The sequence below is a fragment of the Mesorhizobium sp. B2-4-1 genome (assembly GCF_006442185.1).
GTDB lineage: Bacteria > Pseudomonadota > Alphaproteobacteria > Rhizobiales > Rhizobiaceae > Mesorhizobium.
The window spans coordinates 1-56,013 of sequence record NZ_VFVN01000009.1 but is presented as its reverse complement, the minus strand read 5'-3'; the positions used below and the strand labels follow the sequence as shown (position 1 = coordinate 56,013).

At 64.1% G+C, this 56,013-nt stretch carries 55 protein-coding genes (1 of these 55 only partly in view); 38 read left to right on the top strand and 17 right to left on the bottom strand.

Annotation, left to right across the window (positions count from 1 at the left end):
• The 3 genes in view from FJ949_RS22005 to ugpC are tightly spaced (at most 34 nt apart) and all read left to right on the top strand, a layout consistent with a single transcriptional unit that may run on beyond the window.
• Positions 1–939, top strand: partial view of a sugar ABC transporter permease gene (locus tag FJ949_RS22005; protein ID WP_224646786.1) — the 3' portion only. It extends 63 nt beyond the left edge of the window; 939 of the gene's 1,002 nt are visible here — the last part of the coding sequence; its start codon lies beyond the left edge, outside the window; its stop codon occupies positions 937–939.
• Positions 940–1,761, top strand: coding sequence for a carbohydrate ABC transporter permease (locus FJ949_RS22000; RefSeq protein WP_140499101.1), 822 nt, complete (start codon positions 940–942; stop codon positions 1,759–1,761).
• Positions 1,762–1,795: 34 nt separating this feature from the next.
• Positions 1,796–2,860, top strand: coding sequence for a sn-glycerol-3-phosphate ABC transporter ATP-binding protein UgpC (gene ugpC, locus FJ949_RS21995; RefSeq protein WP_140499099.1), 1,065 nt, complete (start codon positions 1,796–1,798; stop codon positions 2,858–2,860).
• 65 nt (positions 2,861–2,925) lie between these two features.
• Here the strand turns inward: ugpC and FJ949_RS21990 are convergent, their stop codons facing one another.
• Together FJ949_RS21990 and FJ949_RS21985 are read right to left on the bottom strand one after the other, a co-directional pair.
• A complete protein-coding gene (locus tag FJ949_RS21990; RefSeq protein ID WP_140499097.1) occupies positions 2,926–3,231 on the bottom strand; it encodes a hypothetical protein in 306 nt (101 codons plus the stop codon).
• Between the two features lie 220 nt (positions 3,232–3,451).
• The gene (locus tag FJ949_RS21985; RefSeq protein WP_140499095.1) at positions 3,452–4,021 is read right to left on the bottom strand and encodes a TetR/AcrR family transcriptional regulator; all 570 of its coding nucleotides are present in this window, start codon (positions 4,019–4,021) and stop codon (positions 3,452–3,454) included.
• A 104-nt stretch (positions 4,022–4,125) separates the two neighbouring features.
• Between FJ949_RS21985 and FJ949_RS21980 the strand changes: the two genes are divergently transcribed.
• Positions 4,126–4,941 (top strand): oxidoreductase, encoded by an 816-nt coding sequence (locus tag FJ949_RS21980; protein ID WP_140499093.1) that lies wholly within the window; start codon positions 4,126–4,128, stop codon positions 4,939–4,941.
• 96 nt (positions 4,942–5,037) lie between these two features.
• Positions 5,038–6,039, top strand: coding sequence for an NADP-dependent oxidoreductase (locus FJ949_RS21975; RefSeq protein WP_140499092.1), 1,002 nt, complete (start codon positions 5,038–5,040; stop codon positions 6,037–6,039).
• A 57-nt stretch (positions 6,040–6,096) separates the two neighbouring features.
• Here FJ949_RS21975 and FJ949_RS21970 read toward each other — a convergent pair whose 3' ends face one another.
• The 3 genes from FJ949_RS21970 to FJ949_RS21960 all read right to left on the bottom strand — a co-directional run bounded on the left by FJ949_RS21970 (position 6,097) and on the right by FJ949_RS21960 (position 9,843).
• Positions 6,097–6,753: a GntR family transcriptional regulator gene (locus FJ949_RS21970; RefSeq protein ID WP_140499090.1), complete on the bottom strand. Its 657-nt coding sequence runs from the start codon at positions 6,751–6,753 to the stop codon at positions 6,097–6,099.
• A gap of 232 nt (positions 6,754–6,985) precedes the next feature.
• Entirely contained in the window at positions 6,986–8,017 is a 1,032-nt protein-coding gene (locus FJ949_RS21965; RefSeq protein ID WP_140499087.1) for a hydroxyacid dehydrogenase, read from the bottom strand.
• A gap of 320 nt (positions 8,018–8,337) precedes the next feature.
• Positions 8,338–9,843, bottom strand: a complete 1,506-nt coding sequence (locus FJ949_RS21960) for a formyl transferase (protein ID WP_140499085.1) — start codon at positions 9,841–9,843, stop codon at positions 8,338–8,340.
• A gap of 265 nt (positions 9,844–10,108) precedes the next feature.
• On the opposite strand from FJ949_RS21960, the gene FJ949_RS21955 reads away from it, so the two are divergent.
• Both FJ949_RS21955 and FJ949_RS21950 read left to right on the top strand, forming a co-directional pair.
• Positions 10,109–12,241 (top strand): exopolysaccharide transport family protein, encoded by a 2,133-nt coding sequence (locus tag FJ949_RS21955; RefSeq protein ID WP_140499083.1) that lies wholly within the window; start codon positions 10,109–10,111, stop codon positions 12,239–12,241.
• Between the two features lies 1 nt (position 12,242).
• Positions 12,243–13,613 carry a VpsF family polysaccharide biosynthesis protein gene (locus FJ949_RS21950; RefSeq protein ID WP_140499081.1) on the top strand — a complete coding sequence of 457 codons (1,371 nt, stop codon included), beginning with the start codon at positions 12,243–12,245 and terminating at the stop codon, positions 13,611–13,613.
• 111 nt (positions 13,614–13,724) lie between these two features.
• Here FJ949_RS21950 and FJ949_RS21945 read toward each other — a convergent pair whose 3' ends face one another.
• A complete protein-coding gene (locus tag FJ949_RS21945; protein ID WP_140499079.1) occupies positions 13,725–14,615 on the bottom strand; it encodes a LysR family transcriptional regulator in 891 nt (296 codons plus the stop codon).
• A gap of 103 nt (positions 14,616–14,718) precedes the next feature.
• Here FJ949_RS21945 and FJ949_RS21940 point away from each other — a divergent pair, with 103 nt between their 5' ends.
• Entirely contained in the window at positions 14,719–15,588 is an 870-nt protein-coding gene (locus tag FJ949_RS21940; protein ID WP_140499077.1) for an NmrA/HSCARG family protein, read from the top strand.
• Positions 15,589–15,621: 33 nt separating this feature from the next.
• Here the strand turns inward: FJ949_RS21940 and FJ949_RS21935 are convergent, their stop codons facing one another.
• Both FJ949_RS21935 and FJ949_RS21930 read right to left on the bottom strand, forming a co-directional pair.
• Positions 15,622–16,881 (bottom strand): cellulase family glycosylhydrolase, encoded by a 1,260-nt coding sequence (locus tag FJ949_RS21935; RefSeq protein WP_140499075.1) that lies wholly within the window; start codon positions 16,879–16,881, stop codon positions 15,622–15,624.
• Entirely contained in the window at positions 16,878–18,038 is a 1,161-nt protein-coding gene (locus tag FJ949_RS21930; RefSeq protein ID WP_140499073.1) for a DUF1972 domain-containing protein, read from the bottom strand. The genes FJ949_RS21935 and FJ949_RS21930 overlap by 4 nt, the downstream gene beginning before the upstream one ends.
• Positions 18,039–18,332: 294 nt before the next feature.
• Between FJ949_RS21930 and FJ949_RS21925 the strand changes: the two genes are divergently transcribed.
• The 4 genes from FJ949_RS21925 to FJ949_RS21910 all read left to right on the top strand — a co-directional run bounded on the left by FJ949_RS21925 (position 18,333) and on the right by FJ949_RS21910 (position 23,335).
• The gene (locus tag FJ949_RS21925; protein ID WP_140499071.1) at positions 18,333–19,502 is read left to right on the top strand and encodes a glycosyltransferase; all 1,170 of its coding nucleotides are present in this window, start codon (positions 18,333–18,335) and stop codon (positions 19,500–19,502) included.
• On the top strand, positions 19,499–20,800 hold the full coding sequence (locus FJ949_RS21920; protein ID WP_181169975.1) for a hypothetical protein: 1,302 nt from the start codon (positions 19,499–19,501) through the stop codon (positions 20,798–20,800). The genes FJ949_RS21925 and FJ949_RS21920 overlap by 4 nt, the downstream gene beginning before the upstream one ends.
• A gap of 482 nt (positions 20,801–21,282) precedes the next feature.
• Positions 21,283–22,494 (top strand): GNAT family N-acetyltransferase, encoded by a 1,212-nt coding sequence (locus FJ949_RS21915; protein ID WP_140499069.1) that lies wholly within the window; start codon positions 21,283–21,285, stop codon positions 22,492–22,494.
• A gap of 22 nt (positions 22,495–22,516) precedes the next feature.
• On the top strand, positions 22,517–23,335 hold the full coding sequence (locus tag FJ949_RS21910) for a class I SAM-dependent methyltransferase (protein WP_140499067.1): 819 nt from the start codon (positions 22,517–22,519) through the stop codon (positions 23,333–23,335).
• A 12-nt stretch (positions 23,336–23,347) separates the two neighbouring features.
• On the opposite strand, the gene FJ949_RS21905 is transcribed toward FJ949_RS21910, so the two are convergent.
• Together FJ949_RS21905 and FJ949_RS21900 are read right to left on the bottom strand one after the other, a co-directional pair.
• The gene (locus tag FJ949_RS21905) at positions 23,348–24,535 is read right to left on the bottom strand and encodes an ATP-grasp domain-containing protein (RefSeq protein WP_140499065.1); all 1,188 of its coding nucleotides are present in this window, start codon (positions 24,533–24,535) and stop codon (positions 23,348–23,350) included.
• Between the two features lie 107 nt (positions 24,536–24,642).
• Positions 24,643–25,908, bottom strand: a complete 1,266-nt coding sequence (locus FJ949_RS21900) for an NAD(P)/FAD-dependent oxidoreductase (protein WP_140499063.1) — start codon at positions 25,906–25,908, stop codon at positions 24,643–24,645.
• Between the two features lie 342 nt (positions 25,909–26,250).
• On the opposite strand from FJ949_RS21900, the gene FJ949_RS21895 reads away from it, so the two are divergent.
• The 10 genes from FJ949_RS21895 (at position 26,251) to FJ949_RS21850 (ending at position 37,486) form a co-directional block, all read left to right on the top strand.
• A complete protein-coding gene (locus FJ949_RS21895) occupies positions 26,251–26,475 on the top strand; it encodes a hypothetical protein (protein WP_140499061.1) in 225 nt (74 codons plus the stop codon).
• A gap of 120 nt (positions 26,476–26,595) precedes the next feature.
• A complete protein-coding gene (gene ligD, locus FJ949_RS21890) occupies positions 26,596–29,082 on the top strand; it encodes a DNA ligase D (protein ID WP_140499059.1) in 2,487 nt (828 codons plus the stop codon).
• A gap of 225 nt (positions 29,083–29,307) precedes the next feature.
• Positions 29,308–30,216: a Ku protein gene (locus tag FJ949_RS21885; RefSeq protein WP_140499057.1), complete on the top strand. Its 909-nt coding sequence runs from the start codon at positions 29,308–29,310 to the stop codon at positions 30,214–30,216.
• Positions 30,213–31,334 carry a tetratricopeptide repeat protein gene (locus FJ949_RS21880; RefSeq protein WP_140499056.1) on the top strand — a complete coding sequence of 374 codons (1,122 nt, stop codon included), beginning with the start codon at positions 30,213–30,215 and terminating at the stop codon, positions 31,332–31,334. Before FJ949_RS21885 ends, FJ949_RS21880 begins: the two co-directional genes overlap by 4 nt.
• 222 nt (positions 31,335–31,556) lie before the next feature.
• Positions 31,557–32,201 (top strand): alpha/beta family hydrolase, encoded by a 645-nt coding sequence (locus FJ949_RS21875; protein WP_140499054.1) that lies wholly within the window; start codon positions 31,557–31,559, stop codon positions 32,199–32,201.
• 7 nt (positions 32,202–32,208) lie between these two features.
• Positions 32,209–32,979 carry an exodeoxyribonuclease III gene (locus FJ949_RS21870; protein WP_140499052.1) on the top strand — a complete coding sequence of 257 codons (771 nt, stop codon included), beginning with the start codon at positions 32,209–32,211 and terminating at the stop codon, positions 32,977–32,979.
• A 243-nt stretch (positions 32,980–33,222) separates the two neighbouring features.
• Positions 33,223–34,644: a hypothetical protein gene (locus FJ949_RS21865; RefSeq protein WP_140499050.1), complete on the top strand. Its 1,422-nt coding sequence runs from the start codon at positions 33,223–33,225 to the stop codon at positions 34,642–34,644.
• The gene (locus tag FJ949_RS21860; RefSeq protein WP_140499048.1) at positions 34,641–35,462 is read left to right on the top strand and encodes a hypothetical protein; all 822 of its coding nucleotides are present in this window, start codon (positions 34,641–34,643) and stop codon (positions 35,460–35,462) included. The genes FJ949_RS21865 and FJ949_RS21860 overlap by 4 nt, the downstream gene beginning before the upstream one ends.
• The gene (locus tag FJ949_RS21855; RefSeq protein ID WP_140499046.1) at positions 35,459–36,490 is read left to right on the top strand and encodes a hypothetical protein; all 1,032 of its coding nucleotides are present in this window, start codon (positions 35,459–35,461) and stop codon (positions 36,488–36,490) included. Before FJ949_RS21860 ends, FJ949_RS21855 begins: the two co-directional genes overlap by 4 nt.
• 33 nt (positions 36,491–36,523) lie before the next feature.
• Positions 36,524–37,486, top strand: a complete 963-nt coding sequence (locus tag FJ949_RS21850; RefSeq protein WP_181167220.1) for a hypothetical protein — start codon at positions 36,524–36,526, stop codon at positions 37,484–37,486.
• Positions 37,487–37,637: 151 nt separating this feature from the next.
• On the opposite strand, the gene FJ949_RS21845 is transcribed toward FJ949_RS21850, so the two are convergent.
• Together FJ949_RS21845 and yghU are read right to left on the bottom strand one after the other, a co-directional pair.
• The gene (locus FJ949_RS21845; RefSeq protein WP_140499042.1) at positions 37,638–38,378 is read right to left on the bottom strand and encodes a sulfotransferase family protein; all 741 of its coding nucleotides are present in this window, start codon (positions 38,376–38,378) and stop codon (positions 37,638–37,640) included.
• 355 nt (positions 38,379–38,733) lie between these two features.
• Positions 38,734–39,600, bottom strand: a complete 867-nt coding sequence (gene yghU / locus FJ949_RS21840; RefSeq protein WP_140499040.1) for a glutathione-dependent disulfide-bond oxidoreductase — start codon at positions 39,598–39,600, stop codon at positions 38,734–38,736.
• A 236-nt stretch (positions 39,601–39,836) separates the two neighbouring features.
• On the opposite strand from yghU, the gene FJ949_RS21835 reads away from it, so the two are divergent.
• Positions 39,837–40,742: a S1C family serine protease gene (locus FJ949_RS21835; protein ID WP_140499038.1), complete on the top strand. Its 906-nt coding sequence runs from the start codon at positions 39,837–39,839 to the stop codon at positions 40,740–40,742.
• A gap of 166 nt (positions 40,743–40,908) precedes the next feature.
• On the opposite strand, the gene FJ949_RS21830 is transcribed toward FJ949_RS21835, so the two are convergent.
• Both FJ949_RS21830 and FJ949_RS21825 read right to left on the bottom strand, forming a co-directional pair.
• The gene (locus tag FJ949_RS21830; protein ID WP_140499036.1) at positions 40,909–41,175 is read right to left on the bottom strand and encodes a hypothetical protein; all 267 of its coding nucleotides are present in this window, start codon (positions 41,173–41,175) and stop codon (positions 40,909–40,911) included.
• 32 nt (positions 41,176–41,207) lie between these two features.
• Positions 41,208–41,495, bottom strand: a complete 288-nt coding sequence (locus FJ949_RS21825; protein ID WP_140499034.1) for a hypothetical protein — start codon at positions 41,493–41,495, stop codon at positions 41,208–41,210.
• A gap of 288 nt (positions 41,496–41,783) precedes the next feature.
• Here FJ949_RS21825 and FJ949_RS21820 point away from each other — a divergent pair, with 288 nt between their 5' ends.
• The gene (locus FJ949_RS21820) at positions 41,784–43,406 is read left to right on the top strand and encodes an ABC-F family ATP-binding cassette domain-containing protein (protein ID WP_140499032.1); all 1,623 of its coding nucleotides are present in this window, start codon (positions 41,784–41,786) and stop codon (positions 43,404–43,406) included.
• 36 nt (positions 43,407–43,442) lie between these two features.
• Here FJ949_RS21820 and gcvA read toward each other — a convergent pair whose 3' ends face one another.
• Positions 43,443–44,327, bottom strand: a complete 885-nt coding sequence (gcvA, locus tag FJ949_RS21815) for a transcriptional regulator GcvA (RefSeq protein ID WP_140499030.1) — start codon at positions 44,325–44,327, stop codon at positions 43,443–43,445.
• 111 nt (positions 44,328–44,438) lie between these two features.
• On the opposite strand from gcvA, the gene FJ949_RS21810 reads away from it, so the two are divergent.
• A complete protein-coding gene (locus tag FJ949_RS21810; RefSeq protein ID WP_140499028.1) occupies positions 44,439–44,924 on the top strand; it encodes a VOC family protein in 486 nt (161 codons plus the stop codon).
• 32 nt (positions 44,925–44,956) lie between these two features.
• Positions 44,957–45,688, top strand: a complete 732-nt coding sequence (locus tag FJ949_RS21805; RefSeq protein WP_140499026.1) for an SDR family oxidoreductase — start codon at positions 44,957–44,959, stop codon at positions 45,686–45,688.
• Between the two features lie 24 nt (positions 45,689–45,712).
• Here FJ949_RS21805 and FJ949_RS21800 read toward each other — a convergent pair whose 3' ends face one another.
• Both FJ949_RS21800 and FJ949_RS21795 read right to left on the bottom strand, forming a co-directional pair.
• Positions 45,713–46,243 (bottom strand): DUF1629 domain-containing protein, encoded by a 531-nt coding sequence (locus FJ949_RS21800; RefSeq protein WP_140499024.1) that lies wholly within the window; start codon positions 46,241–46,243, stop codon positions 45,713–45,715.
• Positions 46,244–46,330: 87 nt separating this feature from the next.
• Positions 46,331–46,684, bottom strand: a complete 354-nt coding sequence (locus FJ949_RS21795; protein WP_140499023.1) for a hypothetical protein — start codon at positions 46,682–46,684, stop codon at positions 46,331–46,333.
• A 126-nt stretch (positions 46,685–46,810) separates the two neighbouring features.
• On the opposite strand from FJ949_RS21795, the gene FJ949_RS21790 reads away from it, so the two are divergent.
• The 12 genes from FJ949_RS21790 (at position 46,811) to FJ949_RS21735 (ending at position 55,677) form a co-directional block, all read left to right on the top strand.
• Entirely contained in the window at positions 46,811–47,938 is a 1,128-nt protein-coding gene (locus FJ949_RS21790) for a KamA family radical SAM protein (RefSeq protein WP_140499021.1), read from the top strand.
• 124 nt (positions 47,939–48,062) lie between these two features.
• Positions 48,063–49,100 carry a helix-turn-helix domain-containing protein gene (locus FJ949_RS21785; protein ID WP_181172134.1) on the top strand — a complete coding sequence of 346 codons (1,038 nt, stop codon included), beginning with the start codon at positions 48,063–48,065 and terminating at the stop codon, positions 49,098–49,100.
• Between the two features lie 327 nt (positions 49,101–49,427).
• Positions 49,428–50,390 (top strand): AraC family transcriptional regulator, encoded by a 963-nt coding sequence (locus FJ949_RS21780; RefSeq protein WP_140499017.1) that lies wholly within the window; start codon positions 49,428–49,430, stop codon positions 50,388–50,390.
• Positions 50,391–50,589: 199 nt separating this feature from the next.
• The gene (locus FJ949_RS21775) at positions 50,590–50,895 is read left to right on the top strand and encodes a hypothetical protein (protein ID WP_140499015.1); all 306 of its coding nucleotides are present in this window, start codon (positions 50,590–50,592) and stop codon (positions 50,893–50,895) included.
• A 283-nt stretch (positions 50,896–51,178) separates the two neighbouring features.
• Complete coding sequence (locus FJ949_RS21770) at positions 51,179–51,424, top strand: DUF680 domain-containing protein (protein ID WP_140499012.1); 246 nt, start codon at positions 51,179–51,181, stop codon at positions 51,422–51,424.
• 108 nt (positions 51,425–51,532) lie between these two features.
• Positions 51,533–52,504: an MBL fold metallo-hydrolase gene (locus FJ949_RS21765; protein WP_140499010.1), complete on the top strand. Its 972-nt coding sequence runs from the start codon at positions 51,533–51,535 to the stop codon at positions 52,502–52,504.
• A 31-nt stretch (positions 52,505–52,535) separates the two neighbouring features.
• Positions 52,536–53,033, top strand: coding sequence for a tetratricopeptide repeat protein (locus FJ949_RS21760; RefSeq protein ID WP_140499007.1), 498 nt, complete (start codon positions 52,536–52,538; stop codon positions 53,031–53,033).
• A gap of 208 nt (positions 53,034–53,241) precedes the next feature.
• The gene (locus FJ949_RS21755) at positions 53,242–53,763 is read left to right on the top strand and encodes a DoxX family protein (RefSeq protein ID WP_140499005.1); all 522 of its coding nucleotides are present in this window, start codon (positions 53,242–53,244) and stop codon (positions 53,761–53,763) included.
• Positions 53,764–53,874: 111 nt separating this feature from the next.
• Positions 53,875–54,471, top strand: coding sequence for a BA14K family protein (locus FJ949_RS21750; RefSeq protein ID WP_140499003.1), 597 nt, complete (start codon positions 53,875–53,877; stop codon positions 54,469–54,471).
• Between the two features lie 277 nt (positions 54,472–54,748).
• Positions 54,749–55,000, top strand: coding sequence for a hypothetical protein (locus tag FJ949_RS21745; protein ID WP_140499001.1), 252 nt, complete (start codon positions 54,749–54,751; stop codon positions 54,998–55,000).
• A gap of 198 nt (positions 55,001–55,198) precedes the next feature.
• Positions 55,199–55,531 carry a DUF2934 domain-containing protein gene (locus FJ949_RS21740; protein ID WP_140498999.1) on the top strand — a complete coding sequence of 111 codons (333 nt, stop codon included), beginning with the start codon at positions 55,199–55,201 and terminating at the stop codon, positions 55,529–55,531.
• Positions 55,528–55,677: a hypothetical protein gene (locus FJ949_RS21735; protein ID WP_127204769.1), complete on the top strand. Its 150-nt coding sequence runs from the start codon at positions 55,528–55,530 to the stop codon at positions 55,675–55,677. The genes FJ949_RS21740 and FJ949_RS21735 overlap by 4 nt, the downstream gene beginning before the upstream one ends.
• Positions 55,678–56,013: the final 336 nt, after the last annotated feature.

Below are 56,013 nucleotides of genomic sequence, written 5' to 3'. Positions count from 1 at the left end.
CGCGCCGGGGCGGCGACCGATCGTACCGGGGTGACGAAACAGGCAAGCGAGGGGGGCCGGCCCGTCAAGCTGGCTCCCAGCTACTGGCCCTTCGTCGTCCCCGCGCTGGTCGTCGTCGGCGCCGTCATCGTCTTTCCCTGGGCCTTCACGCTGTGGATGAGCGTCAACCGCTGGACGCTTGGCCAGTCGCGAAGCTTCGCGGGAATGGAGAACTATCTGCGACTGGTCGGCGATGGGCGGTTCTGGGAATCGCTCGCGCACACTTTGTCCTACACTTTCCTTTCGGTGGCCGCGCCAATGCTGCTCGGCACGGTCGCGGCGCTGATCTTCGATGCCCGGTTCCCGCTGCGCGGCGTGCTGCGCGGTATTTTCGTGATGCCGATGATGGCCACGCCCGTCGCCGTGGCGCTGGTCTGGACGATGATGTTCCATCCGCAACTCGGCGTGCTCAACTACCTTCTGTCGCTGGTCGGCATTCCGGCGCAGGAATGGATATTCAACGCCAGGACGGTCATCCCCTCGCTGGTCGCTGTCGAGACCTGGCAGTGGACGCCGCTGGTGATGCTGATCGTGCTGGGCGGGCTGGCCTCGGTGCCGCGCGAACCCTTCGAGAGCGCCGAGATCGACGGCGCCAATGCTTGGCAGCAGTTCCGGTACCTGACCTTGCCGATGATCGCGCCGTTCCTGATGATCGCGGTGATCATCCGCACGATCGACGCGCTGAAGAGCTTCGACATCATCTATGCGATGACCCAGGGTGGACCGGGCACGGCCTCCGAGACCATCAACATCTATCTCTACAACATCGCCTTCTCCTATTACGACGTCGGCTACGGCTCCGCCATGGCGGTGGTGTTCTTCGTTCTTATCGTAGCGCTGTCCTTCGTCCTGCTGATGCTGCGCCAGCGCAGCCGCTGGACCGACGCGGAGGGCAAATAGATGCGTTCGCGACTGCTCAACCGGATCGGCCTGTTCTTCGCCGCCCTGGTCTTCGTCTCGCCGGCGATCCTGTTCTTCCTCTGGATGATCTCGCTGTCCCTGAAATTCGAGATCGACAACGGCGCCTCGCCGCCGGTCTTCATCCCCGAGCACGTGGCCTGGTCGAACTATGCCAAGGTGTTCGAGGAGAACAATTTCCTGCTCTACTTCTGGAACTCGGTGCTGGTGACCGGCACGGCGACGCTCTTGGCGCTGCTGATCGGCGTGCCTGCCGGCTACGGCATAGCGCGGCTCAAGGCCGAACGGTCGGCGGTCGTCATCATGATCGCGCGTATGACGCCGGGGCTGTCCTACCTCATCCCGCTGTTCCTGCTGTTCCAGTGGGCCGGCATATTGGGCACGCTGTGGCCGCAGATCATCATCCATCTCGTGGTCACGGTGCCGATCGTGGTCTGGGTAATGATCGGCTATTTCGAAACCACGCCGATGGAGCTGGAGGAGGCCGCCAGCATGGACGGCGCCTCCTCATGGCAGGTGTTCCGGCTGGTCGCGTTGCCCATCGCCAGGCCAGGCATCGTGGTGGCCTTCATCCTGTCCATCATCTTCTCCTGGAACAATTTCGTCTTTGGCGTGGTGCTGGCCAGCCGCGAGACGCGGACCTTGCCGGTCGCGGTCTACAACATGCTCTCCTACGAGCAGGTGAGCTGGGGGCCGCTGGCCGCCGCCGCACTGGTGGTGACGCTGCCGGTGCTGGTGCTGACCATGTTCGCGCAAAGGCAGATCGTCGCCGGGCTGACCGCCGGCGCGGTCAAGGGCGGCTGAAGCCGACGACACTCTTTCCAGGTGAGGACATGAAATGGCAGCGGTGACCATCAACAATGTGCAGAAGGCATTCGGAGCGACCAGGATCATTCACGACGTCAGCGTCGACATCGCCGATGGCGAGTTCGTGATCCTGGTCGGACCTTCGGGCTGCGGAAAGTCGACGCTGCTGCGCATGATCGCGGGGCTGGAGACGATCTCGGCCGGCAGGATCGCCATCGGCGAGCGGGTCGTCAACGATCTCAGGGCGCGAGACCGCAACATCGCCATGGTGTTCCAGAACTACGCGCTCTACCCGCATATGACGGTGGCCGACAATATGGGTTTCGCGCTCAAGATCAAGAAAGCCGATCCGGCCGATACCGCCGGCCGCGTCAACAGGGCGGCGAGTATCCTCGGCCTGGAAAAGCTGCTCGACCGCTTCCCGCGCCAGCTTTCGGGCGGCCAGCGCCAGCGTGTCGCCATGGGGCGCGCCATCGTGCGCGACCCGCAAGTCTTCCTGTTCGACGAACCGCTCTCCAACCTGGACGCCAAGCTGCGCGTGCAGATGCGAGGCGAGATCAAGGCGCTGCACCAGCGGCTGGGCACCACCACCATCTATGTCACGCATGACCAGATCGAGGCCATGACCATGGCCGACAAGATCGTGGTGCTGCATGACGGCCTGGTCGAGCAGGTCGGCGCGCCGCTCGACCTCTACGACCAGCCGGCCAATCTCTTCGTCGCCGGCTTCATCGGTTCGCCCGCCATGAATTTCATTCGCGGCCGCATCGAGGAAGGCGTCTTCCGCAGCGCAGGCGGGCTGACCTTGCCGCTGCCGGCGCCGCTTCATCCGGCACAGGTCCCGGGTGGAGAGCTGGTCTACGGCATCCGCCCCGAACACATCCGCGCCAGCAGCCAAGGCATACCTGGCAGCGTCACGCTGCTGGAAGCCACCGGCTCGGAGATCTTCGCCAAGGTCGACTGCGGCGGCGAGGAGATAGACTGCCTTTTCCGCGAGCGGCTGGCGCTCAAGCAGGGCCAGCCGGTGCGCATCGAGGTCGACCGCGCCTGCGCGCATCTGTTCGACGCCGAAACCGGCCGGCGCGTCGGCGCATGACAACAGCCCCGCGGGACGGGGCTGTCTTCAGGGTGCGGGCTACAAAAGCCTGCTTCTAGGCCGGTCTATTTGCTGCCGCCATTCGCCTTGACGCTGCTGCAGAATTCTGGATGGCTGTTGGCGGCGTTGGCGTCCTTGGCCTCGTCATCGCAGGCCGTCATCATCATCTTCTGGTCTTCCGGAGTGAGCGCTTTCCACGCCTTCGTGAACTCGTCGCTGCTGCGCATCTTCTTCATGCTGGAGTCGGTGTAGAAGGGCTGCATCTTGGCCGGGTCGTCGAGTGCCGACGTGCCCTTGTTCGCGGCGGCGAGGGCCGAGCCCGCGAGCATCGAAAGCGTCATCGCGCCGACGCAGATCATCTTGATGTTCATGATAGGATCCTTCCCTGTTGCTCTTCGACCGTCGAAGCAACGATCTTCAAAGAAACGGAAGGTTTGGAGGAAAGTTCCGGTTCGCCATGTCAGCTGAGGCCCGGTCTGAACAAATATATTGTTCAACGGCGGCGAAACTTTCCGCTTTTTTCTTCGTTTGGCTGCATCGTTAGATTTGCAGCGGGGGCACATCGCACGGGATAGCGCCTTCCTGTTCTCCCTAGCGCGGCTGGACCAGAGTCCGCGCCGCCTCCGCTCCCGCCGTCAGCATGCGATCGGACAATTCAGTTCCCTCCACCGCGCGGGACAGTTGAAGGGCGCCGATGAGCGCCGCGAAAACGCCCAATGCAACGCCCTCCGGATCAGGGATTCCAGGCGGCAACTGCGCCGATAGCTGGCGCACCAGAGTCATTAATCGTTCGGTGTAGAGCGCGCGGGTCTCGGATGGCTGACGCGCGATTTCGGGCAACAGCGCCGCCGAAGCACAGCCGGTCTCCGGATGATCCCGGTGCTCGGGCGACAGATACATCCCCAGGGCCAACTCCAGCCCTCCCGAGGCCAACGCCCCCTGCAATTGCTGCGACTGAGCCTCCAGTGCCGCGACCATGCTCTCGCGGACGAGTTCGGCCTTGGATTGAAAGTGTGGATAGAAGGCGCCGTTCGTCATGCCGGCGTCGCTCATGATGCTTGCCAGCCCGGACGCGGCGATGCCGTCACTGCGAAACCGTTCGGCGGCGACCTCCATGATCCGGCTGCGTGATGCGTCCTTCCGGCCTTTTTCGTAGCGCATGGCGCTCCTTCCGCTTCCCTATTGCATTACACCCGTAATGTGATATTACGATCATAATTCAATCATCGCCGAGAGGCAAGACCTCTCGAGTTCGGAGTCACCAGATGAACCGGAATTCAGGAAAGACGGCGATCGTGACCGGCGCCTCCTCCGGCATCGGCCGCGCCAGCGCGGAGGCTTTGGCGCGGGCGGGTTTCACCGTCTTCGGCACCAGCCGCAAAATATCAGGCCAGGGCTCGGACGGGATATCGATGCTGGTTTGTGACGTGACCGATGACGCGTCGGTCGCAGCTCTGGTTTCAGATGTCCTCGCCAGGACCGGCCGGATAGACCTTCTGGTCAACAATGCCGGCGTCGGGCTGCTGGGAGGCGCGGAGGAATCCTCGGTTTCCCAGTCCAAGGCCCTGTTCGATGTCAATCTGTTCGGCGTCATGCGGATGATCAACGCGGTGCTGCCGTCGATGCGGCGGCGCGGCGGGGGGCGCATCGTCAATATCGGCTCGATCCTGGGATTGGTCCCCGCGCCGTACTCGGCCCACTATTCCGCCGTCAAGCACGCGCTCGAAGGCTATTCGGAATCGCTCGACCACGAGGTTCGCGCTTTCAACATCCGGGTTTCGGTCATCGAACCTGCCTTCGTGCGCACCGTGTTCGACCAGAACGGGCTCGAGCCCGATTCCGTCATGAAGGAATACGATCAGGCCCGCGCCGGTATCGACGCATTGCTTCGCGACGTGATGCCGAAAGCAGACCCTCCGGAAGCGGTGGCGAATGTGGTACTCAGGGCCGCCACCGAGAAGCGTCAGCGCCGACGCTACACCGCCGGCAAGACAGCCCGCCTGGTCAGCACGCTGCGGCGGTTCGCGCCCGCCGCGACGTTCGACAAGACCTTGCGCAAGCAGTTCCGCCTGCCTGCCTGAACGGAACGTGCCAAGTCGGTGCCCGCACAAGCAGTTTCGCTGCGCCGAAAGCCCAGCCTGTCCGATATCGGGATTCATTTCAAGAAAGCGAATGTGATGAAAGCCTTTGTCGTCGACAGATATCAGAAGAAGGGCGCCCTGCGGCTTGCAGAGATGCCTGAGCCGGAACCGCGCGACAACGATGTCCTGATCGAGGTCCACGCCGCTGGCGTAAACCTTCTCGATTCCAAACTCCGGGACGGGGAGTTCAAACTCATATTGCCTTACCGCCCGCCATTCATCCTTGGCCATGACGTGGCTGGCATCGTCATTCGCGTCGGGTCGAAAGTACGCAAATTCAAGACCGGCGACGAAGTCTATGCGCGGGCGCGCGACGGACGGATCGGGACATTCGCCGAATTCATCGCCGTCGAAGAAGCCGACGTGGCCTTGAAGCCCGACAGTCTCAGCATGGAGGAGGCGGCCTCCATTCCGCTGGTCGGCCTGACCGCTTGGCAGGTGCTCGTCGACAGGGCAGGGCTGAAGAAAGGGCAGAAGGTGTTCATCCAGGCCGGCTCCGGCGGTGTGGGGACATTCGCCATCCAACTGGCAAAACATCTCGGCGCCACGGTTGCGACGACGGCCAGCGCCGCGAGCGCCGATCTGGTGAGACGTCTCGGAGCCGATGTCGTCATCGACTACAAGAAGGAGGACTTCGAGAAGGTCCTGCATGGCTACGACGTCGTCCTGAACAGCCAGGACCCCAAGACGCTCGAGAAATCCCTGCATGTGCTGAAGCCGGGCGGAAAGCTCATCTCCATCTCCGGTCCACCGGATCCCGAATTTGCCAGGGACAAAGGCCTCAACATTGTCCTGAAACTGGTCCTGCGCCTGCTGAGCCGCGGCATACGCCGCAAGGCCAGACGCGCCGGGGTCGGATATTCGTTCCTGTTCATGTGGGCGCAGGGCGATCAACTGAGCAGGATCACGTCGCTCATCCAATCCGGCGTCATACGCCCTGTCATGGATCAGGTATTCCCATTCGAAAAGACCAACGAGGCGCTGGCCTATGTCGAGACGGGGCGCGCCAAGGGCAAGGTGGTCGTGAAGGTGAGATAGAAGGCGCCGGCGCCGCTCGGCCTGTTGTCAGTCTTGCGCCTTTTAGCCAGGGCGGTCTCAGCCGCTCTCGATCTCTTGGAGATAGAACGCCTTGCTGGGCTGCAAATGGTCGACGCAGAGCTGCGCCAGCACCCAATTGTCCCGGCGCTTCAGCGCCTCGATCATCATCGCGTGGTGCTGGCGCGAGATGTCGAGCTTTTCCCTGTCGGCCAGCGAGTTAGCCCGCACCGGCAGGCTGAGGCGCATGTAATGCTCGATCGAGGCCACCAGATAGGCATTGCCGCAGGCCGAGAACATGGTGAGATGGAAACGATCATTGGCCTCGTGGATGCCGCGCAGGTAGCCGCTCTCGACATGGTCGTTATAGATGCGGAGGATCTGCGTCAGCTCTTCGATCAGCGCATCGCTCGCCGGCAGGCGGATCATCAGCGCCGCCTGGCGCTGCAGCATCTCGCGCACCTCGTAGATCTGCCGCACCTCGTCGGGCGACAGCCGCCGCACCATGGCGCCCTTGTTGCGCTCGCGCGTGACGACGCCTAGCCTTTCGAGCTGATAGAGCGCCTGTCGAATGGTATGGCGCGACACCGGGAAGCGGGCGAGCAGCACGTCCTCGACCAAGCGCGCGCCGGGCGCCAGTCTGCCGAAGATGATGTCTTCCTCCAGCGCGTGGACGATATCGGCTTCCTTGCCGCCATAATCGATCGTGTTGAGCATCGCGCTCCGTCGCGTTTTCGACAGCCTCATGGCGAGGGCCGCTCTTGCCGCCTTGCCACGGCGAAAAAAGAGAACCGGACCGCTTGGCCGGCCGGACCGATTGGCCTTGAGCCCGCCAGCTGCGCCATTACCGCCGACGGTCCCTGCCGCTTGCCGAGCCCCCAGATGGGCCGGGCGAGGGTCGTCGCTGGCCATGCTTTTGTCAAGCGACGCGAGGGACGTCGCCGCCCTGTCAGTTCCTGTCCACCGGCTTTGAGCGCATGCGCGAGACCGTTTCGCGCTCGGCGCGCTTGGAGCGCAGCGGCGGCAGGCCGCGGTCGATCAGGTCCATGTCCTCCAGCACCATGTCGCCCATGCGCTTGAAGGCGATGTCGAGCGCCCCGGCGCGGTGGGCCGAGCGCAGGAAGCCGGGCAAGGCGCGCACCGGGTGGTCCCGCGCCAGCGGCTCCTCGGGGAAGACGTCGCTGGCGGCGAGGATGTGGCCGCCCTTCACCGCCGCCATCAAAGCGGGGAAGTCGACCACGCCGGCGCGGCTGAGCAGGATGAAGGCCGCGCCTTTGCGCATCCTGGCGAAGGCGTCGGCGCCGAGGAAGCCCTGGTTCTCGCTGGTCACCGAGGCGACGACGAAGACGAAGTCGCTGGCGGACAGCACCTCGTCCATCGCGGCCGGCTCGACGCCATTGTCGATTAGAATCGACGGCGGCAGCCAGGGATCGAAGACTTTTGTCCTGGTGCGGAAACCCGACAGCAGCCGGTTCAGCGCGCGGCCGAGATCGCCGAAGCCGATGATGCCGACATCGGCGCCTGACAACAGCCGCGCCGTCCGGTTGCCGTCGCCGCCCCACAATTCCTCGCCCTTGCGGAAGGCAAGGTCGGCATCGACGATGCCGCGGGCGAGGTTGAGCGCCATGGCAAGGCCGAGCTCGGCCACCGGCTCGGCGAAGACCAGGCCCGTTGTGACGACATGGATGCCGCGCGCGAACAGCGTTTCATAGGGCATGTTGTCGATGAGGTTGCTCTCGACATTGAAGACGCAGCGCAGCGCCTTCATCTTCTCCAGCGTCTCGGCCGCGATCGGCGGCTGGCCGACGATGTAGCGGGCCTCGGCCAGCACATCGGCCGGCAGTTTCGCCACGCCGTCCGGCGTCGTCTCGACGATGCGATATTTCGCCTTGAAGCGCGCCAGCTGCGGCGGCGTGAAGATGAGGTCGAGCGTGCGCGGTTCGGGCGCGCTGATGACCAGCGGCAGGGCGCTGTCGGACATGGCGAATTCCTCCCGGCGCGATCGTTTTGGCGCCCTTCTGGATGCAATCTATCCCGGATTAAACGACTTACAACATGCATACGGAGGAGGAAAATTTCGCGACAAGAAAGGCGGGATTGCGGCTGGGGCGAGGGGCCGTTCTTGCACAAGGGCCCAAAAAAGGGAAAGGGAATGCGCTTCTGGCGCCGCAACCAACCACCGCTCCATACGTTGATCCATGCCGGACCGATTCCGGCTTACTCCAGAGCCTCACCCCGCCGGCCATGACTGGCGGGGGCTTTTTGCGGGAGGGCCGTATCGACCTTATGCGCAGGCCGTCGTCAGCGCCTGCCGCTCGTTTGCTTCCAGCGCGGCGCGATCGCGGAACCGTCGATGAATTCAAGGCCGCCCGCCTCGTTGAGCGTGTGCAGCTTGCGCCCGCTCCATAACGCGCCAGGCGTCAAGATGGTCTCGACAACCTGGCTCATGCCGTCCAAGTCCAGGTGAACAATGCTTGCGATGCCGAGCGCCGCGCCATAGCTCCTGCGGCAGTCCTGCACGGGGCGCAGCAATTGGCCCTCCCGTTCTACCATGCGGCCCGCCGGTCGCGCCGAGGCGATGTCGATCAGGACGGGGTTTTTGGGGTGCGGCGTCCACGGTCCGCGAAAGTCCGGCGCCGACCACAGATGCAGCGCGTCGGAAAAGGCGCCGCCGCCGTCCCTGACGGTGGCGAACAGCCACCATCGTCCGCCATGCTCGACCAGGGTGGCGTCGCTGGCGACGATGTCTGACAGCAGCGTCGCTTCCTTGACCCAGCCGCCAGGGAAGGCGGTGGCGCGGTAGAGGTCGACCGTGCGGTTGGCGCAGCTCTCCGGCACCATCCAGACTTCGCCGTCGCGCTCGAAGACGAACGGATAGGACAGGTGATAGGGCAGGTCGAGCACCGGTTCCGGGCGGCCGATCGGCCCCGACGGGCCGAACGGCACGGCGGAGATGATGGCCCGGCCCAAACGGTGGATATAGTCCTCGACGAACAGGGTCACCTTGCCCTGATGCAGGATCGGGAACGGGTCGGCGTAGAAGCGGCTGCCGTCGTCGGGCAGCACCTGCCAGCCCGTTGCCGGATGCGCCCGCAGGTCGAGCAGGTCCTGCCCCTGCGTTTGCCGCCAGCCGACCTTCCAGTGCGGGGCGTTGTAGCAGAGATGGTAGATCTTCTGGACGACGCGCCGCGCCAGCGCCTTGCCAGCCCTGACGCCAAGCTTGGCGGCGGACGGCATGGCGGGCGCGGCATTGCCGTGCGCCGGCTCCGGCAGGACGGGGAGAGCGTGCCGCGCCGCGCCGGTCATCGCCGCCAGGATCAGGCTCGCGGTGCGCGCCAGCATATCCTGGAACGAGGCAAGCGCGATGCCGCCATATTCGGTGCCCAAGCGGCCTTCGGCGAGGTACGTACCGTTTTCCTCTATACGGCCAATCGGCGTTCGCCCATCGAGGATCAGCGCCAGCAGGGCAGCTTCGCCCGCGGCGCCATCATAGGTCACGCGCCAGACGCGGGTTCCTTCGCGCTGCACGTCGCCGCAGAGGTCGATCACCAGATCGGGCGCTGCCGGCGGCCGCGCTTGATAGGGCGCCAGCGCCGAAAGCGGCAGGCGTTTCGCCAGCCCGTTCGCGGACAGGCCATGGATGGCCGTTTCCAGCTGAAACAGCGCCGCGGCGCTGGGTGGTATGCCGCCCTCGGCCGGCCCGAGATCGACAGAGACCTCGACATGCGCCAGCGCCGCCAGGCGCTCCAGCAGCGTCAGGTGAAAGGCACGCGGGCATTCGCTGTCCAGGCGCAGGCTCACCTGCATGTCGCATCCTCATCGTTGTGATGTTCGGTATTGGGCCGGTGTTTGGACGCGGGAAACGGCCGGACGGATGAAGTGTTGCCCCATTCCATGTCATTCCCCCGTTGCCCGCGCCGTATCAACACTCGCGCCTCTTCTAGGCAAACTCCGTGCCAAAATTCACAAGAGCTCTCAATATAATTAACAGTGTTTTAACAGTTGGAAGCATAGCTAAGACAAAGCCGCAATTTGATCTTTGCAGGCGCATGGAGTGTTGTCGGAGCGACCCTTGCAATCATCCCTGCTCTCGTTGCCGCAACAATACGCTCCGGAGGCGATGCAATACGCGCCCGAAGCGGTGCCGTTGGCGCCATCCTACCCGGCCTCGACCGTCGAGCTGGGCGACGTGAAGCGCATATTGATGCGCCGCCGTTCCCTCATCTTTGCCATCACCGCGCTGCTGACCCTCGGCGCCCTGCTCTATGGGCTTTTGACGCCGGCGCTCTACAGCTCGGCGGCGGAAATCATCATCGATCCGCAAGACCTGCAGGTGGTCAGCAACGACGTCAATCCGAGCCAGGTGCCGCCCGACGGCGGCATAACCCGTGTGGAAAGCCAGGTCAGCGTCGTCCAGTCGACGGGGGTGCTGCTCAGGGCCATCAAGGCGACCAACCTGACTGAGGATCCTGAATTCAACGGGCAGGGCATGCTGGGACGCTTACTCGGCGGATTGCTGGGTTCGGGGTCGGGCGAAGCCGACAAGACGGCCAAGACACTCGATGCGTTGCGCGCACGCCTGGCGGTGCGGCGAGCGGACAAAGTGCTGGTCATCGAGGTGATCATCACCACCAAGAACGCCGAGAAGTCGGCGATGCTGGCCAATGCGATCGCGCAGGCCTATCTGGCGGATCAGGCGAGCTCACGCGCGCGGATGGCCAAGGACGCTTCGGACGCCATCGCCGCGCGACTGGATGAGCAGCGCAAGCGCGTCCAGCAGGCCGAGAATGCCGTCGAGGCCTACAGGTCCGCCAACAACATGGTGATGGCGGCAGGCAATCTGGTCAGCGACCAGGAACTGACCGAGCTGAATACGCAGCTTTCGGCAGCGCAAAGCCGTACCGCGGCGCTGAAGGCGCAGGTCGACCAGTTGCGCAGGTCGGGCGGGGCGCCGGACGCGACCTCGGAAGCGATGCGCTCCTCGGTAATTTCGAGCCTCAGGGCGCAGGAGGCGACGCTTGTCGACAAGGTATCGCAGTTCGGCACGGAACTTGGGCCACGCCATCCCTCGATGATCGCGGCGCAGCAGCAGCTGCGCGACACGCGTGCGCTGATCGGGCGAGAGCTCGGCCGCATCGGAGCGGCTGCCGAGACCGACTACGAGCGAGCGCTGGCCAACCAGCAGGCGCTGGAGGCCAAGGTCGCCGGCATGAAGACCAAGTCGCTCGATACGGACCAGGCTTCGGTCAAGCTGCGCGAGTTGCAGCGCGATCTCGAGGCCGTCCGCTCCGTCTATGCCAACTATCTGCAGCGTGTGCAGGAGACGCGCGAGCAGATCAACGTCGACAGCACCAATGCGCGGATCATCTCCAGCGCCATGCCGGCCCTGAAGAAGAGCTGGCCGCCGCTGTCGCTGCTTGTCCTGGGCGCGCTCTTCGGCGGCCTGGGGCTCGGCACCGGCCTGGCGCTGATCGCGGAATATTCCTCGCCCACGGTGCTTTCCAGCGCGCAGATGCAATCGGCCATCGACGCGCCGGTGCTTGGCGTGGTGCCGGCAAAATCGGGCAACACCCGTCGCTGGTGGCCTTTCGGCGGCACGGCCGCCGCGGCGAGCCAGAAGACGGACGCGGTTGTGGGGCTGGCGCTGAGGCGCATGTTCTCGTCGGGCCGGCGCCCGCCGGACTGGCCGCTGGTGCCGTCCATACTGGTGACGTCGCCGCCCGAGGACGCCGCGCATCGCGGCAGGGTGGCGCGCTTGCTGGCCAATGCCGCGGCCGCCCGGGGCGGCCGTATCCTGTTCATCGATACCAATGCCGGCGGCGGCCAGAAAGATCAGCAGCCGGGCGTACTCGACGTGCTGCGCGGCGAATACGGCATCGAGGCGTTGAGCCAGTATACGCCCGGCAGCAATGTCGCGCTTTTGGGCAGGGGCCGGTCAAAGGCCGTCTTCCAGGAAGCGCAGGGCGTCTATTTTGCCCAGCAGATGTTGGCCCAGGCGGGCCGCAACTTCGAACTCGTCGTCATCGATGGCGGCGCGCTGGCCGACAACCTCAATGCCTCGCCGCTGGTAGCGATGGCCGACGAAATCCTGCTCGTCGCCACGCTGAACTCGACGCCGATGCGCGATGTCGCGGCGGCCTCGCAGGCCATTTCCGTCATGGGGCGGTTGCCGACCGGCGCCTTGCTGGTCGACGAGGCGGCCTGACATGGCCGCCGTCCGGCCCGCCAGCCCGGCAGCCGGCTGGGCCGCGCCGGGTCAAGCCGCCGCCGCATCCCGCACCGGCAATTCCATCGACTGGGTGACCCGCTTCGGCCTGGTCGTCACGGTGGCGGTGCTGTTCGCCGTTTCCGGCGGCATGCTATGGCTGGTGGGCTACAATTACGACGGCCTGCTCGGCAGTCCGGCCACCAAGATCCATCCGTCGACCTATCTCCTGGTGCTGGTGTTTGCCTGGCGTTCATGCACGTTCGGCAATCCGGTCGGCTATATGGCTGCCGTTGCCGACCGGCGGCCGGCCAGCGCGCTGATGGCGGTCATCTCGGTCGTGCTCCTGGTGGTGGTCGTCGTCAGGCATCGCCCGGGCATGGCGGGCATGGTCGATACGTTCGTGACGGCGGCGCTGCTGGTGCTGATGCTGGCCGAGGACGACGACCGGACCTTCGCGCGGCTGCAGACGGTCGTTCACGCGGTGATGTCGGCGAATGCGGTGCTGGCGCTGTTCGAGTTCGCGACCAAGACGCTGGTGTTTCCCTACCGGCTCGACGGCGAGGTGTTCACGGACCTGCGCTCGACCGCGCTTCAGGGCCATCCGCTGGCCAATGCCACGATCACCGCGGTCTATGTGCTGGCGCTGCTCTCCGGCTCACGGTCGCTGTCGATGCCGCTGCGGCTTTCGCTGATCGGCCTGCAAACCGCGGCGCTGGTCGCCTTCGGCGGACGTTCGGCGATGGTGATCACGCTCGCGCTCGGCGGCATCTATCTGCTTTTCAGCGGCGTTGCCTATCTGCGGCATGGACGCGTCAGCCTGCTGGGCGCGGCCCTTGCGGTCCTGCTCGCCACGCTGCTGCCGGTGGCGGTCGCCCTTCTCTTTTCCTATGGCTTCTTCGACGCGCTGCTGGAGCGCTTCGTGTCCGACAGCGGCAGCGCCAATGCCCGCGTCGAAATGTTCGACCTCTTCAAGAATCTAGGGCTGGGCGACCTGATCGTGGGGCCTGATATCGATCTGATCGAAAGCATGCGCCGCATCAACGGCCTGGAACAAGGCATCGAGAACCCGATCATACGCATGGTGCTCTATCAGGGCGCCTTCTTTACCCTGCTGATGCTGTTCGGCTTCGTGCTGTTCATGCACGAGGTGGCACGCCGCTGCCATCCCGGCATCTGGCTGCCCATGCTGGGCTGGCTGATCCTGCTCAACACCTCCGAGACCCTCGCCTCCAAGACGACGCTGTTGACCAAATTCGTAGTGCTGGCGCTGGTGCTGTACCGGCCGGCGCGGGCGGTGGCGCGGCAAAAGACGCAAGCAGCGCGCGTAACTGGAGACGACCCGCGAAGAGGGCTGCCTCTCCACCGCTAGCGGCAGGTTCCCCCGCGTTTCGCCAAGACGCCGGCATGTGACATGGGGCTCAGCCAGGACGCCGGGAAAGCGCTTCTTAAGGCTTTCCACGCCCGAAAGCGGGTGCGGTCGTCACCTGCCAATATAGGCGGCCAGTTCATCGGGCGTGCCGTTCGGGAAGGCCTGTTTTAGAAAGTCCATGAACGCCGACACTCGCGCGCTGAGTAGCCGTCGAGAGGGGTAGAGCGTCCATAGAGCGATCTCGGGGCCGTCGATCTCCCCCCAACTTACCAGTGTCCCGTCAGCCAGGTCGTGGCTGACCAACGAAATGGGAAGATGTGCCGCACCGACGCCGGCCCGCACCGCGTCCCGGACCATGATGAGCGTCGACAAGGCGAGGACCGGCTCGATCCTGATCGTTGACCGGCCACCTTGTGTCTTCACGTGCAATGTCTGCAGATCGCCTGCCCCGCGCGCAACGCCAGGAGCGGCAAGTCCACCGGTCGGGCGAGGAAGGTCGGGGCGAGCCACCACGACCAGACGATCGCGCAGAAACGCCCGTCCGACCAGGCTTTCGTCGGGATCCGGATTGACCCGGATCACAAGGTCATAGCCTTCCTCGATCATGTCCACGGCCCGGTCCTCGGTCGTGACCTCCAGCCTCACCTCCGGATATTTGAGGGCGAAACCCGCAGCGATCCTTCCCATTGCGGTCTGAGAAAAATGCAAAGGCGCGCTGATCCGCAGCTTCCCCTTCGGTCTCTGACCGCCCGAGGCAATCGCCGAAGCGGTCTCGTCGAGTTCGGCGAGCAACGCTCCCGTCCGCTCGAAGAGCGCCCGTCCTTCTTCGGTGAGCTTGAGGTTACGCGCACCCCGTTCAAACAGGCGCAGATCAAGACTGCTTTCCAGTTCGCCAACGCGCCGGGACAGGGTTGCCTTGGGCCGGCCGGTCGCCCTTGCCGCTTTGCCGAAGCCGCCATGACGGGCAACGAGATTGAAATCGGCGAGGGCAAGGAGGTCCATGTGTGTTCCACCAGTGAGACGACGTGTCTAAAATTTCCGCCTGTTGGGCTGTTAGTGAGCCACACATATTGGAGCTGTCAAGCAATCCAACAGGAGAAATTTCATGACCATTCTCGTTACCGGCGCCACGGGCAACATTGGCCGCCAAGTCGTCGAACATCTCGTCAAGCGCGACGCGGATGTGCGTGCTCTCGTCCGCGATCCGTCGAAAGCCAACTTCCCGGCAGGCGTCTCCGTCGTGCAAGGCGACTTTCTCGATGTCGATTCGCTGCGGAAAGCCATGTCCGGAGTCTCTACTCTGTTCCTCTTGAACGCCGTGGTACCGGACGAATTCACCCAAGCTTTGGTCGCGCTCAACGTCGCCCGATCTGCCGGCATCGAGCGGATCGTCTATCTGTCTGTGGTCCACGCTGACGTCTATGTGAACGTACCCCATTTCGCGGGCAAGTTCGGCGTCGAGCGGATGATCGAGGAGATGGACTTCAAGGCTACGATCTTGCGCCCGGCCTACTTCATCCAGAACGATCTGATGATCGAAGACGTCATCACCGGCTACGGCACCTACCCAATGCCGATCGGCGCCAAAGGGCTCGCCATGATCGACGTGCGTGATATCGCCGAGATCGCCGCCCTCGAGCTGCTGCGCCGCGAACAGTCTGCGGAGCCGCTTGTGCTCGACCGGATCAACCTCGTCGGCCCGGAGACACTGACCGGGACGGATATCGCCGCAATCTGGTCAGAGGTGCTTGGCCGCCCGATCAACTACGGCGGCGACAATACCGAAGGCTTCGAGCAAAATCTCAAGCAACTCTTGCCCGCCTGGATGGCCTACGACATGCGCCTGATGGGCGAGCGGTTCTTGACCAACGGGATGCTGCCTGAGGCCGGCGACGTCGAGCGCCTGACTGCCTTGCTCGGACGCCCACTGCGCCCATATCGCGACTTCGCCTCGGCGATCGCTGCCTCCGCTTGACGGAAGCAGGGACAAGCAACGGGGATACGTAGTCTAGCCCGGCATCTCCAGCCCAAGCGCCTCGATCATCGCCGGGTCCAGAGCGCGCGTGGTGTCGTCCATCATGCCCATGCCGTCGAAGAGGGCCCAAAAGGCCCAGGCAAAGCCGAACGACTCGGCGCTTTGCCTGACGTCGGCGATGTAGCGGGCGCGGTCGGGATCGGGCGCGGCGACATAGCGGGCGTCGGTGCGCAGCGCGCCGAACTCACCCATGACAATGCGTTCGGGCGCGATGCCGTGGCTATCGGCCCAATCGCGCGCCTGGCTAAGATATTTGTCGATGAACCAGCGGCCGGGCTGGGCGTCAAAATAGACCTTCAGCACGCGCTCGGTTTCCGCGTAGGCGGCTTTCTTGTCCGCTTCGGAGGTTTCTGTGTCCTCGGCCATGCGCGCCCGCACCGAAGCCAGCGTCGCCTCGAGCGAACCGGCCGAGGCGGGCCACGGCACGTTGTTGAGCGAGCGGTAGACCGGCTCGCTCATCCACGGCGCGCCCTGGTGGCTGAACAGGTAGGGCTCGTAGAAGTGGAAGGTGAACAGGATCGGTTCGAAGGGCGAGAGCGGCGCCGGATCGAGCGCGGTCAGCCCGCTCACCATGGAGCCGCAGCCACCGGTCACGACCAGCGGCAGGGTAACGGACGATGCCCTGGCTTCGGTCAGGAGCGCGAACTGGACCTGCGACCAAACGTTGGACTCGCAGGATTGCTGCGGCTCGTTGACCGGCTCCAGCGCGACCTTGCCCGATGGAAACCGCGCCAGCCGGCCGGCAAGCTCGCCGATCAGCGTCCGATAGAGATCGAAGGCGGGCGCGGCAGTGCTGGAGACCATGCGGTGCGGATTCCAATAGTGGGTCGCGCTATTGGCCTGCACGTTGACGATGATGCCGAGGTCGGCGTCGAGGGCGGCGGTGACGGCCCGATCGAGCATCGCCAGCAAACGGCCGCGCGTGCCGGCATCGCCGGCCAGGAACGGGCCGGGATCGACCGGCAGGCGGATGAAATCGAGACCCGTCGCGCGCAGCCTGCGCAGATCGGCCGCCGTCGGGACCGGCCGCTGCTGGAATGGAGGCCAGTCGTAGTCGGTACGGGGTGCGGGGAATTCGCGCGTCAGCGAAAACCAGGGGAAGGCGTTGACGCCGCGCCGGAAGCGCCATTCGCCGGTGGCGGCCAGGCTGGACGACACGGGAGAAAGCGGCGCGAACAACGCCGCCGTGGACAGCGCCGCTCCGAGAACCCGCCGGCGCGACCACGTCGTCATGCGTGCGAGGGATGGTCGACCGGAACGGCCTCGCCGGCGACGACGCCGAGCAGCCGGAAGGCTTCATTCTCATAGGCCAGCAGCACGTCTTCCCAGCGGAAGGCTTCGCGGGCGCGCGCCCTGGCGGCCTCACCGCAACTCTCGACCAGGGCGTCGTCTTCGATGGCCCGATCGATCCGGCCGGCGCAAGTGCCGGTATCGGTGAAATAGAGGGCGGCGGCGCCCGCGGTCCACCTGTTGTAGGGATTGTCGTGGGCGATCACCATGTTGCCGGCCGCCAGCGCCTCGACCAATGACGGGTTGGTGCCGCCGACCGTGTGGCCATGCATATAGGCGCGCGCGTGGTACCGCAGCGCCTTCACGGTCGCCTGGTCATAGATGGCCCCGGGCAGGACCACCGAGCCGTTCGCGGCCTTGCGGATGGCGGCGTGATAGGGGATTTCATCCGAGAGCGTTCCAAGCACCACCAGCTTCATGTCGCGCTTTTTGCTGCAAAAGGCCTCGACGATCGGCAGGATGTTGTTGTCGGGCTCGATGCGTGCGATCGAGATCAGGTACTTTCCAGGTTCGAGCCCGAGCGCCCTGACCGGTGCCTCCGGCGCCGTCGTCACCGGATCGCCGCCATAGGGGATGGTGACGATCGCGCTGCGCGGCCGGCGTGTCGCCAAATGATCGGCGATGACAGGATGATCGGCGACGAGGCGATGCGAGGTCCAGGCGCCGATCCATTCGTTGAGCCAGAACCAGCTTCGCGCCGCCAGGCCCCATTTGGGGCGGCGCCATTCGATGCCGTCCATGTTGGTCATGATCTTGCGCCGCATCAGCCTGAGCCAGGTCAGGAAAAGCGCGCCATTGTAACCCAGCACGAGGCACACGCCGGGCCGCCGCACGGCATCGCGCACGCATTGCCAGTCGAATTCCAGCGTCGCGCGCGGACCTTTCGAGGCGACCTGGATGTGGATGAGTTCGATGCCGCGCCAGGTTTCGCTGCGCACCCTGTGCTCGACACGCTCGACTTCGTCCTGGCAGTAAACGCCGACCCTCCAGCCGCGTCCGGCGAGGAAAAGCGCCAGCTTCTCGGCGAAGGTTTCAAAACCGCCGTGGGCCGCGGGTATGCCGCGCGTTCCCAGGATCAGGATGGAGGGCTTTGATGTCATGGCCGACGGGACTTTCCGGAATGTTCATTGCACCAGAACCCACCCTGCGACTTCCAGCCGGGCAAGAGTGGGAGCAACTGTCGCAGAACGTCGTAAAAAATTCTTACCAAACGCCGGAGTTGTTTCATTATCGGTCAACTTTCCGGGCGTATCTGTATCGAAACGAGGCGTTGCTGGGGTTCCTCGGCCTAACCGCCTGGGAAAGCGGACCGGGCATGATTCTTGCCCCTGGACTTCGGCAGCCATCCGCCTCGCGCGATGCTGGATGGGGTATGAACCTGGCGGGATATTAAGATGCGGATTGCCTGCGTTCATCAGGGCTACGAACTCTATGGCTCCGACCGAAGCTTCGCGGAAAGCGTCGCAGCCCTGCGCGCCGCGTTTCCGTCCGCCGACATCGAAGTCGTGCTGCCGCGCAGCGGGCCGATCGTGCAGATCCTCGAACCGCATGCCAGCCGGATCGTCTTCGAGCCGCTCTGGGTGTTGCGGCGCCAAGCCATCCTGCGCCTCGCGACCGTCGAGATGGCGCGCCTGCCGCTGGCCTTATGGCGGGCATGGCGACGTTTGAGGCAATGCGATCTGGTCTATGTCAACACCTCGATCGTGGCCGACTATGCGCTGGCCGCCCGCCTGCTGCCTCACAAGGCTGTCCTGCATATCCACGAGATCCCCGAAGGTTTCATGCGCACGATCCTGGTCGCCTTGATGCGCTGGAGCCATGCCGACCTGATCTTCAATTCACGCGCCACGCGCGCCGCTTTCGGCATTGCCGGACGTTCACGCACGCATGTGGTCTATAATGGCGTTGCCGGCCCGCCTGCGGTCGAGCCGATGCACTATGACGGCAGCCGGCCGTTGCGGGTGCTGCTGCTCGGCCGCATCAACAGGATCAAGGGCCAGGAGGTGCTGCTCGAGGCGGTCGCCTCGATGCCGCCGGAATTGCGCTCGCGCATAGAAGTGCGGCTGGTGGGCGGCGCTTTCGAAAGCACCGAGCGCGAACTGGCCTTGGCCGAGCTGGTGAACACCATGGGATTGGCCGATCGCGTCAGCGTGCTGCCGTTCATATCGGACCCCTCGCAACACTACCGCTGGGCCGACATCGTCACCGTTCCGTCGCGGCGCCCGGAATCGCTGGGCCGCGTCGCCATCGAGGCGATGGCCTATGGTCGGCCGCCACTGGTATCGGCGATCGGCGGGCTGGTCGAGGTGGTCAGCGACGGGGAGACCGGCTGGCATGTTCCGCCGAACAACGCCGCCGCCCTTGCCGCGAAATTGCAGGCGATCATCCTGCGGCCCGAGGCCTGGCGCAGTTTTATTGCCGCCGGCCGTGCGCGCTACGAGACAGTCTTCAGCGAACCGGTCGCAGCGGCCGCGATCGCGGCGATCGCCGCCGACAAGCTGAAAGTGACGATGGCGAGGCCGGGCAGGCCGGCAACCGCCCGCCAGGCGGAGACCCGGCCGTGAAATTCCCGGTCCATCTGCTGCGACGCCTCGTGCTGATGGTCGGCGGCGAGGCGATGCAGAGCGGCTTTCACTTTGCCCTCAACATCGCGCTGCTGCACATACTGTCGGCGCAAGGTTACGGTCTCTTCGCCATCGGCATGGTGATGGGCGGCGTCGGCCTGTCGTACATCCGCTCGCTCACTGCCGTCCCCGCCTCGATATGGATGGGCAAGAGCACCAACAGTGCCGGCGTCGATGCCCATGACGTGGCCTTCGGAACAGCGGCTTTGGTAGTGTCGCTGCTGATGGCGGTCGGCACGGCGATCCTGATGCATCTGCTGGGCGATCCGAGCGGCATCGCCGCGGGCTGCTTCGTCGGCGCATGGTCGCTGCGCAGCCACATGCGCACGGCATTGTTCGCTCGGCGCCAGCAGGTGATCGTCTCCATCAGCGACGCCGCTTTCACGATCACCGGCATCATCCTGACCGGACTGACCATGTGGTTGGCGAAGGACGCGCTGCAAACCGTGTTCTATGCGCTTGCGGCCGCAAATCTACTCGGCATCGTCGTCCTGGTTCGGCTGGCGCGCCGCACACCTCGCATCAGCTTCCGCATGCCGACGCGCCGCCGCTATACAAGGCTCTGGCCGCAGCTGCGCTGGTCGGCGTTCAGCGCGACCACCACGAACATCCAGGGTCAATGCCTGGCCCTGCTGGTCGCGGGCATTGCCGGACCCGCCGCTTACGCACCGCTGGCGGCGGTCCTCGTGCTGTTTGCCCCACTACGCATCATCAGCCTTGCTCTCTTCAACATGACGCAGCCGGAGCTGGCGAAGCTGATGCGTAACAACGAAACAAGCCGTGTCTGGGCGCAAGCGAAGATCTGGTCGCTGGTCATGGGGATCGGTGGCCTCGTCTATGGATGTGCCATCCTATTCGTCCTGCCGATGATAAAATCCCAGGCCCTCCAGGATGCCTCGGTCGGATTCATCGGACTTTTCGTGATCGCGAATTTCATCCCGGTCATGCTTTATGTCATGCCTCGCATCATCCTTGAGGTCCTCGGTGATTTCCGGACCGTCGCGTTCATCACGACCGGTGGCGCAATAATCGGGCTGACGCTGATCGCAATCCTGCTGGCAATCGCGCCTCCGCCGTGGTCGCTGTTGGGTTCCGCGGTCTCCGAAATCTTCGTCCTTGCGGCGTCATGGTATTTCGCACGTCACCGCATATGGAACATCGAGCACCCGGACCAGCAGCGCGACAGCTGGTTGGGCGGGTGGCGGCGGTCGGTCCCGTTCGCCCCGGTAAAACGGTAGCAGAGACCGGTGGCAGGCGAGGCAGTGAGGGTGTAACGGACGCACGCGGCGGGAAGGCCCCGTTTGTCGTCGGCGTGGTCTCACGAATGGCCCCGACGTGGCACGACCGATCGGTGCAATTTCTGAGTGTCCATCAACGCACCGTTCATGCTTTGATGCTAGCGATCGACCTGAGCGCAAGTGCCCAACGTCTCACCGGGCCTCATGGCAGGTCGACGAGCTGGGCACGCGGGCAAAGGTTCGACTAGTTCGGCCATCGGCCGGTAGGCGAAAGCAACGAACATAATGGGCGCCAAAGGTCTGGTCCTGACCGAACTTTGCCGTGGTTTACGATGCGGGGGGTATCGCAAGCGCTGCCATTGGTCCGCAACCATGGCTTTCGTGCGCTCCAACGCACGGCTGCCCGAGGCGGTCCTGAGTTGGCGGGATTTACACTGCTTGCGTGGACGATGTTTATGGCCGGCCGGGAGGACAGGAGAAGCATGTGGCAAGCCACGGGAACGGCTCCCAACACGGATCTATCCGACGGGCTATTGTCCCCGACTGCCGCCAGCGCCGGTACAGCCGCGTGCTTCAAAGCCCGGCTGCACACCAGCCTCGACGCTGTAAAGCCGCTCTGGCTGCGATTTCAGGCCGATGGCGTGTGCACCGCGCATCAGCATTATGCTTGGGTCGAGGGGATCGCCAAACGGCTGATGCCCAAAGGCGCGGAACTGCTTGTCGTCGAGGTCAACGACGCCGCCACGGGCGCGCCGGTCATGCTTTTGCCGCTGATGCGGCGCCGGGCGCTGGGCCACTCCGTGATCGAATGGCTGAGCTGCGGCGTCTGCGATTATTCGGCACCGCTGCTGGCGGATGACAGGGCATGGACCAGGCAAGGCGCCGACGCCGCATGGGCGGCAGTCCGCGCCGTGCTGCCACCGGCGGATCGCATCCATATCTTGGGAATCCCGCAACAGATCCAACGAGTCGCCAATCCTTTGGCGCTGCTTTCGGCGGCGCACGATTCCCTCCAGATCACCTCCGGCCTTGTCCTGCACGGCGAACCGGAAACGCTCATCAAGCGCATCTGCAGGCCCTCCTTCGCCAAGAGCTTTCACAAGCATTGCCGCCGCCTCGAAAAGCTCGGTGGCCTGAGCCTGGTCGAGGCCGACACGCCGGCGCTTACGGAAACGCTCTTTGACACGCTCCTTGAACTGCGACTGAAGCGGTTTCGCGAGCTCGGCCGTTTCGACCTCTTGACGCAGGAACCCGTCGTCGACTTCTACCGAGTTGCCGCGCTGCATGGCCTTTCCGACGGCTCGGTGCGCATCTTCGGATTGCGCGGAGGGGAAGCCTGGCTCGCCGTCATCTATGTACTGGTCAGGAAAGGCACGCTGCATACCCTGTTGCTCGGGATCGACCAGAATGCCGTCGCCCCGCCGGGACTGACGATGTTCGGCAAGCTGATGATGTGGGGGCGCGGGCACGGGTTCGACTATTTCGACCTTTCGGTCGGCAGCCAGGGCTATAAGGAGCATATCGGCGCCACCAGTTCGGTCCTGGTCGAACTGTGCCAGTCGATGACGCTGCGGGGATGGGGCGCCACCGCCTATATTTCGCTGCGCTGCCGGATCGAGCTTTTCATTCGCTCCAAACCGCGGCTGCTCAAGGCCGGCCAAGGCCTGGTACGCGGCCTGCGCCGCTTGCGCTGACAGGCAACCGAGCCGATCCGCAATGAACCGTAAAACGTACAGCATCGATTTGCAGGACCGCTCGAGGGGACGCATCGCAAGGGCGCTGCGGTTCGTCCGGCAGCAAGGAATCCTCGAACCGTTCCGGCTCGTGCGGCGGCATGGCCTCGGTGACAGCGGCCGCTTCGTCGCACGCAACATCCGCCATCTCGTTGCCGACCGGCTGGCGCGCCAGTGGGATCGCGACAATGGCGTCGATACGGCGGGTTCGATCCGGCTCGACGCGCTCGATGTCGTCGGACCGCACCGGGACCAGGGCAATGAATGCGTCTGCACGTCGCCCAGATCCTTCGCCTTCATCATGGACAGGTTGACGGACGATCTCGCAGACTACACCTTCATCGATATCGGTTCGGGCAAGTCGCGCACGCTCCTGTTGGCGTCGCACTACCCGTTCGCCGCGATTGTCGGTGTGGAGTTCGCGCGGGAGCTCGTCGCGATCGCCCGGCGCAACATCGAGCGATACAAGAGCCCGGCCCAGAAATGCCGCGAGATTGCGGTCATCGAAGCGGATGCCGCGACGTATGAGTTCCCGCCGACGCCGCTGCTGGTCTATTTCTACAATCCCTTTTCCAGGGATGTGTTCGAAATCGTGCTGGGCAATCTCGTGTCGTCGCTGGAACGGCACCCGCGGCCCTGCCTCGTCGTTTACGGCAGTTCGAGCCACAGGGCCATCGAATGGGCGAAGCCCGCCATCCACGATGCCGGGTCTTTCCACCAACGCGTGACGCCGCCCATGCCGCGTTTCCTCGACGCGGTGCGGACCATCGATTACGCGATCTTCGACTACCGGCCATCATAAAGGGCGATTTTGTCAGGGCCGGCGGCCGGCCGGGTTCAGCAGCCGTTTCGTCAGCACCCGCCATGCCGTCAGCGGCAGTTCGATCAGCCCCGGCAGCAGATCGTTTGAGGCGAACGCCGCCCAGGATCGAACCGTCGCGAAGGAGTTGACATAGGCCGCGATGCCAAGCCTGCCGCCCAGCATCAGCGTCACGGATGAAACAGCGTCGCGGGCCAGATACATCCATGCCGTTCCCGGGCGAGCGGTACCGGCTGCGGTGGCCCGGCCGTTCACTGTCTCCCACAGCATCGCGCCCAGGTCGACGCCGGCAGGCGCGCAAAGTCCGAACCACGACCAGGGGCGCGGATTGACGTCGAGAAGCTTGAGCGTGCCGTCGCGACAATCGTGCTTGAATTCGACCTCGACCAGGCCGCTATGGCCGATCGACGACAGCAATGTGCGCGCGGCAGCGACGGCGCGGGGCTCGTCGACGATCTCGACGAAGGTGCTGGTATAGCCGAAGTCGACCGGATACTGCCGCGAGCGGCGCGCGGTGAACTCCGCGATCGGCTTGCCCTCGTTCCAGAGCGCGGCGTAAGAGAATTGGCTTTCTCCCCCGCCCGGCACGCGCTCCTGCACGACGACGTTTTGGCCGCCGACCTGTTCGGCCGCGTCGCGATAGGCGGCAAGAAACGAGGCCCTGTCGTCGGCCTGGACGACCTTGGCCCTGGCGATGCGGGTGTTGCCGCCGCCCATGTGAGGCTTGAGAACGACCGGAAAAACCATGTCCAGGGATGAGGCCTGCGCCATGGATGCGATGTCATAGGTCCTTGGAATGGACAGCCGCAACTCGGTTGCCCGCCTGTAGAGGAGAGGCTTGTCGCAGACCCACTGCAACGCATCCCAGGAAGGCAGCAAGATCTTATAGATCGCCGACAGGGCGGCGAGGTTTTCCGAGACCAGGCGAACCTCTGGATCGGCGGCCGGGATCAGGAGGCATCCCTCCAGCCGGTGTTTAGGCGCCGCTTCCAGCAGAAACGGCAGTGCCCGCTCATCGTTTGGGCCGGGCCAGCGGATGGTGGCTCCGACAAATCGCGACCAGCCCGGCAGCGGCGAATCATTGGTGATGTAGGTGAGGGGCACTTTTTGCGCGCCGAGGCTGCGCGCCAGGGCAAGCGTGCCGTGCGCGCCCCCAAGAAACACTGCGCCTGACGTCGCCAAGCCTACATCCTCACATGCTGTCCGGCACGGCCGGTTGCCCAGCTCTTCCGCTTTGACAGGCGAGAGCCCCGCCTGATCGCGCTGATACATGGCGGGGCCCGCGATGCTCAACGCGGCTTCGGGCCGGCGGGAACCGAGGCTTCGCCCAGTCTCACGGTGGAGCTCCGTGCGTTCTGCCCCTTGCTTCTGGCAGTGCGTATGAAACGGGTGACGGCCTGCGCCGCATACGGGGTGGCGGCGGTGAAACGCATCAACGGGCCAAAACTCGCGACCGCGCTGGCGCCGACAAAATGCAGGCCGGGAATGTTCGATTCCAGTCCCGTGGAAAGGACAGGCGATCCGTCGCGGCAGGCGATCGCATCGAGGAAATCGGGGGCGAAGAGCCCGAGCTTGCCGATGTCTATGCGATAGCCGGTCGCGAGCAGGACGTGATCGTAAGCGGTCGAGCCGTTCTCGAACCGCAAGTCTAGTCCGGAGTTGCTGGCGGAGGCGCCGACGATCACGCGGCCGGCCTTGACCTTGATGCCGCCGAAGTCCGGCCGCAGCCAGCCTGACGCGCCGGCCCTGAGGCCACGCGCATTGACCCAGCGTCGCGCCGCCGCCGGCAAACCATGCACGAGACCCGGCGCCTCGATCAGCCAGGACAGCGGGAACGGGCCGACGCGCGACGGCGACGCCAGGAGTTCCTCGGCGGCGCCGAGCACATTGCGGCCCCGGCTGCTGGACGGCGCGCCCAGCCAATGGATGTCGCCCCGGCAGACGAGTTCGACGTCGGCTCCCGCCTTTCTCAGCAGGACGGCGGATTCGCAGGCGCTCTGTCCGCGTCCGACAACGGCGACATGCTTGCCGGCAAAGGCTTCGAATCCAATGTGCGCGCTGGTGTGGCTGACCAGTTCGGAGGGCAGGCCGGTGAAGGCGGCGGGCACCAGTTCCTGGTTCTTCAGGCCCATGGCGACGACGACGCGGCCGGCGCGAACCGCATCGCCGTCGGCAAGGATCAGCCGGAATCCCGCATTGGTCCGTTCGACACGGCTCACCATGCGCGTGTCGAGATCCGGAACCGCCTGAGCCTGAACCCACATTCCATAGTCGACGAAATCTTGCCGCAGCAATGGCTCGCGCAATTGGACGCGCTGGCCGCTGGCGTAGGAATCGAGGGAGAGCGGGCCGTTCGGGTTGCCGATAAAGGTTGCGCGCCAGGGCGAGCGAAGCCGCATGCCCCGAGGCATGTTCTCGCGCCAAAAGCCCATCGGGCTGCCAAAGGCAAGCACGTCTACATCAGCTGCCCTGAGCGCCGTGGCGACGCCAAGTCCGAAAGGTCCGGCGCCGACAACAGCCACTTCACAGTCATTGCTTCGCACGGAAGCGGTCATGAACCTTGTTCTCCTGGATGGCCGCGCCATCCCCGCGCCGCTCTGACGCATTGGCGCCGCGGCCGGAGCCCGCCCTATTCCTAGGCGCGCCGAGGTTAACAATGCGGAAAGCAGAAGCGCCGAGCCGCCTCGGCGCATATGCCAAACAAGATGTCATATTGTTCCAGCCCACAGGTTCGCGGACATAATCGAGCCGATGCCGTCGGCTATGCTTGCGTCTTGCAGGGAAGCCGCCGCGGCGAGGAAATTGACACCCGCGCCGCTCTCCGCCATCCTTGGGGCCAGTCGCCGGACCGCGAAGAGCGGTCGAGTTCCGTGTCAGGGCGACCGAGGGCGAAGCGCATGTCCAGTGCCGTGAACAGCCAGAACTCCAAGCGTGCCGCGGTGCGCAAGGCGCTCGACCGCCACAAGGTCTACATCACCGCGCAGAGTTTTTCAGGCGGCACCTATAGGGCGCGCGTGCTGGTCGATGGCGAGGCCTACTGGGTCGACGAATTCCGCTTGAGCCAGCTGCGGCAGGGCCTGTCGCCCGCTGAGCTCGAACTGACGCCGGCGGCCGACGATTGAGCGTGGTGACTGGTTGGCAGCGACGTTTCGGCTAGTCACCCTGATACATGCCGCATCGGACCGTTCGAGCAGGCATGGCGCTCTGTTGTTGCAATTGGCTGGCTTGCGACGGTCGATGCCATGACGACGCCCTCCAAGCTCAAACCTTACCGCGCCAAGCGCGAATTCTCGAAGACGCCGGAACCGGCGGGTGGGTTGATCGCCGAGGAGGGCAACCGCTTCGTCGTCCACAAGCACCATGCCACGGCGGATCACTACGACCTGCGCCTTGAGGTCGGCGGCGTGCTGAAGAGCTGGGCGGTGCCGCGCGGACCTTCGCTCAATCCGGCCGACAAAAGGCTGGCGGTCGAGACCGAGGACCATCCGCTCGAATATATCGACTTCGAGGGCGTCATTCCCGAAGGCGAGTATGGCGGCGGGCCGATGATCGTCTGGGACACGGGCAGCTGGGCGCCGATGGAGGATGTCGAGAAGAGCTTGCGCACCGGCGCCTTCAAGTTCCGGCTGGCCGGGAAAAAGCTCAATGGCGGCTGGATGTTGACCAGGCTGAAGCCGAAGCCCGGCGAAGAGGAGGGCAAGAAGAATTGGCTTCTGTTTAAGGAGCGCGATCTCGCTTCCAATCCCACGCTCGACATCCTCGAAGAGCGGCCGGAGAGCGTGAAATCCGGCCGCCGTATCGAGGAGCTGGTGGCGCCGCCGCCGGCCAAGGCTGCGCCAAGGCCCGGCACGCTGAAGCCCGGCGCCTTGCCCGGCGCGGTCAAGGCCTCTCCCGCCGCCCGCATAGAGCCGCAGCTGGCGACACAGGTGCCGAAACCGCCGGGCGGTGACGATCCTGGCGACCGCACCGGCGAGTCCTGGCTGCATGAGATCAAGTTCGACGGCTACCGCACCATGGCGCATCTGACAGGTGGCGAGGTCAGGCTGATCACCCGCGGCGGCATCGACTGGACCAAGCGTTATGGCGATCTGCCGCATGCCTTCGCCAAGCTGCCGTGCCGGGAGGCCATCATCGACGGCGAGATCGTCGTGCTCGACGGCAAGGGCATTTCCCGCTTCGCGCTTCTGCAGGACGCGCTGGCGGAGGGCGCCGGCAGCAAGCTGCATTTCTACGCCTTCGATCTCCTGCATCTCGACGGCTGGGATTTGCGCAAGGCGCCGCTGGAAAGGCGCAAGGCGCTGCTGGCCGAACTGCTCGCCGGCCTGCGCGCCAACTCCGCGATCCAGTACAGCGATCACGTGGGCGGCGACGGGCAGGGGCTTTACGACCAGGCCTCGGAGCTTGGCCTGGAAGGCGTCGTCTCCAAGCGCGCAACCGCGACCTACCAGAGCGGCCGCACGAAGAGCTGGACCAAGACGAAGGCGCTGCAAACCGGCGATTTTGTCATCGCCGGCTACACCGTTTCGGATGCAGCCGAGGGGCTGGCGGCGCTTGGCCTTGCCGAATTCGAGGACGGCGAGCTTCACTATCGCGGCAAGGTCGGCACCGGCTTCGACGCCGAGACCGCGGCCGATCTTCTGGCCCGGCTGGAGCCGCTCACATCAGGCGCCATGGCGCCCGAAGGCGCGCCGCGCGAAATCATGCGCGAGATGCATTGGGTGAAGCCGCTGTTTTCAGCCCATATCCATTACGCCAACCGCACGGCGGACAATGCTCTGCGCCATGCGGTGTTTCGCGGCCTCAGGGATGTCGGCCTCTCGACGCCGGTTTCGGCCAAGCGCAAGCGGCTGATCGCGGAGGCTGACCTCGCCACGATCTGGGTAACCAACCCGACCAGGCGCCTGTTCGGCAAGACCGGGCCGACCAAACTCGACATCGCCGTCTACTACGCGCTGGTCGGAGATTTCATGCTGCCGCATATTCTAGGGCGTCCAGTGTCGCTGGTGCGCTGCCCGACCGGCCTGCCGAAGGACTGCTTCTTCCAGCGCCATGCCTTCACCGGCATGCCGCCTTCGGTTGCCACCTTCGAGGCGACCAATTCCGAGGGTGAGACCAAATCCTACCTCTCGGTCGAGGGCGCAAAGGGCTATCTGGCGCTGGCGCAGTTCGGCGTGGTCGAGTTCCACACCTGGGGTACGCATCGCACCAGCCTCGACAGGCCCGACCAGATCGTCTTCGATCTCGATCCGGGCGAAGGGATCTCCTGGCGCGAAGTGGTGGAGGCCGCGGTGCACATCAAGGGCGAACTGGAGAGGCTGGGGCTGGTCCCCTTCGCCAAAACCTCGGGCGGCAAGGGCATCCATATCACCGTGCCGGTGACCGCCAGGCAGAACTGGAAGACGCTGCACCAGGCGACCAGCGCTATTTCCACGCATCTGGCGGCAAGCGCGCCTGACACCTTCACCACCACAATGGGCAAGGACAACCGCAAGAAGCGCATCTTCATCGACTATCACCGCAACGCGCGCGGCCACACCTCCGCCGCACCCTATTCGCTGCGCGCCCGCACCAACCTGCCGGCCTCGACGCCGGTGAGCTGGGCGGATCTGGAGACGATCGACGCGCCGCAGGACCTGAACTATGCGTCGCTGCCGGGACTCTTGGAAACGTCGGGCGATCCGTGGGCTGAGATCGACGAGTTTGCTCGGGATTTGCCCACGTTCAAATAAATTGGTTTCCTCTCCCCCGCTTCGCGGGGGCGAGGAAACCCAAGTCCATCGACGCTTTTGACAATTTGAATTATTCTCTACTCGCGGCCCTTCCGGCGTCCTAAAACATTTCGTCAGGATTTGCCGGTAAGGTGCGGGGTCGGTGTAGGATTTGCGCAGCCTTGTTCGTCCTTCGGACGAAAGCGCTGCGAAAAGTTTCAGTGCATGGCCGCGTAGGAGTTCATCATGGCGCCCAGGGCAAGTTGGAAAGGTTACCTCAAGCTCAGTCTGGTGAGCTGTCCGGTGCGGCTATACCCCGCCACCAGCGCCAGCGAGCGCATCTCGTTCAACCAGTTGCACAAGAAGACCCACAACCGCATCAACATGAAGCCGGTCGATCCGGAACTCGGATTGGTCGAGCGTTCGGACCTGGTCAAGGGCTACGAGTACGAGGACAAGCAGTACATCATCATCGACGATAGCGACCTCGACGCGGTGCGCATCGAATCCAACCACACGATGAACATCGAGGCCTTCGTCGACGAGGACGAGGTCGACGTCATCTACCAGGATGCGCCCTATTACATGGCGCCGGACGGCGCGATGGCGGAGGAGACTTTCGCCGTGCTGCGCGAAGCCATGCGCAAATCCGGCAAGCTGGCGATCGCCCGGCTGGTCCTGTCCAGCCGCGAGCGCGTGGTGACGATCGGCGCGCGCGAAAACGGCATGTTCGTGTGTACGTTGAGGAACCCGAACGAAGTGCGCGGCACGGCTGAATATTTCGGCAACATCCCTGCGGGCAACCCGGATCCTGAAATGCTGCAACTGGCCGAAGCGCTGATCAAGCAGAAGGAAACCACCTTCGATCCGAAGAACTACGAGGACCGCTACGAGATCGCGCTGATGGCCATGATCCGCGAGAAGCTGAAGGGCCACAAGCCTATCATCGCGGCGGCACCCGAGCGCGGCAACGTCATCAATTTGATGGATGCGCTGAAGGCGAGCCTGTCGCAGTCGCAGTCGAAGCCGCCGGCCAAGTCGAAGAGCAAGGCCGACGAGAAGCCCGCCGCCAAGGCCAAGGCGGCCGCGGGCGGCGCTGCTGAAAATCCGCTGAAAGCCAACCTGCTGAAGGCGGTCGGCAAGAGCAAGAAGTGACGGCACCAGCCGGCGCCATATTCGGCACGATCGGCGCGCTGGCGGCGTTTCCGCTCAGGCTGGCGGCGCGCGAGGTCGCGCGCCAGCATGGCGAACTCAGGCGCGGTGTCATCCGGCGCACCACGCATGTCGTGTTCGGTCGCGGTCTGCTGCTCAAGGCCGGGCTGGTCAAAGCCGGGCTCACGAAGACCGGCGATGTCGAGGTCGAACGCCGCGTCGCCGCCGAGCGCGGCGCCGGGCGCACATTGCTCAGCGAGAACGGTTTTCTGCGCCTGCTCGGACTGATGAAGGCGCCTGAGGCCTCCTCGCTGTCGCGGCAATCGCTGATCGATCAGTCGCAGCTATCCGGCGCCGACCTCGATCTCTTGTCGCTGTTCGATGCCTTCGAACATGACTCGGAACCCTATTCCTTCCGCGACCTGATCCTGGCGCGCAAATATGCCGGGCTGGTCGCCGGTGGCGCGACATGGGGCGCGATCGCGCGCTCGGTGCATCGTTCCGGCCCGGTGGCTTCGCTCACCGCCAAGTCGCTCGCGGTCGGCTCGGCATCCGGGCGGCCCGATGCGATCTATCTGGATGGCGGCGAGAGCGAGCTCGACGGGCAATTGCTGTTCGATCTCGGCGCCTCCGACGACGATCCGCTGGAAGAGCTGTTCGCCGAGGCCGAAGCGGCGGAGGAGGGCGGCGACCATGATGGTGCCGCCGCGCTCTACCAGCGCTGCCTTGCCATCGATCCAGGCGACGCGATCGCCGCCTTCAACCGCGCCAACTGCCTGCGCGCCGGCGGCCACCCGGCGGAAGCGGCCCATGACTATGCGCGCGCGATCAAGCTCGATCCGGCTTTCGTCGAGGCCTGGTTCAATCTCGCCGGGCTGATGAGCGAGGAGGGCAAGACGGCGTCGGCGCGAAGGCACTTGTGGAAGGCGATCGCGCTCGACGGCAATTACGCCGATCCGGTTTTCAATCTCGCCCGGCTCGAATTCGACGCCGGCAATTTGCTGGAAGCGCGGCGGCTGTGGGCGCGGTATCTGGAGCTCGACGCGGAGTCGGAGTGGGCTGGAGTTGCGGCCAAGGGCGTGCAGTTCGTGGACATGCAGCTGGCGAAATCGGCGGGGTAAAGCTCTTTCCTTCTCCCGTTTTGGGAGAAGGTGGATCGGCGCGCAGCGCCGAGACGGTTGAGGGGTGCGTGTCGGAATGAGGCGTTTGCGTTTCCTGGAACACCCGTGATCCGGCCGAGCTTCGCGAGACCACCCCCGGGGCGAGCCAACGGTCTCGCCCGCCCTTCGGGTCCCACAAGGGGAGAAGGGGTCACCAACGCCGAGCCACGGGAGCCCTATTCCATGACCACCTTCCTCTTCGACGGCGACGACACAGCTCCCGTCACCATCCTGCTCGCGCATGGCGCCGGCGCGTCGATGGATTCTCCTTCGATGACCGCCACCGCCAAGGCGCTGGCGGCAGTAGGCTTTCAGGTCGCGCGGTTCGAGTTCCACTATATGGCGTCCCGCCGCTATGGCCACCGCAAGCCGCCGCCGCGCGCCGAGACAGTGAACCCGGAATACATCAAGGCGATCGCCGACCTCAGGGCGAGGGGCGTGACCGGGACGTTGATCATCGGCGGCAAATCGATGGGCGGTCGCGTCGCCTCGATGGTGGCGGACGAGATGTTTGCCAGGGGCGAAATCTCGGGCCTGCTTTGCCTCGGCTATCCCTTCCACCCGCCCGGCAAGCCCGAGCAGTTGCGGACCAAGCATCTGGCCGGGTTGACGATACCGACGCTGATCTTCCAGGGCACGCGCGACGAGTTCGGCACGCCCGACGAGATTGCCGGCTATGGGCTCTCCGACAGCATCGAGATCGTATGGTTGGAGGATGGCGATCACGATCTGAAGCCGCGCAAGAGCATCTCGGGGTTTTCGACCGCCGATCATCTGAAGACGCTGGCCGAAACGGTGAAGGCTTGGACGGGCAAGCTCGTCTCTTGACCCGCCGATGAAAATCGCCTCCTTCAACATCAATAACGTCAACAGCCGACTGAAGAATCTGCTGACCTGGCTGGCGGCGGCAAGACCCGATGTCGTCTGCCTGCAGGAGTTGAAGGCGCGCGATATGCAGTTTCCGCGCACTGCCCTGGCCGATGCCGGCTACGGCGCGGTGTGGAAGGGGGAGCCGACCTGGAACGGCGTCGCCATACTGGCGCGGGGCGCCGAGCCGGTGCTGACGCGCGATGTGCTGCCCGGCGACGATGCCGACAGGCAGAGCCGCTACATCGAGGCGGCGGTGAACGGAATCGTCATCGGCTGCCTGTACGCGCCGAACGGCAACCCGCAGCCGGGGCCGAAATTTCAGTACAAACTCGCCTGGCACGCACGGTTGGCGGCGCATGCCGAACAGTTGCTCGACACCGGTCTGCCGGTGGTGCTGGCGGGCGACTACAACATCGTGCCCGAGCCGCGCGATATCTATGCCACGCGCTCCTACGACGATAACGCGCTGGTACAGCCGGAAAGCCGGGCAGCCTTTGCGGCGCTCATCGAGCAAGGCTGGACGGACGCACTGCGCAAGGTGTACCCCAAAGAGACGCTCTACACCTTCTGGGATTACCGGCGGAACCGCTGGCCGCGCGATGCGGGCTTGCGGCTCGACCATATCCTCCTGTCGAAGAAGCTCGCCCGCAAGCTCAAGGCTGCCGGCATCGACCGCGACGTGCGCGGTGAGGACGGCGCCAGCGACCACGCGCCGGTGTGGGTGGAGTTGCGGTGAGGGGCGGCGTTTGGCGAAGCAGAATGCCCGCTCTCTTTTTCTCCGCCCTTCGGCGACAGCGACCATACAGTATACGGCGCAGAGTAAAATACGGCTCCCTAGCAGTAGACAGTCATTCTGATGGAATTGCCGTGCTTTTGCGTCCGCAAAAGCTCCACTTTCGATTGGGCGAAACTCGTTGAAGAATCCGGAGCTTACCGCTAGCCTCGATCCGGGTGGTCGGAAGAGTGTACGTGGGGTGGAATGTTCGGGTCACTGGAAAAGCTCAAGCAACGGCTGTTGCGGCCGCCGCATGCCTATAGGCCGACGACAGAGTCATTCCCCGACATTGACGTCCAGCGCATTGCAACGGATATGCGGCTTGCGGAGAAAGGCGAGAAGCGGGGCAGGGAGAATCTGCCTCAAAGCGATGACCTACCTTACGATGCCGTTGAAAACGATATCATCGAATTGGTCGGAGCCGCCCAGAAACAATCCCACGATCATCTGGAGAACCAACTTGCGGGGTTCAGGCAGCGTCTCATCGACCTCGACTTTGAATCGCGCTTTGCCAATATAAAAGCGGCATCCACGGCTGGTCTCTCCGACTTGAAAGCCGAATTGCAGATGGGAATCGATGATCTGCATGGGCTGCGTCGCGATCTGAAGGAGGCAGAGTCCTGGCATCGTGATTTCAAGGATCAGAACGGGCTTCGCCGGCCCTGCAAGAAGACCACCGCCATCGGTACGACGTTGAAATGGCTCTTTGTGGTGGCGCTGGTGATGGCAGAGCTCGTCATCAATGGCGAACTGCTTGCAAAGCGAAACGAGCTCGGGCTGGTCGGCGGCATCGTCGAGGCGCTGATCTTCGCGATTCTCAATGTCGGCGTCGCGCTGATGTTCGCCCTCTATGGCGTGCGCGAGATCGCGCATCGCTCGATTTTCCGTAAGTTTGTCGGCATTCTCGCCATCGCGGCCTATATCGGCGCAGCGATTGCCATCAATCTTGGTCTGGCGCATTACCGCGAGGTTGCCGGAACGATCGCGACCAATGGCGACGAGGTGATGCGACGCTTGCTAAGCGCGCCATTCGCGCTGAACGAATTTCGCTCCTGGATACTCTTCTTCCTCGGTGTGATGTTTTCACTCTTTGCCCTGATCGATGGGCTCAGCATGCGTGACACTTATCCAGGCTACGCCACGGTTGATCACCGGCTTGACGAGGCGCGGGCAAATTATCGAAACAAGCGGCAAGGCCTGATCGGCGAGCTTTCCGATGTTCGCAGTGGTTATGAGGACGAACTCGCCGATGCGCGCGCCGACCTCAGCAAGCAGCGGACAGAACACGATGCGATCGTGGCCCATCGCTCTCGGTTGGTTGGGCTGTTCGACGCCCACCAAGCTCAGCTTGAACGTGCGGCAAACAGCCTGTTCCGAATCTACAGGGACGCCAATATCGCTGTACGCACGACACCCGCGCCGGAGCGCTTTTCGCGGCCATACCAACTCGGCCGCATCGGCGTCCAGTATTTCCGCGACGGGGAATGGAACAGCGACGAATTGCAAGCTTCCATCAAGGATGCGCAAGGCGACCTCGACAAGATGCTGGTCGCCTTGGGTGAACAGTTCGAGGCTGCGTTGAAGCAGTATCGCGAACTGGATGTGCTGGTGCCTGAAGCCCAATGAGCGGTCGACGGTCCCGGCGCTCGCCTTCCAACCTTGTCAACTGGGGCTGGATTATTCTATTCGCGCTCGGCCTCATTGCCGCCGCGATAGGCTTTACCTACGTCTATGTCTCGGCGCGCTCGCAACTCGTCGAACTTGACGATCGGCTTTGCCCGGTCGTCGGAGCTGCGTCGCAAACCATCATCCTGATCGATACCACGGATGCAATCGCTGACGTCACCAAACTGAACATCCAGACCCTGCTGCGCGATACCGCCTCCGGCATCCAGCGCGGTGGCTTGCTCGAGATCAGGGCCCTTACATCAGCGGTACCCTATACGAAAGAACTCTTCTCGCTGTGCAACCCCGGCAATGGCGGCGACCTCAGTGCTTTCACCGGCAATGCGGCGCTGGCGCGAGAGCGTTGGCAAGCGGGATTCGGCCAGCCGCTGCTGGTTGCGCTTGAAAAAGCGGTCGAGGCAAACAAGGCCGACAGCTCGCCGATCATGGCCGGCATTCAGTCGATAGCCGTCAGCCATCTGGTCGCCCAGAAAACGCGTGCGGTCCCCTCGCGGCTGATTGTCGTTTCGGACATGTTCGAGAATACCGAATTCTTCTCTCACTACCGCGGCGCCACAGATTTCGATGCCTTCAAAAAGTCGCCCGCGGCAAACCGCTTCGCTACGGATCTCGCTGGCAGCGATGTGTCGATCTGGCTCATACGCCGGGCGAAGTCGCCCGTCGACAGCGTCGCGTTGATGGCATTCTGGCAGCAGTGGATTGATTACAATCACGGCGTTTTCAGCTCTGCCAAGTCGTTGCAAGGAGTTGAAGGGTGAGGCGGCCGCGCGTGGCCAGCCGGCAGTTGGACGCTGCGGCGCCACTGGTCTTTATCGTTTTTACCGGCCTGGGCGCCGCCTACATAGTCGTGGCCAAATCGCTTTCCGTGTCGGCATTCGTCGTTACCTTCGTGCCGATCGCGCTGATGATGGGCTACGCGGCGATGATCATGATCGCGCGCGGGCTCCGGCTGCGCGACGACCAAACCGGGGACAACTTCTACTATATGGGCTTCATCTTCACGCTCACCAGCCTCGCCGTTTCGCTTTACCAGTATGGAGGCGGTGGCGCAGTCGACGAGATCGTGCGCAATTTCGGCATCGCGGTTGCCTCCACCATCGCCGGCATTGCATTTCGCATCGTCTTCAATCAGCTCCGACGCGACCCCATGGAAGTGGAACGCGTGTCACGTCTCGAGCTCGCAGAAGCATCCCGCAAGGTGCGCCGGGAACTCGATGGCATCCTGAGCGAGATGAACCATTTCCAACGCTCCAACCAGCAGATGCTGCAAGAGGGCTATCACGAGATACGAACGCAAGTGGAAACCTCGGCGAAATCCCTGGTCCAGTCTCTGGACCTGCTCGCCAAGGAAGCTTCCGAGCACATCAGGGCATCCTCGCTGGCGATGCAGAGCGGAATAGACACCAAGGAGCTGCGGGGCGGCATCGACCAGACAGCCAAGGCAGTTCACGATATCAACGCCATCCTGACCAGCGCCAGCACGCAGATTGCGACCGCGACACAGATGATGGCCGACAAGCTCGCTGGCATGTCGACACCCGACAAGGTCATCGAGGTTCGGCTGGAGCCGGTCGTGGCCGGTTTGCAGCGGGCGATCGAAACCGCCATGAGCGATTTCTCTTCCCGTCTTGGCGATGTGGCGGAGCTTCGGCGCGGGCTGGAACAGTCCACGGCGGAAGCGCTTCGGGCCAGCGATGTGCTCGACAAACTTGCGGCGACATTTGAGGGTTATGATCGAGCGCCGACGCGGCAGGGTCTATTCAGACGGCTCTGGCGTGGCGGCTAAAGCGCGTTGCATGGTCAGTGTGGGACGATGTCGATGAAGATGCCTTCCTCGCTTATCGCCGAAGGGGAACGCGGCCATCGCCGAGGCGTGGTGCTTGGGCTCACAATGGCCGAGCTTCTCCTCCTTCTGCTTTTCTGCCTCCTTCTGGTCTCGGCCAGCATCGCACAGCGAAAAGATGAGAGGATCGCCGAGCTGCAGGCCTCCGCGAACCTGGACATCACGGTGGGCCAGCTTGCCGACATGCGTGCCGAACTGGCGCGCCTGCAGGCGCTGTTTCCAAAAGCGGCGCTTCCTTTGCCGCCAGCCAACTGGACCGAGCTCGTTGCGGCCAAAGCGGTGATCGACGGGCTTACGGAAAAGGGCATCGATGCCGCGCCGACGTCAGATCCGACGCTGCGGAAATTGCTGCTCGAAATCAGCGAAGCCAAAGCCGCCGACCCCCGTCTGCTGGACCGACTTGAAAAGACGCTCTCGGCCTCCAACGACAGGAGCGCGGACGCTGAATCGTCGATGCAGTGGCCGCCGATGATAACGTTGAGCGACGACGGCTATACATTTGAACGTGGCAGCGCTGCTCTCACCGACGCGTTCCGGGCTCGTTTGCAGACCAAGGTCACGGACGACGTTCTGTCTTTGCTGACACGCTACAAAGTCGATGTCGTCGAGATCGTCGGTCACACGGATGAGCAGAAAATCAATCCGGCCAAGCCGTCCAACCTCGATGCGGTTGCGATCTCGGCGATGAACGGAGCCAGCGCTATCAGCGATTTGACCCCGGCCGACAATGCGGGGCTGGGGCTCTCGCGCGCTATCGCGGTAGCGAACGCGCTGATCCAGACGGGACGGCTGGGCAGTGTGAAGATCATTCCGTTGTCAGCGGCACAGCTCGTAATGCCGGGAGACATTATCGCCGATGGCAGCCACGTTGGCGATGTTCGGGAACGCCGGCGTATCGAGATTCGGGTACGACGGTCCTCGGACGGCGGCACCAATTAACGCGGTGATCGCGCGATTCAGCCTGCTTGGCGGTATCGACAACGACGCCCTTGTTTTGACCGCAGCGCTTTTTCGCAATCGCGTGGCCTGGATCGCAAAGCCTTCGTCGCTTCGCTCCCGCTGCACCGAGGGATCGACGAACGGCGCCCAACTACCCCAGCCACCACCATAGCGCCGCGATCACCGCGATAACGGCCGCCACGCTTAGCGCCAGCATGATGTAGGAGCCCTTGATGATGTCGGCGATGATCTTCTTGATGGCCTCGCGGTCGTTGAGATTGGGGAAGGGCTCGTTCGGTTGCGCCACGTCGAGGAAGTGGCAGAGCGGGGCCCAGCCTTCGCTGACCTTGAACACCAGCAGCTTTTCCGGCGGCACCGCCGCCTTCACTTCCTCGACATATGCGTTGTAGCGCTCCACGGCCTTGGCGCGGTTGCCCATGACGCCGGCTAGCGTGCGGCCCCAGATCAGCCTGCGTGACATGTCGCCGAATTTCCGGCCGAACGGCGTCAGCCATTCCAGGATCTTGAACTGCCAGACATTCTCGGTGAAGTAGATCGTGTCGATGGTGCTCTCGTACCAGGCTTCCGCGCCGCGCGGGTGCAAGGTGAGCAGCACCTTGGCGTCGGGATAGGCGGCCATCAGTTCGCGCCACACGCAGCAGCCGGGATTGTCGACCGTCGCCTTGTAATTGCCGAACACCCGGCTCCAGTCCTGCTGCGTGCCGGGCGGGCTGTTGGCCACCTTGCGCCAGAAATCGAGATGGCCCTTGTTGGCCTTGTTCAGGATCACTTCCTGCATGTGGTAGCAGGGCAGGCCGAGCCTGTTCAGCGCGACGAAGGTCGACCATGTACCGGTGCGGCCAAAGCCGGCCCCGATCAGCGTGAGCGTCATTTGTTCTCCCGACCAAACCAAGGCCGCGTGCTCGCGCCCAAAAAGGACGCCGCGGCAACCCTAGGCATGCCCTGCGCGACAAGGACGCCGCGCTGCAGGATCGATTTGCTCGCTTGCATCGATCTGCTGGCAACACGTTGCGCCCCGGCCGGCATTTGCGCAACAGATTTCTATGGGGCCTGTGTGAGAGGACCGCTGTTGACGTCGGACGATGATAGAAGAAGACGCATTGCCTTCTTGGACGGCGCGGAGCGGATCGGCGCGATATCCACGCCTCCAGGTGAGACGTTGCCGTCATCGACGCTTTCGCAAAATCAAACGGAGGGCGGGCAGCGCCGCTGCCCGCCCTCGCAGCTCACTCAGCCGCGAGCTTGTCCTGCGTGTTCGTATCGAAGTCGCTGGCGTCGTGACGTTCGTGCAGCTGCATCGCGGGTTCGCCGAATGCGCGGTTGACCATGCGGCCACGCTTGACCGCGGGGCGCTCGTCGATCGCCTTCGCCCAGCGCTGCACGTTCTTGTAATCCTGCACCGAAAGGAACTCGCCGGAATCATTGTACATGCGGCCGAGCGCCAGTCCGCCATACCAGGGCCAGACCGCCATGTCGGCGATCGAGTAGCCGGCGCCGGAAAGATATTCGGTTTCGGCCAGGCGGCGGTCGAGCACGTCGAGCTGGCGCTTGGTTTCCATGGCAAAGCGGTCGATGGCGTATTCGATCTTGGTCGGCGCGTACGCATAGAAATGACCGAAGCCGCCGCCGAGATAAGGGGCAGAGCCCATCTGCCAGAACAGCCAGGACAGGGTCTCGGCGCGCGCCGGCTGGTCGGTCGGCAGGAACTCGCCGAACTTTTCGGCGAGATAGGTGAGGATCGAACCGGACTCGAAGACGCGGATGGGCGTGGCGCCGCTGCGGTCCATCAGTGCGGGGATCTTGGAGTTCGGATTGACCTCGACGAAGCCGCTGCCGAACTGGTCGCCATCGTTGATCCTGATCAGCCAGGCGTCGTATTCGGCGCCCTTGTGGCCAAGCGCCAGCAGTTCCTCCAGCATGATCGTCACCTTGACGCCGTTCGGCGTCGCCAGCGAATAGAGCTGCAACGGGTGCTTGCCCACCGGCAGCACCTTGTCATGCGTCGGGCCGGCGATCGGGCGGTTGATGCTGGCGAAGGCGCCGCCGCTCGGCTTATTCCAGGTCCATACTTTCGGCGGAGTGTATTCGGTCATCGCAGGGCCTCGTATTGTGGGGAGAGACAGGTTGGAAGCGGGACTGGCAGTTGCACCTACAGCTAGGGCTGCAAACGGGAAAGTTCAACTTGCGTTGAACTATTGTCAATGACCATGCCTCTCATCTTCCCTTCGGGCTTCGAAAGGATGGAGGGGATGCCCCCCAACCCCTTGCGCCTTGGTTCGCGTGCCATACCTATAGGAACGTGACCCCCAAGCCCGTCCAGGACAAGAGTATGCCCATCAATCCCAACAGACGCTCCGTCGTGGCGGTGCGCGCCACCATTCCAGACGATGCCTTTACTGCCGGGGCATTAGGCACGCTGCGCGAAGGCAGCGGCGTCGTTATCCGCGACAATGGGTTGGTGCTGACCATCGGCTATCTCATTACCGAGGCGGAAGAGGTGTGGCTTACGACCCATGACGGCCGCGTCGTGCCTGCGCATGCGCTGGCCTACGACCAGGAATCGGGCTTTGGCCTGGTTCAGGCGCTGGCGCCGCTTGGCCTGCCGGCGGTGGCGCTGGGCGACGCCGGCAGGGCCAGGATCGGGGATAGCGTGGTGCTCGCCGACGGCGTCGGCCAGTCGGTTCAGGCCAGGATCGTCACCAAGCAGGAATTCGCCGGCTATTGGGAATATCTGCTCGAGGAAGCGATCTTCATCGCGCCGGCGCATCCTTCCTGGGGCGGCGCGGCGCTGTTCGATGCAAAGGGCGCGCTGCTCGGCGTCGGGTCGCTGCGCCTGCAGATGAGCCGCAACGGCGAGGTCGCCGATATCAACATGGTGGTGCCGATCGACCTGTTGCCGCCGATCCTCGACGATCTCCTGACGCGCGGCCAGGTGGCGCGGCCGCCACGGCCATGGCTCGGCGCCCTCTCGGCCGAAAGCGACGGCCGGGTGGTGGTGATGAGCGTGACCGAAGGCGGTCCGGCCGCCAAGGCGGGCCTGCGCGAGGGCGACGTCATCTCAGACATACGCGACGGCGCGGTCGACGGGCTGGCCGATTTCTATCGCAAGCTATGGGACAGCGGTTCGGCCGGCGCCGAGATCCCGATGCGGGTCCTGCGCGACGGCCGCGAAACCTGGCTGCGCGTCAAATCCGCCGACCGCGACAGTTTCCTGAAGAAGCCGCAATTGCAGTGAGCGCGTTACCTTCTCGACAGCAGAGAAGGAAAGCTCACAGCCCAGTCTAAAAGAAAAAGCCGCCGTCGCTTGCGCGAGGGCGGCTTTTTCCTGGAGGACGTCAGGAAGGTAAGCGGTCAAAGAGAATCAAGATGCGGCTCTATCTCGTTGTTCGGGCTTGAGAAGATCAAGCCGCGGCCTTGTGCTTCCTGACGGCGTGCTTGTGGCTGTGCTTGCGTACAGGCTTCTTCACATGCCTGCTGGCGTGCTTGCGATGCTTGACATGCTTGTGCGCGGCCGCCTTGACCGGCTTCTTCACGGCAGCGGCAGCGAGCGGAGCCGCGGTCGAGGCTGCCGTGGTGGCGGCCGCGTTGGCGGTGCTGGCGCCGAGAACCGGCATTGCGAGACCGAGTGCAATGGCCAGGCCGAGCGCGGAGAGGAGGGGCTTGTTCATGAAAGGCTTCCTTGTTTCAAAGATGGTGGACGTCATTGGTTCAGGTCGACCGGTGTCACTCCCAGAAATTTCAAGGCGTTGGCGAAGGTACGGATGCCCTGCGCCTCCTTGCGTTCGGCACAAAAACGGCTGGCCTTGTTCTGGAGCGCGGTTGCCTCGGCGAGATGGATCGCACTGGCACCGGGGTCGTTTTTCGTCTCGATGGCTCCGTCGAATTGAAGACCGAGCCGGCTGCAAGACTCGCTCCGGGTAACCGCCGCTTCCGCACCCAACGGTGCGACCGCATTGATGGCAAACGAAATGCCAAGCAGGGCACTCATCCATCCGGTCGGACGTCGTTGCATTTTCAGGACCATCCCTTTGCGTTGCGCCGCGAGCGGTTCCGGCCGCCGCGGGGATGATTATCGCAGAACCGCTTTTCTCCAGTTTTTCCCGGAGGTTGATCTTGTTTCTGAAGTGTGTCTGGAGGGCGCTTCTCCCTCCTTCGCTGTGGGAAGACGTAAGAGCGCTGCGCCCGCTGCGGCGCTTCTGCCTCTTTCCCCGCCGCTGTCATTCGCGTATGGGCCGGGGCAACTCCCGCACCCTCACATCAGCCTCCCGGACCACTCATGATCAGACTTGAAAACATCGGCAAGCAGAACGGCCGTCAGCTTGTCTTCATCGAGGCGTCGGCCGCCTTGCAGAAAGGCGAAAAGGTCGGGCTCGTCGGCCCCAACGGCGCCGGCAAGACAACACTGTTTCGCATGATCACCGGGCAGGAACAGCCCGACGAGGGCCAGGTGCAGGTCGATCGCGGCGTCACGATCGGCTATTTCAGCCAGGATGTCGGCGATATGGACGGCCGTAGCGCGGTGGCCGAAGTGATGAACGGCGCCGGGCCGGTGAGCGAAGTGGCGGCCGAGATGGCGGCGCTGGAGGCGGCTATGGCTGATCCCGACCAGGCGGACCGGATGGACGAGATCATCGAACGCTATGGCGAGGCGCAGCACCGCTTCGAGGAACTCGACGGCTATGCGCTCGACGGCCGGGCGCGGGAAGTGCTCGACGGTCTCGGTTTCTCGCAGGAGATGATGGACGGTGACGTCGGAAAACTCTCCGGCGGCTGGAAGATGCGCGTGGCGCTGGCACGCATTCTGCTGATGCGGCCCGACGCCATGCTGCTCGACGAGCCGAGCAACCATCTCGACCTGGAAAGCCTGATCTGGCTCGAGCAGTTCCTGAAGAATTATGACGGCGCGCTCCTGATGACCTCGCATGACCGCGAGTTCATGAACCGCATCGTCAACAAGGTGGTGGAGATCGATGGCGGTTCGCTCACCGCCTATTCCGGCAATTACGAATTCTACCAGCAGCAGCGCGCGATCGCGGACAAGCAGCAGCAGGCGCAGTTCGAGCGCCAGCAGGCGATGCTGGCCAAGGAGATCGCCTTTATCGAACGGTTCAAGGCGCGCGCCTCGCATGCGGCCCAGGTACAGAGCCGGGTGAAGAAGCTCGACAAGATCGATCGCGTCGAGCCGCCCAAGCGCCGCCAGACGGTGAATTTCGAGTTCCAGCCGGCGCCGCGCTGCGGCGAGGACGTCGTGACGTTGAAGAACGTCCACAAGGCCTATGGCAGCCGTTCGATCTATGAGGGGCTCGATTTCCAGGTGCGCCGGCGCGAGCGCTGGTGCATCATGGGCGTCAATGGCGCGGGCAAGTCGACGCTGTTGAAGTTGGTGGCCGGAGCCTCAGATCCCGACCAGGGTTCGGTGGCGCGCGGGCCTAGCGTGAAAATGGGCTATTTCGCCCAGCATGCCATGGAACTGCTCGACGGCGAGCGCACCGTGTTCCAGACGCTGGAGGACAATTTTCCGCAGGCCGGCCAGGCGCCGCTTCGGGCGCTTGCCGGCTGCTTCGGTTTTTCCGGCGACGAGATCGAGAAGAAGTGCCGGGTGCTTTCGGGCGGCGAAAAGGCGCGGCTGGTGATGGCGCTGATGCTGTTCGACCCGCCCAACCTCCTGGTGCTGGACGAGCCGACCAACCATCTCGACATCGTCACCAAGCAGATGCTGATCGAGGCGCTGTCGCAGTATGAGGGCACCATGTTGTTCGTCTCGCACGACCGCCATTTCCTCGCGGCGCTGTCCAATCGCGTGCTGGAACTGACGCCGGATGGCATCCACACCTATGGCGGCGGCTACACCGAATATGTCGAGCGCACCGGGCAGGAGGCACCGGGGCTGAGGGGATAAGCACAGAGGCTACTCTCCGGAAGCGGCCGTGGAACGCTACGCCGTCATTTCCGAAAAGAGCCAATCGCGAAAAGCCTTCACCTTGCGCCGTCGGACCGCGTCCGGAGGGTAGACCAGGTAGAAGCTGGAAACCGATTTCAGCGCGTGGCCGAAAGGGCGGACAAGCCTTCCGGTGGCGAGGTCGGCCGCCACGAGCATGGTCCGGCCAAGTACCACGCCTTCACCTTGCACGGCCGATTCGACGGCGAAAGTGGCGGAATCGAAGGTAATCCCGCTCCGCGGATCCACGCCTTCCACTCCCGCGCTGGACAGCCAGGCCGCCCAGCCGATCGGGAAACCATCATGGATCAGCGTGTGGTGCCTGAGATCGTCGGGCTTCTCCAGCGGCCAGGCGCCCTGCATGAGCCTCGGGCTACACACTGGAAACACCTCCTCGCCAGTGAGGAATTCCGATGTGAGACCCGGATAGTTTCCGGCGCCATAGCGGATGGCGACGTCGATGCCGTCGCCAAGGAAATTGGTCAACCTGCCCGTCGTCGAAATCCTGACGTCGATGTCGCCATGCGCGCGATGAAAGCGATAGAGCCGCGGCACCAGCCATTTTCCCGCGAAGCCGTCGGAGGTGGAGACGTTCAATGTCGAGCCCGAATGGGCGGCCGTCGCCGATTGGGTGGCGGCCGCAAGCTGGTCGAGCATCTCGTGGACCGCCCTCGCATAGGGCTCGCCCACGGCGGTGAGGCGCACCGAGCGCGTCGCGCGCTCGAACAGAAGCACGCCGAGCTGTTCCTCAAGGTGCTTGATCGCCCGGCTGACGGCGCCGTGCGTGACGTTGAGCTCGTCGGCTGCCCTGGAGAAATTCAAATGCCGCGCGGCGGCCTCGAAGGCCGGCAGCGCGTTGAGTGGGGGAAGTCTGCGGATCATGGCCAATCTGTGAGATTTGATCACAAATCCTTGCCAAAGTTTGGATTGTCTGTCCAGCGCATGCTGGACAGAATGCTCGCAGGATTTGTGATCAAACGTCACGAGAGCAGCATGGCTACCGTTCACCCCTTCCTCTGGTTCAATCTCAACGCCGAAGAGGCGCGCGACTTCTATCTGTCTGTGTTCAAGAATGGCCGGGCGCTTGAGGCGATCGAATTCACCGATTTCGTCGGCGGCACGAATAAAACGGTGCCGCACGCGATCTTCGACTTCGAGCTCGAGGGCCAGCGCTTCACCGCGCTCAATGCCGGCTCGATGCCGCCGTTCAATGAGCGGATCTCGCTCTACATCGAGACCAAGGACCAGGCCGAGACAGATTATTACTGGAACGCGCTGACGGCGGGCGGCGGCGCTGAAAAGCCTTGCGGCTGGCTGAGGGACAAATTCGGCGTCTACTGGCAGGTGATCCCCGAAGCGGCGCTGCGCCTGATGAACGACCCGGACCGCGACAAGGCGGGGCGGGCGCGGCAGGCGATGTACAAGATGAGCAAGATTATTGTCGCAGACATTGAGGCGGCCCACGCCGGCAAGGCGTAATCCAGCAGTCCATCCTGAAGACGGAGGTTCCCATGGCATCGCTCAAGGGCAAGAGAATTATTGTCGTCGGAGGCAGTTCCGGCATAGGGCTCGGCGTAGCGGCAGCCGCGCTGGAGCGCGGCGCGGAGCTGGTGATCGTCGGCCGCTCGGGCGAAAAGCTCAAGGCCGCGGAACGGACGCTCGGCCCAGGCGGTCGCGTGCGAAGCCTTTCGGCTGATATGACGAAGGAAGCGGACATTGCCCGGATGTTCGACGAAACCGGTGCCTTCGACCACCTCGTCTCGACGGCCGGCACGCCGCCGCCCAACGACCCGATCGGCCAGACCGACATGGACTACGTGCGGCGCTTCGTCGACAACAAGCTGATCGGCGCCGTGATGCTCGCCAAACATGGCGTGCGCACGCTGAAAGCCGGAGGGTCGATGACCTTCACATCAGGCATCAACAAGGACCGCCCGCCGGTTCCCGGAGGCTCGGTTGTTTCCGCGATCGCCGGTTCATTCAGCTATTTCGCCCGGGCGCTGGCGCTGGAGCTGGCCCCGACGCGCGTCAATATCGTGTCGCCGGGATGGGTCGACACGCCGATGTGGGACGAACTCGTCGGTGAGGCCAAATCCGGTTTTTTCGCCGGCATAGCCGCCCGCCTGCCCGCGAGAAAGGTCGCTACGCCCGCCGACGTCGCCCCTGCCTATCTCTACCTCATGGAAAGCGAATTCACGACCGGCGAGACGATCCGCATCGATGGCGGACAGAACCTGATCTAGTTGGCATCGCAGGGTCGTCAAACGTCACGCTTCGATGCGGCGCCACCTGGGTTGGAACGATACCGTCCGCAGTCCGGCGTCGCGCACGCGATTGACGAATGCGTCGTTGACGAACACCGGGGACGCGCGCATCGGCAGCTTGAAAATTTCGGCGGTGCCGATCTTGTCCGCATCGAATTCGTATCGCTCGATCGCGAGAATGGCGCCGTCATCAAAATAGACGATTCCAGACCGCTCCTCGTCCAGCGCATCGATCACGGTGGTCACGTTGAAAAGCCAGACCTCTTCCCCGCGCAACGGGATCAGCTGGCCATAGGGCAGCAGATATGCCTTCAGCGCGTCGACGGCAGGCTTGCGCAAAAGCGGCGCATGCTCGCCAAGCCAAGGGAAGTCCGAATAGAGGGGGTCGCCCTCCGACACGCGGCGCATGACCGGTGGGTCCCAGTTCTCGAGGGGTGTTCCGTCAAGGGAGAAGAAGACCTCGTAGTAGGCCTCGTCGACCGGAAGCACCCATTCCTGGCCCTCGACAACCGCGAATTCGTAAATGGTCGTCATGGGCGGCGTTCCCAAGTTCAGTCCTGCTTCCGCTTCTGCGATCCCATCAAACGCTGGCCTGCCTTCAGAAGCATCAAAGCATATCATCTATGGATATTTTGTCGTGGCCGGGGGGCCCGGCTCGCCCGCGAGTTCGTTCGGCAGCGGCAAACTCGAGCACCGCAAATGTATCCTGCGGGCGAATATCTTGCGCTCCTTTTGCTCGTGCTCCTTGATGGCTGCCGCGAGACCCAATCCGTAAGGGCCAAGGAAGACACCGGTCCCCCAACCGGGATGCTCTTTTTCACGCGCATCATAGTTCGAGGCCTCGACCCGGGCCTGTTGGCATTCCGGCGATATCCATTTCGGGTCTTGCGTCGAAAGCGAGGCCCCATAATCCACCGGAGAGCTCACACATCCAGTTGCCACCGTGGCTAGCACCACCAACACCACAAGTTTCATCCCGGGTCTTCTCCGCGGCATTTTCGAGAGCACAGACCCTCCTTGCTACACGGGGAAGGCCGGCGCAAGGCGGTTGACCCGGCAGGCCATCCGGCCGATAGGTCCGCTAAAAACCTCGAGAACCCCATGACCACACAGCTCCACGATGAGACGACGGCCGAAGCTGAGCCCGTTTCCGATGCCGACGCCGCCTGGCAGGACGACATCCGCGCCGGCGTGCGCCATGTGCGCGACCTGGCCGTGCTGCCGCTGTCGCCGGGCGAACGCGCGGCGGCCCAGGAAGCAGCCTCCGGTCACAAGGTGCGCATCCCCAAATCCTATCTCGACCTGATCGACTGGGAAGACCCCGCCGATCCTATCCGGGCGCAGGTCATCCCGTCTCCCGACGAGCTGGTGACCGGCGAAGGCGAGCTCGACGACCCGATCGGCGACCACGCCTTCAGTCCGGTGCCCAGGCTGACGCATCGCCATGCCGACCGGGTGCTGCTGTTTCCCACCTATCAATGCGCGGTCTATTGCCGCTTCTGCTTCCGCAAGGAGTCCCTGACCTCGATCGGACGTGGCTATACGCGCGAAGCCCTGGAGCCGGCGCTCGCCTATATCGCTTCCCACCCCGAGATCCGCGAGGTGATCCTGACTGGCGGCGACCCGCTCTCGCTGCCCGACAAGGCGCTCAGCGAAATCCGCGCCCGCATCGAGGCGATCGCGCATGTGCGGCTGATGCGCATCCACACCCGCGTGCCGGTCGCGCTGCCTTCGCGCATCACGCCAGGGCTGATCACTGCCTTGCAAGGCCGGCTGATGATCACGGTCGTCACCCATTTCAACCATCCGCGCGAGATCACCGATGCGACCGAGGCGGCCTGCCGCGGCTTGCGGCAGGCGGGTTTCGTGCTGCTCAACCAGAGCGTCCTGCTCAAGGGCGTCAACGACACTGTCGAGGTGCAGGAAGAACTCTGCCGCGAGCTGATGTACCGCCTGGGGGTAAAGCCCTACTACCTCCACCATGGCGACCTCGCGCGCGGCATGGCGCACCGCCGCACCACGATCGCCGAAGGCCAGGCGCTGGTGGCCGCGCTGCGCGCGCGCCTGTCCGGCATCTGCAATCCCATCTACGTGCTCGACCTGCCCGACGGTGGCGGCAAGGTGCCGATCGGGCCGGGTTACGTGGAAGACCGCGACGGCGGCAACTGGCGCATTCGTGGGCAGGATGGAAAGGTGAGGGAATATACAGAAGTGGTGAGCCAGCTCTGAGTCCACATTCCCGGCGGCGTCCGTGCGATCAGGCGTTGTCGCGCCCCGGCATAAATGCATATTGTGAGCGGTTCGCGGTTGCGGAGCATGGGCGGTGGCAGCGGCAGGCAGCAGTCAAGGCGTTGTGTCCCAACGGCAATTCGTCGACACCGGGGTTCAGCACTGCGTGCTGGACACGGCAGGCCTGGCGCCTCGGCAAGCCCTTGCGTTGTGGCAGGAGAATATCGGCCTGCTCTACGACGTTCGCCTGCGCAACGCCGGCGATGACCGGTTTCATTTTCACGCCGATGCCTTTCACTTCGGCGAGATCGTCCTCACCTCGTATGGATGCATCGCGCAAAGCTTCGACCGCTCGCGCGCCCGGATCGGCCGCGACGGCCTCGACCACATCACTGTGCAGGTCTGCCTGCGCGGAAGCCATGGACGGCGCGATGGCGCATCGGATGAAAAGGCCTCATCCGGGGACCTGATCGTGGCCGACCTGGCACAGGCCCAGTCGACAGGCACCTCCGATTTCGACAGCCTCAACCTGACCATGCCGCGCCGCCTGCTGGCGCCATTCCTGAAGGCGCCGGACGAGCACAATATGCGCGTCATTTCCGGCAACGCGCCGTTGGCGGCGCTGTTGCGTGGGCATCTTGTGGGCCTCTACGGGGCCGCGCCCGCAATGAGCCGTCAGGACGCCGAGGCGGTGATCGGGCCGACGCTGGAACTCGCCGCCGCAGCCGTGAATTCGGCCGTGGCGGAGGAAAACGCCGCCTCGGTCCACCTGGCGCTGACCAGCGAGATCCGTCGCCACATCGACGCGCATATCCGCAGCCGGCACCTCACCGCCGAGGCCATCGCCGCCATGTTCGGCATTTCCATGCGCAAGCTCTATTACCTCTTCGAGCCTCATGGCGGTCTTTCCAGATATATCCAGGAGGAGAGGCTGCGCCGCTGCCGCGCCGAACTCGCCGATCCCGGCCGCCGGCACGAAAGCATTGCCGAGATCGCCGATCGCTATGGTTTCGGTCACCGCAAGAGCTTCGTGCGCGCCTTCCGCCGCTCTTTCGACATGACCCCGCGGGAGATGCGGGCACATGCCGCCCATGGGCGCAGCCAGTCCCTCGGCCATGGCGAGAACCGCACCATGTGGCACTGGATCCGCGAACTGCGATAGAGGCGGCGTGCCAGCCGAAAGGCAAATGAATCAATGGACAAGCGGTGTCCGATCAGCAGGCATGTGAAGAGCCTTCCCGTGCTTTCCGAGGCGATTTCCCCGATCGGTTGCACCAGCGGCCACATTCCCTGCGCCTCATGCCACATTTGCGCGGAGCCCTCACATAGGTCTTGAAATTCTGCCGCAGCCCGCGCGAAAAGCGGCCGAAGGCTCACACCACGTCGAGGGCACTGGAGGGGTTCATGGCACTGTCTAGAGCGGAGAGGCAGCAAACGGCGCCCGCCATCGGCGGCACCCCGTGAGGTTCTGAGCGGGGATCGAACGCAGGTGGCCGACCAGGACACCATCATAGTTCTGTCCACGGACGCGATCGCGGCCCGAGAGCGCGAAGCTGCCGTGCGCGAGTTCTATGGCCGCATCTGCATGCGGCTGGACCTTGCGCCGCTTGAACGCGGCGAGTTGCGGCTAAGCGCCTCCACCACCATCCTGCCAGGGGTGAGCGTGGCCCACGGGCAGGTCGCGCCCATGGCTTGGGAACGCACGGCCGCGCTCCAGCAGGACGCCAATGACGACCTGGTGGTGTCCTGGATCGCGGGCGGGTGGCGTTTCGATACGGCACGGCACGAGGCGGTTGAGACCTCGCCCGGTGCGCCCTGCATCATGCCGATGGACCGGAGCTGGCGAGCGAGGGCGCAGAACGGCGATTGGACGATCTGCGCGCGATTTGCCCGATCGACGCTCACTCCTCTCCTTCGCCATGTCGGCGATCTCAGGCCGGATGCCATCAATCCCGGCACGCCTGAAGCGCGGCTTCTGCTGGCCTATGTCGAGGCGGTGGCGGGTGGGGCGATCGGCCCCGGTCTGGCGCCGCTGGCCGCCCAGCACATTGCCGATCTGTTCGCCGCGGCGGTCGGCGCCAACCGCGAGGTTGACCAGGTGGTCGCCGGCCGCGGCGTTCGTACCGCCCGCATGCATGCCATCAAGCGTTATATCGAGGAGAACCTGCACCGAGCGCGCCTCTCGGCAGAGACGGCGGGCCGGGGGCTGGGGCTCAGCCCGCGCTACATCAGGCGCCTTTTCGCCGAAGAGGGGCAGGGGTTTTCCGACTATGTCATGCAAAGACGGCTGGAGCGGGTCCACCGGCAGCTCGCCAGCCCGCTTTTTTCAGCAAGGCCGATCGCCGACCTCGCTTTCGAGGCGGGGCTGGTCGAACCCTCGACCTTCTACCGGCAGTTCCGGTCCCGCTATGGCATGACCCCATCGGAGGTGCGCGCCGGCCGCGCGCCGTAAGACGCATGCGGCCGCTCACGCATGGCAAACCCGGTCACCTGTTCCGTCAGTGCCACTTGCCTGTGCCGCCAGTGCGATACGCCTTTATCCCCGGTGCGGGCATGGTCGCGCCGGCGGACGCGGGTGCAACGGCATGCGCGGGAGCGGGGGCGAGCGGCCAGGCCTCCGTGACATCGGAAAGCTGGCCCTGGAGATAAAAATGCGTGCGGCGAGAAGCTTGATACTGGGCATTACGGTTTTCTGCGCAATTCTTCCGACCGAGGTCTTCGCGGCCTACAAATGCATGAATCCGGCAATCTGCAGGGCGGTCTGCGGCAGCGAAACATGCGGCAAGATCGCCGCGCGCGATCCCGACATGAAGGCGCTGGACCTGTCCAAAGGCGCGTCCGGGCAGATCGCCGCTTCCAGCAGCGGGTCTTCGTCCGGGACCAGCTCGAGAAAAACCTACACCTGTTCGAACCCGGCGATCTGCATCGCGGTCTGCGGCAAGAAGACCTGTCCGTAACCAGAACGGACTCGGCGTATCATCAGAGGCGCCGGCGCGCTGCGCCGGCGCCTTTCGTGCGTGCACGCGGTCGGCGTGCCGGAACGCGGCGGCATTCCCAGCCTGGTTCCTCTCGCTAATATTCGTGGGCGAGGACTTCAGTCCTGGCCGCCGAGCCCCTGATTTTTCTCCTTCAAAAGAAACTCATCGCGCCCGGGAATAAAGCGCGGGGCTGCAGGGTCTTCACTGTAGCGGGCCAATCTGACGGCCCGCGCCGAGGAAACGAAACAAGGACCTAGCCAAAATGACCAAGCTCGCTCTCAGCGTGGCTGCCATGATGCTTGCCTCGAGCGCTGCCTTCGCCGGCAGCGATCATGGCGCCAATAACGCCAACCAGCCGGTCGCTCCGGTCGACACCAATGCCACCGGCTCGATCGCCTACACGGCACGCCCCAATGGCGCCGACACCAAGATAAAGACGGGGCCGAGCCAGGGGTCGGTGCAGGACATCATCACCAGGCACAACAACGACAGCCTCTGGGGTCGCTGAATTCATGGGGCCGGGCCGGCTCCCGACGGGTACCGGCCTCTCCTCGTCATTCCTTCCAGGACTTTGGCCATTCGCGACTTTTAGCACAACCTCGAACAGGAGATCACCATGTTCACCATGACACGCCGCACAGTGCTTGGCACCGCCGCCGCTGCTGCCGCCTTCGGCCTTGCCGGTAAGCTTGAATTCATCCGTCCGGCCTTCGCGCAAGCTCCGGTGGAGCCCACCGTCGGCTTCTACGGATACAAGGTCGGCGATATCGAGATCACCGCCATCTATGACGGCATCTGGCGCAAGCCGCACGACCCGGCCTTCATCAAGGATGTCTCGGTCGAGGACACCAAGGCAGCACTCGCCAAAGCGGGGCTGACCACCGACTTCATGCCCATCCCGCTCACTGTCGTCGTGCTCAAGATGGGCGGCAAGCTGATCATGATGGATGCCGGCTCGGGCGTCGGCCAGTGGCAGGCCAATGCCACGCATCTGCCGGCCAACATGGCCGCGGCCGGCATCGACTACAACGCGATCGACACCGTCATGATCTCGCATTTCCACCCCGATCATGTCTGGGGCCTGATGGAAAAGGGCACCAACGCGCCGGTGTTCCCCAATGCCGAGCTCATCGTCAACGCCACCGAATACAAGTGGTGGACCGACCCAAGCCGGCTGGCCAAGCTGCCCGAGGGCCGCAAGCCGGCGGGCAAGCGCATCGCCGAGAACTTTCCGAAATGGAAGAACTGGAAGCTGGTCGAGGACGGCGCCGAGGTCACGCCCGGCATCCAGATCATCGCCGCGCCCGGCCACACACCAGGCCATTCTGTCTACCTGGCCAACTCCGGCAAGGAGCAGATCATGATCTCGGCCGACACTATGTATGTGCCGGCGCTGCTGGCGCCGCATCCGGAGTGGCAGGGCGCTTACGACCAGGACGGACCAACGGCAATCGCCACGCGCCACAAGATCATCGACCGGGTGATATCGGACAATATCCGCATTTCCGGGTCGCACTTCCCGTTCCCGGGCACCGGCACCTTCGTCAAGGACGGCAAGGCGTACGGATTTACTCCGGTCCAGATCTGAGCACTAGCTTCCAACGCAAGCGAGAAAGACAATGAAACGATCCCTTTTGAGCAGAAACGCCCTGTCGGGCAGACATGCCCTGTTCGGCCTGCTCGGCGCCATTGCCGTGCTCACGGTGCTTCCGGTCGCGACAATCATGCCGGCCTATGCCGTCGACGACATCGAAGGCGCCGACGCGCCGGATCTCACCGCCATCAAGGCCAAGATCGATGCCAAGGACTATTCCGGCGCATTGGCTGAGCTGCGCGATCTGGCGCAGGACACGCAGCAGGCGGACGTCTACAACCTGCTCGGCTTCACGCTGCGCAAGACCGGCGACTTCAAGACCGCGCTCACCTACTACACCAAGGCGCTGGAGCTGAAGCCCGACCACAAGGCCGCCCGCGAATATCTGGGCGAGCTCTATGTCGAGACCGGCGATATGGACAAGGCCAAGGAGCAGCTGGCCTCCCTGCAGCAGCTGTGCCCGGCCGGGTGCGACGAGCTTTCCGACCTGCGGCAGGCCATCGACACCAGGGTGACGAAGTAGAACCTTTTCACTTCCCCACAAAATGGGGGAGAGCTGGCTCGGCGTAGCCGAGACGGAGCAGGGGCGTTGGCCCCTTCGTCCACCACCGTTGGGCGCTCGTGGCTGGCGCGCTTTGCCGGAGCCGGCATCCTCTCCCTCGCGCCGGCTCCGGCCTTTTCAACATCAGGCGCTTGGCGCCTGCCCGTGCCAAAAAGATCGGAGGCTGACCATGACATTGACCGAACGCTCCGCGAAGCTGCAGGGTCTTGCCGCTAAATACCACCTCGGGGACGTGGGCCTGCTTGCCGGCCGCCTGCTTCTGTCTCTCATCTTTTTGCATGAGGGCGCCACGCTGGCCGCCCATTTCAATGCCGCCGCCAGGGCCATGGCAGCGCTTGGTGTCAACCTGCCGCTGTTTGTCGCCACCGTAGCGTTGCAACTGGGGGCAGGGCTCTCCCTCGCGTCAGGCCTGCTGACGCGGCTTGGCGCCATCGCGCTCGGCCTGTTCTGTTTGGCAACGGCCATGCTGTTCCACACCAATTTCGGCAGCCAGAACGAACTGCTGCATTTCGAAAAGGACCTGGCGATATCGGGCGGCATGTTCGTGCTGGCCGTTGCGGGCGCCGGCAGGGTCTCGCTGGACCGGCTGTTGGCGCTCCATCTGCGACAGCGCCAGCGCGGCGAGGACATGCCGGCCGCGTTGCCCACAGCGGAGACCCAATTGCCAGTGGACGTGAAGCAGCTGGTTTGAACGGCGCCGCCTTCGCATTCGCCCAGCGGAGCGCCGCGCCTATTTCCCGCGCTTTGCTGGAACCAGCCTTGACCCCCCGCATTGCTTTAGCAGGGGCTCAAGGAGCGCGGCGTGAAAGCATTGTTGGGACTGGTCTGCGGTTTTGTTTTGACCCTTGCGGTGTTCGGTAGCGGTCTGGCCTTCGCCGTCTGGTTAATCACCGCGAACCCACCGCGCCAGGCACCGGCCACCGTCAGCATGGCGGAGCTTTGGACCAAAACGGCGCGGCCGGTGGACAGAACGGCGCAGAATCTCGAGCGCCTGCCGGCCGAGCAGCCCGCGCCCGCCAATATCGAGCCCAAGCGCCAGGCCGGGGAGACCGACCCCACCGCCACCGGCGCCATCGCGCCCGCCACGGCCGAATTGCCGCAGCCGCATGTCGCCTGGTGCGCGAGCCGCTACCGCTCCTACCGGCCGCAGGACAACAGCTACATGTCCTATAGCGGGCAGCAGCGCCCCTGCATCTCGCCCTATCTCGACGCCGACCGTGTCCCGCCGCCCGCCGCCGAGGCCAGCTACGTCGAGGAAAACGGCACCGGGCCGGGCGCCTATGCCGCCGCCGGGGATGACGACCATGTCGCCTCCTGCTTCAGCCGCTACCGCTCCTACCGCCCGGAAGACAACAGCTATCAGCCCTATTCCGGCGGGCCGAGGCGGCAATGCCAATAGCGGGCGCTGCGCTTTCCGGCTGCATTCCACGCAAAATTCCACTCCGGCAAGGGTTTTTACCACGCCGCCTACCACGCCCGCACAAACACCACGCCCCTATCAAGCCGCCAACAGCGCAACAACGGACCGAGACGGTCGTGCGCTGAACGACCTGTCGCTGCAAGATCCAGTGGGATCGCGGTGGGCCGGTTTCGCCTGAAACAACAAACACGGTCCCATGAACGCGGGCGGGCGGCGCGTTGGGGCCAAATGTCAACTTCAAAAGATGGAAACCGAAATGAAGAAGATCGTATTGACCGTTGCCTCGTTGTTGTTCGCCTCTGGCATGGCTTTTGCCGGCAGCGACCACTTTGGCTCCGACTTCATCCCTGCCGCAAGCAGCTATCCAACCACCCATGCGATGATGTCGGGCGGTGCCAAGACGGCTGTCCCGAGCGTCACAAACAGCATCGCTGACAGCGCAATGGGGGCAAACTCGAACTCCGACATGCCTGCACAGGGCTATGGTCAGGGCATCTGGGGACGCTGACAACAAAGCCGGCCGCCATGGCCGGCATCCAGGCGGCGGGCGGACCCGCCGCCTGGATCATTCGCGCCATGACCGGCTCTGCCCGGCGCGCCTCGTATCATCCCAATCTCCAACGACCCAGCCCGGCGATCACGCAAATTCTTTGGATCGTTCGGAGGCGGGCGGCGTTCAGATGCTACCCAATGGAGGATTTGAGAAATGGGCGACGACCAACGGCATGGGAAAATCCAGGAGCGCGCCTATCGGATCTGGGAGCGCGAAGGCGGCGGCGACCCCGAGCAGCACTGGCACCGGGCCGAGGCAGAGATCGACAGGGAGCTGTCGATGGCGGCAGGCAACGCGCCGCCGCGCGAGATCGCCAGCACCGACGTGCTTACGGTCGAGGAATTGGCCATGCGCACCGGCATATCAGGCAAGCAGGCACAGGACCTGATCGACAGGCTGGGCAACGACCGCGCCGCGATCGAACAGGCAGCACTCGGGCTGAAGGGCAAGCGGCGGCGAAATCCCGGTCAGGAAGAGGCCAAATGATCCGCAAACTCAAGGACGGAAAATACCGGCTCTATTCGCGCAAGAAGGATGAGAAGACGGGCAAGCGACGGAACCTGGGGACTTTCGATAGCCGCGAGGCGGCGGAGAAGCATGAGCGCGAGGTGCAGTATTTCAAGCGCCATTGAGGAAATCGACTCGTTGGTCCTTTATTCTCGGCGTTGTCCCTGCCGCTCACAAAATCCGACCCACCAATTGTAGGCTGCATTGGATTTTCGAACACGAGGCAGATGCCAATCGTGATGCGAAGATGCGGCCCTTGCCCTCGCCACGAGGACAGATAGGGCATATAGTTGAAGATCGCCGGCTCGGACCTGACAAGCTGGCGGTTGAGAGCGGAGACGTCGCTTTAACTACGGCGCGCTTCTAACTCGGGTTGTTTCACACGCTCTCATAATTGCCCGCCGCGGCCGGCCTCTGCTTTGCGCGATCCCGGTCGCTATTGCATCTATCACTGAAGGAGA

Excerpts from the sequence above, each read along its gene's own strand:
- FJ949_RS21875 (WP_140499054.1), top strand. The coding sequence starts at position 31,557 with ATGACCACCTTCCTCTTCGACGGCGACGACACAGCTCCCGTCACCATC.
- FJ949_RS21805 (WP_140499026.1), top strand. The coding sequence starts at position 44,957 with ATGGCATCGCTCAAGGGCAAGAGAATTATTGTCGTCGGAGGCAGTTCC.
- FJ949_RS21770 (WP_140499012.1), top strand. The coding sequence starts at position 51,179 with ATGACCAAGCTCGCTCTCAGCGTGGCTGCCATGATGCTTGCCTCGAGC.
- FJ949_RS21950 (WP_140499081.1), top strand. The coding sequence starts at position 12,243 with ATGGCCGCCGTCCGGCCCGCCAGCCCGGCAGCCGGCTGGGCCGCGCCG.
- FJ949_RS21925 (WP_140499071.1), top strand. The coding sequence starts at position 18,333 with ATGCGGATTGCCTGCGTTCATCAGGGCTACGAACTCTATGGCTCCGAC.
- FJ949_RS21760 (WP_140499007.1), top strand. The coding sequence starts at position 52,536 with ATGAAACGATCCCTTTTGAGCAGAAACGCCCTGTCGGGCAGACATGCC.
- FJ949_RS21985 (WP_140499095.1), bottom strand. The coding sequence starts at position 4,021 with ATGCGCTACGAAAAAGGCCGGAAGGACGCATCACGCAGCCGGATCATG.
- FJ949_RS21755 (WP_140499005.1), top strand. The coding sequence starts at position 53,242 with ATGACATTGACCGAACGCTCCGCGAAGCTGCAGGGTCTTGCCGCTAAA.
- FJ949_RS21990 (WP_140499097.1), bottom strand. The coding sequence starts at position 3,231 with ATGAACATCAAGATGATCTGCGTCGGCGCGATGACGCTTTCGATGCTC.
- FJ949_RS21900 (WP_140499063.1), bottom strand. The coding sequence starts at position 25,908 with ATGACCGCTTCCGTGCGAAGCAATGACTGTGAAGTGGCTGTTGTCGGC.
- FJ949_RS21800 (WP_140499024.1), bottom strand. The coding sequence starts at position 46,243 with ATGACGACCATTTACGAATTCGCGGTTGTCGAGGGCCAGGAATGGGTG.
- FJ949_RS21960 (WP_140499085.1), bottom strand. The coding sequence starts at position 9,843 with ATGCAGGTGAGCCTGCGCCTGGACAGCGAATGCCCGCGTGCCTTTCAC.
- FJ949_RS21850 (WP_181167220.1), top strand. The coding sequence starts at position 36,524 with ATGAAGATGCCTTCCTCGCTTATCGCCGAAGGGGAACGCGGCCATCGC.
- FJ949_RS21975 (WP_140499092.1), top strand. The coding sequence starts at position 5,038 with ATGAAAGCCTTTGTCGTCGACAGATATCAGAAGAAGGGCGCCCTGCGG.
- ligD (WP_140499059.1), top strand. The coding sequence starts at position 26,596 with ATGACGACGCCCTCCAAGCTCAAACCTTACCGCGCCAAGCGCGAATTC.
- FJ949_RS21810 (WP_140499028.1), top strand. The coding sequence starts at position 44,439 with ATGGCTACCGTTCACCCCTTCCTCTGGTTCAATCTCAACGCCGAAGAG.
- FJ949_RS21740 (WP_140498999.1), top strand. The coding sequence starts at position 55,199 with ATGGGCGACGACCAACGGCATGGGAAAATCCAGGAGCGCGCCTATCGG.
- FJ949_RS21965 (WP_140499087.1), bottom strand. The coding sequence starts at position 8,017 with ATGTCCGACAGCGCCCTGCCGCTGGTCATCAGCGCGCCCGAACCGCGC.
- FJ949_RS21825 (WP_140499034.1), bottom strand. The coding sequence starts at position 41,495 with ATGAGTGCCCTGCTTGGCATTTCGTTTGCCATCAATGCGGTCGCACCG.
- FJ949_RS21935 (WP_140499075.1), bottom strand. The coding sequence starts at position 16,881 with ATGACGACGTGGTCGCGCCGGCGGGTTCTCGGAGCGGCGCTGTCCACG.
- FJ949_RS21790 (WP_140499021.1), top strand. The coding sequence starts at position 46,811 with ATGACCACACAGCTCCACGATGAGACGACGGCCGAAGCTGAGCCCGTT.
- FJ949_RS21930 (WP_140499073.1), bottom strand. The coding sequence starts at position 18,038 with ATGACATCAAAGCCCTCCATCCTGATCCTGGGAACGCGCGGCATACCC.
- FJ949_RS21970 (WP_140499090.1), bottom strand. The coding sequence starts at position 6,753 with ATGCTCAACACGATCGATTATGGCGGCAAGGAAGCCGATATCGTCCAC.
- ugpC (WP_140499099.1), top strand. The coding sequence starts at position 1,796 with ATGGCAGCGGTGACCATCAACAATGTGCAGAAGGCATTCGGAGCGACC.
- FJ949_RS21945 (WP_140499079.1), bottom strand. The coding sequence starts at position 14,615 with ATGGACCTCCTTGCCCTCGCCGATTTCAATCTCGTTGCCCGTCATGGC.
- FJ949_RS21895 (WP_140499061.1), top strand. The coding sequence starts at position 26,251 with ATGTCCAGTGCCGTGAACAGCCAGAACTCCAAGCGTGCCGCGGTGCGC.
- FJ949_RS21845 (WP_140499042.1), bottom strand. The coding sequence starts at position 38,378 with ATGACGCTCACGCTGATCGGGGCCGGCTTTGGCCGCACCGGTACATGG.
- FJ949_RS21735 (WP_127204769.1), top strand. The coding sequence starts at position 55,528 with ATGATCCGCAAACTCAAGGACGGAAAATACCGGCTCTATTCGCGCAAG.
- FJ949_RS21870 (WP_140499052.1), top strand. The coding sequence starts at position 32,209 with ATGAAAATCGCCTCCTTCAACATCAATAACGTCAACAGCCGACTGAAG.
- gcvA (WP_140499030.1), bottom strand. The coding sequence starts at position 44,327 with ATGATCCGCAGACTTCCCCCACTCAACGCGCTGCCGGCCTTCGAGGCC.
- FJ949_RS22000 (WP_140499101.1), top strand. The coding sequence starts at position 940 with ATGCGTTCGCGACTGCTCAACCGGATCGGCCTGTTCTTCGCCGCCCTG.
- FJ949_RS21860 (WP_140499048.1), top strand. The coding sequence starts at position 34,641 with ATGAGCGGTCGACGGTCCCGGCGCTCGCCTTCCAACCTTGTCAACTGG.
- FJ949_RS21775 (WP_140499015.1), top strand. The coding sequence starts at position 50,590 with ATGCGTGCGGCGAGAAGCTTGATACTGGGCATTACGGTTTTCTGCGCA.
- FJ949_RS21830 (WP_140499036.1), bottom strand. The coding sequence starts at position 41,175 with ATGAACAAGCCCCTCCTCTCCGCGCTCGGCCTGGCCATTGCACTCGGT.
- FJ949_RS21915 (WP_140499069.1), top strand. The coding sequence starts at position 21,283 with ATGTGGCAAGCCACGGGAACGGCTCCCAACACGGATCTATCCGACGGG.
- FJ949_RS21795 (WP_140499023.1), bottom strand. The coding sequence starts at position 46,684 with ATGAAACTTGTGGTGTTGGTGGTGCTAGCCACGGTGGCAACTGGATGT.
- FJ949_RS21820 (WP_140499032.1), top strand. The coding sequence starts at position 41,784 with ATGATCAGACTTGAAAACATCGGCAAGCAGAACGGCCGTCAGCTTGTC.
- yghU (WP_140499040.1), bottom strand. The coding sequence starts at position 39,600 with ATGACCGAATACACTCCGCCGAAAGTATGGACCTGGAATAAGCCGAGC.
- FJ949_RS21745 (WP_140499001.1), top strand. The coding sequence starts at position 54,749 with ATGAAGAAGATCGTATTGACCGTTGCCTCGTTGTTGTTCGCCTCTGGC.
- FJ949_RS21940 (WP_140499077.1), top strand. The coding sequence starts at position 14,719 with ATGACCATTCTCGTTACCGGCGCCACGGGCAACATTGGCCGCCAAGTC.
- FJ949_RS21835 (WP_140499038.1), top strand. The coding sequence starts at position 39,837 with ATGCCCATCAATCCCAACAGACGCTCCGTCGTGGCGGTGCGCGCCACC.
- FJ949_RS21765 (WP_140499010.1), top strand. The coding sequence starts at position 51,533 with ATGTTCACCATGACACGCCGCACAGTGCTTGGCACCGCCGCCGCTGCT.
- FJ949_RS21980 (WP_140499093.1), top strand. The coding sequence starts at position 4,126 with ATGAACCGGAATTCAGGAAAGACGGCGATCGTGACCGGCGCCTCCTCC.
- FJ949_RS21885 (WP_140499057.1), top strand. The coding sequence starts at position 29,308 with ATGGCGCCCAGGGCAAGTTGGAAAGGTTACCTCAAGCTCAGTCTGGTG.
- FJ949_RS21910 (WP_140499067.1), top strand. The coding sequence starts at position 22,517 with ATGAACCGTAAAACGTACAGCATCGATTTGCAGGACCGCTCGAGGGGA.
- FJ949_RS21865 (WP_140499050.1), top strand. The coding sequence starts at position 33,223 with ATGTTCGGGTCACTGGAAAAGCTCAAGCAACGGCTGTTGCGGCCGCCG.